The sequence below is a fragment of the Amycolatopsis sp. NPDC028719 genome, assembly GCF_055565395.1.
On record NZ_JBVHUL010000019.1, the window covers coordinates 57,672 to 114,364 of the forward strand.

The window sequence follows — 56,693 nt, forward strand, 5'->3', positions numbered from 1 at the left end:
GAACGCGACAAGTACCGCGTTCATCGAAATCTCGCCGAAGAGCTAACGAGCTCCGGTTGAGTGGTCAACTGTCGCTCTTCGCGAGCCGTCACTGCTGCGATCGATGTGGCACGCGACAACTCCACTCCGGTGGTGCCGAACGCCTCCCTCAAGGCACGGTGCATCCCGTTCCGCGCGTCGAGCCGGTCGGTGTCGGTGCGCTGGCGAGCACCGAATCCTTCGACATCCACTGCGACAATCGACCAGTGCACCGCCCCGCCGTCATGCGCCACGACACTTCACCTGGAAACTCACTCCGGACGGACAAAGACAGTCGCGCCTGGCGGCCCCGCTCGCTCGAGAAGGCTGGACGTTCACGACACTCCATGTCGCACCCGACACCAGAGCTGTTACTGCGCTTGTGATCGGGTTGCCGTGTGAATTCGGTCCGGCTAGACCAGACTGCTGGCATCTGGCCGAGGAACGGCGCTATGCTCTGTCGCATGAACACGCATCCTGTGCAGGGATTTGCAGGGATGCTGCGAACATGTGTTGGAGTCCCCCTTTGAACACGTAAACGTGAGAAATCTCCCGCGTCGCGGTTGGGCTTCTCAGTCAAGCTGCAGGTCCGTGGCAAATTTCAGGGTGGGGTTATAGATCAACTCGGTCTCGGACACAGTATTACCCCACGGATCGCGAAACGTGCGGTGTCCTCCCGCGGCGGTGTGGCCGCGAAGGGGTGTTTGCGCTGCTCGAGCTCTTCAAGCTGAGCGAGCAGGCGAGCGCGCTCGGCTTCGCTGAAGCCGGTGCCGACGTCGCCGATGTAGACCTGGTCGCCGGTGTCGGGGTCGTGGCCACCAAGCAACAGACCGCCCAGACTGCCTGAGAGCCGGTTCTGCCCCGGTCGCCACCCGCAGATGATCACCTCGGCGGTCTGGATCAGGGCGTGCTTGCACCAGTTGTCCGGGCGCTTGCCCGGCACGTACGGTGCGCTCAAGCGCTTGGCGACGAGTCCTTCGTGGCCGGTCGCGGCGACGTGATCCAGCAAGTCCTGCGGGGTGCGGCGATCGGCAGCCAGCTCGGTGAAGGTGAACTGCCGTACGACGGAGATCCGGTATGGGTCCGGCATCGCCAGCCCGGCCAGCAGGACACGGCGCTCCTTGTACGGCTGGCGCAGCAGCGACGTGCTGTCGAGCTGCAGCAGGTCAAAGGCGAGAAACCGGACTGGAACATCCTCGAAAGGCTGGTCGCGGCGCGGGGAGCTGCGGTGGGTTTGGTAGCGGCCGCGGCGCTCCTGCAGCAGCCCGAATTCGATCTGGCCGGCGTCGTTGTAGACGACGATCTCGCCGTCGAGCACCGCCGCTCGGCCGTCGAGGGCAGGGGCGAGGACGCCGGCGAGGTCGGCGAACTCGTGGGTGAAGTCGATCCCGTTGCGGCTGGTGAGCACCGTGGTGCCGTCGGGGGCGATCTGCATGCAGGCCCGGTAGCCGTCCAGCTTGTACTCATACGCCCACTCCGGGCCAGCTCGTAGCCGGCCGCCGTCGGGCTTGGCCAGCATCGGCGTGATCCAGTCGGGCACGCGAGAGGTGGCACGCGCAGTCATAGCCGGCCTACCGAGGTCGAGGGAACATCGCCTGGCTCGACGGTAACCCGGCAAGCCCAACTTTGCTGCGTTTGAACACCCTGATCGGTGACAGCGGGTACGAGTTTCAGCGCTCTACGCTGCAGCTCGCTGTATCTGGCCGACGGTCGTGCTCAACTTGCCTTCGTGCGCCGTCGGCTGAAGCTGGCGCATGAGCGGGCGCGGTCCACGCAGGCACCCAGAGGACATCGTCGTTGTCGGCGGCGCCGGGGCGTGGCGGGCCCAGCGGTCGGCCGTCGGCCAGTAGGTCGAGGCGGGTCACCTCGGCGTAGGTGTAGCGGGTGGAGGCGCGCGCGAGGTGCGGGCACACGACGTCGGCGACCGCGAGGCAACGGGGGTGCTGGCTTTGAGGTGTGCGTCCTGGTCGGTCTTGCTCGGGATGGTCGCCTTGATCCCGCGGCTGCGCAGGTGAGCCCGCTTGGCTTTCGAGGTGTAGGCCTTGTCCGCCAGCACCCGATCAGGACGCGTCCGCGGCCGGCCACCACCCGGGCGGGGCACCCGGATCCCGGCCAGGACCGGGATGAACTGCGGGCTGTCGCCACGCTGGCCGGCGGTCAGCACGATCGACAACGGCTTCTGTCCCTGCTCGCAGCCAGATGCAGCTTCGTGGTCAGCCCGCCCCGAGACCGGCCCAACGCGTGATCCTCCGGCTCGACGGTGACCCCGCCCGGCGGCTCGGCCTGCAGATCCCCCTTTTCCGCGCACCCGCGGCATGCTGATGCGCTCGCGCGATCGTGGAATCCACGCTCACGTCCACGTGATCCGCTCGGCTGCCTCAGCCGCGGACTGCAACGCGGTCAGAAACTGCTGTCAGACACCGGCACGTTGCCAGCGCCGGAAACAGCCCATAGACCGCGGCCCAGGATCCATACCCTGCGGGCATGTCCCGCCACGGCGCGCCGGTGTGCACCCGCCACCGGATCCCGTCGATCAGCTGCCGTCTGCTCCACAACGACGGCCGAGCCGGCCGCGGCGGTGCCGGCAGCAACGGCTCCAGCGCTGCCCACTGCTCGTCGGTCAGGTCAAACCGCCCCGCCACCGCTAGGGTGTCCACGAGGTCTCCGGTGTTCAGGCTCTTCTTGGTCGACGAACCACCTACCGGAGACCTCACCCATCTCGGCCACCGACACGCCCAACAGCACCAACCTCAGCTCAACTTGCCTGGAGACGACTTCGATACAGGCCCTAGCGGTGTTGAGGATGTCGACGGCGTCGTCGAGGCGGTGGGCGATCGTGTGGGCGTTGTTGGCAGCGTCGATGACGATGAACGGTGCGCCGAAGAGTGCCTGGTCAAGGTGCGATGGGATATAGGTGTTCGGCATGGGGAGTCCTTGGGGCGCTCGAGCTGCGGGCGGGCTGGTCAGCTCGGCACGTCGGTTGGTGCGCGCCAGGGCCAGCGCGGCAGCGGGGCGAGGACGCTCAGGCCCAGGGGTGCCGTGTCGATGCGGAGGAGGGCGGCGGTCCAGGTCATGCCGATGCCGATGCCGAGTAGGACGGCGTGGTCACCGAAGGTGACGGGCGGACGTGCGAGTTGCAGGCGGAACTGCTGCGCACCACGGTCTCGGCCACCTGCGCCAGGCAGGATCGGTGGAGGCGGACGAGCCGCCCGGGTTCACCAGGACCGTGGCGACCGGCCGGTGCGCTGCCGTCGTGCCTTCCCAGCGGCCGGGGAGTGAGCTACGGCCGCAGGACGAGAGGCGCCAGGCTGCGGAGGGGGCTTGACCTGGCTAGATTACGTTTGTAATGTTCCTACTGCCGGAGGAGGTGGGTCGCACGTCGAGCCGCAAGGGGCGGCGGGCCCCCGAAGAGAGGAAGCGGGCGCTGCAGCAGGCCGCTGTCGAGGTTGTCGCCCGGGAAGGAGTTCGAGGCCTGACCTACCGGGCCGTCGCCGCCGCGGCCGGGGTCACCACCGGGGCCGTTCAGCACCACTTCGCCTCGCTCGACGACTTGCTGCGGTCGTCGCTCGACTGGGTGCTCGAAGAAAGCAGCGCAAACGGTCTGCTCGGTGCGCGGACAGGTGTTTTCGCCGACGGCGCGAATGTCCGCAAACGATTCACCGAAAGCGCCGACATTCAGGTTTTCCAATATCGGCTGGTCGTGGAATCGCGGGTTCGGGAAGAGTTGCGTCCCGTTGTCCGGCGCCTCTACGACAGTTATCTTGCGGCCGTGGCCAAGGATCTGGCGCCCGCGGGGAAAGAGTTGCCCGAGGGGCTGGCGGCACTCGTCTACTACGCCCTCGACGGCATGTTCCTGCACCAGGTGGCCGATCCTGAGGCCGATCCCGGTGCCGCGCTCGACGCCTTGCGGATGCTCCTCGAGGCAGCGGACCACCCGGTCGCCCGCTGAAAAAACGGCGGTCGCCCGCTCGTCTCCGATGGGGAGACGGGTGGCGGCCGCCTTTTTATTTTCGGAACTCGGAGCTCGGTGAAGATTCCGGAATTTTCGTCGCTCAGGTGTTGACTTAGTCAACAGTGGCGGTTCAGACTTCGTGGCCGGAAACCACGGATGGGAAAGGTGTTCGGATGTCAGTCACCGCTGCCGCGACTTTGCTGGTCGACGGGAACTGGATCGCCGACGGCCCGGAGTTCGACGTCGTCGACCCCGCGAGCCTCGAGCCGATCGGGTCCGCGTCGGACGCCGGGGCCGAGCACGCTCGTGCCGCGCTCGACGCCGCGTCGGCTGCCTTCCGGGGGTGGGCCGACACGGATCCGGAGACCCGCGGCGGCCACCTCCGCGCGGCCGCCGCCGAGATCCGGGCCCGGAGCGCGGATCTGGCCCGGCTGCTCACCTGGGAGAACGGCAAGCCGCTGGCCGAAGCCAGGGGAGAGCTGCTCAACGGCGCCCGGATGCTCGAATGGGCCGCCGAAGAGGGGCGGCGGGCGAACGGCCGGGTGACGCCGTCGAGCGCGGCGGGCCCCGGGCTGGTGCTGCGGAGCCCGGTCGGGCCGGTGCTCGCGATCACGCCGTGGAACTTCCCGGCCAGCATGCTGCTGCGCAAGGTCGGGCTCGCGCTGGCGGCCGGGTGCCCGGTGATCGCCAAGCCCGCCGAGCAGACTCCGCTGATCGCCACCGCGCTGCTGAAGATCCTGCAGGAGACCGGGCTTCCCGCCGGTGTCCTGCAGTCGCTGACCACCTCGCGCCCGGCCGAGCTGGTCGACGCGCTGCTGGCCGACGGCCGCCTGCGCAAGGTGAGCTTCACCGGTTCGACCGAGGTCGGTCTCGGCCTGCTGCGGCGCACCGGTGCCGTGCTGCGCCGGACGTCGCTGGAAATGGGCGGCCACTCGCCGGCGATCGTCTTCGCGGACGCCGACCTCGAAGCCGCCGCGGCCGGTCTGGTGACGGCGAAGTTCTTCAACGCCGGGCAGAGCTGCACCGCGCTCAACCGGCTGTACGTCCACCGAAGCATCCACGACGACCTGCTCGCCCTGGTCGAAAAGAAGACGGTCGCACTGCGGGTCGGCCGTGGGGAGACCGACGGGGTCACCGTGGGCCCGCTGATCGACGCGGCCGGCCTGGCGAAGGTCGAGCGGCAGGTCGCCGACGCCGTCGAGCGCGGCGCGCGCCTCGTCGTCGGCGGAAGCCGGTGGGAACCCGACGATTCCACGCTGCGCGGGCACTTCTTCGAGCCGACGGTCCTCGCGGACGTGACGCCCGAGATGCTGATCTCCCGCGAAGAAACCTTCGGCCCGGTGCTGGCCGTCGCGGCTTTCGACCACGACGACGAAGCCGTCGATCTCGCCAACGCGACCGAATACGGCTTGGCCGCCTACGTCTTCGGCGCCGATCTGCGCCGCGTCTGGCGCGCGCTCGAGCGGCTGGACTTCGGCGTCATCGGCGTCAACGACCCCGCCCCGGTCCGCCCGGAGCTGCCGTTCGGCGGGCAGAAGAACTCCGGCCAGGAACGCGAAGGCGGCAGCGAAGGCATCGAGGCCTACACCGAGGCCAAAGCCGTCGCCCTCCGCTTCTGACCCGCTGCGAAAGGAATCCCGTGACCACCACGACCGACGCGCCCGCGTTGCCTACCGCCGAGCTCGCCGACCTCGACCGGCGCCGGCTCATCCACCCCCACACCGTCATCGGTGCCCCGGCCGAGCCGCTCGTCCTCGACCGCGGCGAAGGCGCCCTGCTCTGGGACACCGAAGGACGGCAGTACATCGACGGCACCTGCGGCCTGTGGCAGTGCCCGATCGGGCACGGCCGGGCCGAGCTGGCCGCCGTCGCCGCCGAGCAGATCGGCCGGCTGGAGTTCTACTCGTCCTTCGGCGACTACTCCAACGTCCCGTCGATCCGGCTCGCCGACCGGCTGCTGTCGCTGGCGCCCGCCGGGCTCGAGCGCGTCTTCCTCACCAACGGCGGCTCCGAGGGCAACGAGACGGCGATCAAGCTGGTGCGCCTGGCCCACCACCACGCCGGCTCGCCCGAGCGCACGGTGATCCTCGCCCGCACCGGCGGCTACCACGGCATGGGCGGCGGATCGCTGGCCGCGACCGGGATCGACGGCCTGCGCGCCGGGTACGGCCCGCTCGTCCCCGGCGTCGAGTGGCTCGGCAAGCCGCACGGCCTCGAGCACGGCCCGGACGCGACCGACCGGCTCGTCGAAGAGCTGGAACGGCGCATCGAGGAGATCGGCGCGCACCGCATCGCCGCGTTCATCGGCGAGCCGGTCCTCGGCGTCGGCGGCATGGTGCCGCCGCCCGAGGGCTACTGGCCGCGCGTCCAGGAAGTATTGCGCCGCCACAGGATCCTGCTGATCGTCGACGAGATCGTCACCGCGTTCGGGCGCACCGGGCACTGGTTCGGCAGCGAACACTTCGGCATCGAACCCGACATGGTCGTCCTCGCGAAGGGCCTCACCAGCGGGTACATCCCGATGGGGGCGGTCCTCATCGGACAGCGGGTGCTCGACCTGGCCGACGGCGCGACCTTCCTGCACGGCTTCACCTACAACGGCCACCCCGTCGGCTCGGCGGTCGCGCTGGCGAACCTCGACATCATCGAGCGGGAGAACCTCCTGGAGCGGGCCCGCGTCCTCGGCGCGCGGCTGCGGGAGCGGCTCGAACCGCTGACGCGGCTGCCGCACGTGCGCGAGGTCCGGGGTGTCGGCCTGATGCTCGGCATCGAGTTCGACGGCGCCACGCCCACCGCGCCGGTGCAGGCGGGCTGCCGCGCGGACGGCGTCGTGGTGCGCGCGTCCGGCGCCAGCATCGTGCTCTCGCCGCCGCTGGTGATCACCGAGGCGCAGATCGACACGCTCGCCGACGTCCTGTGCCGCCACGTCGCCGCGGCCGCGGGCTGAGGGGAGGGACCGTGCGGATACCGAAGATGCTGTCTGCGGCGATACTGCTCCTGGCCACCGGGTGCGCCGTGTCGGAAGGCGGCGAGAACTCCCTGGTGTTCGTCTCCTACGGCCAGGGCGCCTACCAGGCCGGTCAGCGCTCGGCGTGGCTGAACCCCTACACAGCCGCGACCGGCACGACCGTCACCATCGACGGCCCGTCCAGCACCGCCAAGCTCAAGGCGATGGTGGAGGCGGGCAAGGTCACCTGGGACGTCGTCGATACCGAAGCGTCGGTGGCGGCCCAGGCGTGCGGCACCCTCGTCGAGCCGGTCGACATGGGACCGCTGGTGGCTTCGTTCCCCGAGCGCACGCTCACCCCGTGCGGAGTGCCGGACGCGTTCTTCGGCATGACCCTGATGTACAACGCGGATGTCTACGGCGCGCACCCGCCGACGAAGCTCGCCGACTTCTTCGACCCGCAACGCTTCCCCGGCAGGCGGATCATCTACGGCGGCGACCCGAGCGTCGGGACGCTGGAGGCGGCGCTGCTCGCCGACGGCGTTCCGGCCGACCGGCTGTACCCGCTCGACGTGCCGCGTGCGCTCGCGGTGTACGACCGCGTGCGTCGGGGGCTCACCATCACCAGCACCTACGGCGACCAGCAGCAACGCATGGCCGGCGGACAGGCGGACATTGCGCTGATCGTCAGCGCCCGCGCCTACTCCCTGCTGAAAACCGGTGCCACGCAATGGAAAGTCGTTTCCGGGGTGCCGATCCCGGTGACGTGGGACGTGCTGGTCGTCCCCAAGGGATCCCGGCGCGCGGAGCGGGCGAAGGACCTCATCCGCTACGTGTCCGAACCTGCGCGGGCCGCTGCGTTCGCCGAGCAGGCGGGCGTCGGACCGGCGAACACGGCGGCGAAGCCGGACTACCCGGCGGCCGCCCGCGACCTGGACATCTGGGGGGAAGACAAGGAGGACCTGCGCGTGCTCAGCGACGTCCGATGGTGGGCGGCGAACCGGATCGAGGTCGTGAAGACCTGGTCGGACTGGATGACCGGATGACCGCCGTGCTCGCGGGGCCCGCCGCCCCGCCCCGTTCCCGCGCCGGGTGGCTGCTGCTGCCCGCCGCCGCGCTGCTGCTGGTGTTCTTCTGCTATCCGCTGGCCGTGATCCTCTGGCGCAGCTTCACCGAACCGGACTTCGGCGTCGGCAACTACCTCGCCGTGCTCGGCGACGAAGTGCAGATCCGCGTGGTGCTGAGGACCCTGCGGACCGCCGCGGTCATCACGGTCGCGACGCTCGTCGTGGCCTACCCGTACGCCTACGCCATGAGCCGGGTGGGCCGCCGCGCCCGCGGGCTCCTCACGCTGCTGGTCCTGATGCCGTTCTGGACCAGCGTGATGGCCCGCAACTTCGCCTGGTACGTCCTCGAACAACGCGGTGGCGTCATCGAAAAGGCCTTCGACGCCATCGGTGTTCCCGGCGTCACGCTGCTCGGCTCGGTCGCCGGGGTGACCGTGGCGATGGTGCAGGTGATGCTGCCGTTCATGGTGCTGCCGCTGCAGAACACCATGCTGGGCATCGACCGGAACCTGCTGCACGCCGCCCGCAGCCTCGGCGCCCGCGGGCCCGTCGCCTTCCTCCGCGTCTATCTCCCGCTGTCGCTGCCCGGCGTGCTCGCGGGCGTCTCGGTCGTGTTCATCATGTCCCTGGGCTTCTACATCACCCCGGCGCTGCTGGGCACCCCGCAGCAGGCGCTCGCCGCCCAGGTGATCGGCACGCAGGTCAACGACCTGCTCGACTTCGCCGGCGCGGGTGCGCTCGGCGCGATCCTGCTGGTGATCACCCTGGTCGTGCTCGCGGCCATCAGCCGCGTCGCGGCGCCGGTGGCCACCAGCGCGGCGGGAGGGACCGACCGTGGCTGACAACCTGGTCCGTGCCCGGCACGAGCGCACGCTCGGCTGGGGACTGCGGGTGTGGGTGGTGCTGGTGGGCTTCGTGCTCGTCGTGCCGACGCTCGTGGTCATCCCGATGAGCTTCGGCGCCGGCTCGACCTTCCAGTTCCCGCCCGACGGCTGGTCGTGGCGCTGGTACAGCGAGTTCTTCGGCAGCAAGCAGTGGCTGGCCGCGCTGGCCAACTCCGTCCAGGTGGGACTGCTTGCCGCCGCCCTCGCCACCGTGCTCGGCGTCGCCGCCGCGTTCGGGCTCGACCGCGCCCGCTTCCGCGGCCGGGGCGTCGTGCGCCAGGTGCTGATGGCCCCGATGATCCTCCCCGGGATCGTCGTCGCGGTGGCGGTTTACGGCGTCTTCCTGCGCTGGCAGCTCAACGGCACCATGCTCGGCTTCGTGCTCGCGCACGCCGTGCTCGGCCTGCCGTTCGTCGTCACGTCCGTGCAGACCAGCCTCGCCGGGTACGACCCGACGATGGAACGCGCCGCCGCGAGCCTCGGCGCGACCCGCCTGACCACCCTGCGGACGGTGGTGCTGCCGCTGATCGCGCCCGGCGTCACCTCCGGGTTCGTGTTCGCCTTCGCGACGTCGTTCGACGAGGTCGTCATCGCGCTGTTCCTGCAGACCCCCGACATCAAGACGCTGCCCGTGCAGATGTACGAGTCGATCGTGCTCGAGATCGACCCGACCATCGCCGCGGCCTCCAGCCTCATCGTCGTGTTCACCACCGTACTGCTGCTCGTGCCCCAGATCCTTCGCCGACGGAGCCACCATGACCGATGACACCCGCGGGATCACCACCGCGCACGTGACCAAGGCCTACCCCGGCGTCGACCGCCCGGCGGTCGACGACGTGTCCCTGCGCATCGCCGACGGCGAGTTCATGACCTTCCTCGGGCCGTCGGGGTCCGGGAAGACGACCATGCTGTCGATGATCGCCGGCTTCACCCCGCTGTCCGCCGGGTCGATCACCCTCGACGGACGGGAGATCTCCCGGCTCAAACCGCACCGGCGCGACCTCGGCGTGGTGTTCCAGCAGTACGCACTCTTCCCGCACATGACGGTCGCCCGCAACGTCGCGTTCGGCCTCGCGCGCCGGGGCAGGCCGAGCGCGGAGATCGATCGCCGGGTGGCCGAGGTGCTGGCGATGGTCGACCTGACGGCGGTCGCGGATCGCTTCCCCCGCCAGCTCTCCGGCGGGCAGCAGCAGCGCGTCGCGCTCGCCAGAGCCGTGATCTACGAACCGCGGGCGCTGCTGATGGACGAGCCGCTCGGCGCGCTGGACAAGAAGCTGCGCGACCAGCTGCAGCGCGAGATCGCCCGGATGCACCGCGAGCTCGGCATGACGTTCCTGTTCGTCACACACGACCAGCAGGAGGCGCTCACGCTGTCCGACCGCATCGCCGTGTTCAACCACGGCCGCGTCGAGCAGATCGGCACGCCCGAAGACCTCTACGAGCGCCCGGAGACGTTGTTCGTCGCGCAGTTCGTCGGCGAGTCGAACACGCTGCGGCTGACGCCCGGCGAGGTGACGATCGTGCGCCCGGAGCGAGTGATCCTCCACACGGGAGGCGAGACCGTCCCGAGTGGACACCAGCGCGCCGGTGCGACGGTGACCGACGTCGTGTACGTCGGCGACCACACGCGGGTCTGGTTGCGCTACGCCGACGGCTCGCGCGGTTGCGCGATCCTGCCCGCCGGCGCGGTCCACGACCACCGGCCCGGCCTCGAGGTCGCCGTGGCGTGGCACCCGGAGCACCAAGCCGTCGTGCCGGACCCGGTCGGCACGCCGGAGCTGGCCGGGAGCGCGGCCGGGTGAGCGGGGAGCTGCTGCTGCGCGGCGGAACCGTCCACGGCGGCGGGACCGCGCTCCTGGTGCGGGACGGCCTCATCGCGGCCGTCGGCGACGACGCCGTCTCGGACACGGCAAGGGTGATCGACCTGGGCGGCCGGACGGTGGTGCCGGGCATCAACGACGCGCACCTGCACCTGGTGTGGCACGCGCTCAGCGGCCCCGAGTTCTGTGTCGACCTCTCCGCCGCGGCGAATCTCGATGCGGTCGTCGAGGCGCTGGCGGCCGCCCCGGACGGCGAGTGGGTCGTCGGCCGCGGCTGGCGGGAAACGACGATCGCCGAGTTCGCGTCCGGCGCCGCCGAACCCGGCCGAGCCTGGCTCGACGGCGTGACCGGCCCTCGTCCCGCCGTGCTGCACCACGCGTCGTCGCATTCGGTGTGGGCCAACAGCGCCGTGCTGCGGCGGGCGGGGATCACCGCCGCCACCCCGGATCCGGTGGCCGGGGAGATCGTCCGCGACGCTCGCGGCGAGCCGACCGGGCTGCTGGTGGAAAGCGCGCAGGACCTCGTCGCGCGGTTGCTGCCGCGGCCGAGCCGGGCCGAGCGGCTCGACGCGATCGTGCGCGCGATGGCGCGGCTCAACGCCCTCGGCGTCACCAGCGTGACGGATCCGATCGTGACGCCGGATCTGTGGCAGGACTACCGCGACCTGCACGCCGAGGGCCGGCTGACCGTGCGCGTCAACGCGTTGCTGCACTGGGACTGGCCGTCGCCGACCAGCTCGGCCGAGGGCTTGGCGGCCCACCTGGAGAGCGTTTCCTTCGGCGGCGACGACTTCCTGCGGGCAGGAGGGGTCAAGCTGTTCGCCGACGGCGTCCCGACCCACTGCACGGCCTGGATGCACGAGCCGTACTCAGCAGGCGGGCACGGCGACCTCGTCACGCCGGGTGGCAACACCGAAGAGCGGCTCGCCGAGCTGCACCGGCTCGTCGCCGTCGCCCACCGCCACCGCGTCCAGGTGCAGGTCCACGTGACGGGGGACCGGGCGGCCGACGCCGTGGCCGACGCGATCGAAGCGGCCCAGGCCGCGGACCCGTGGCCCGGAGCGCGGCACGTGCTGATCCACGGCACGTTTCTCGCGCCACCGGTCCACGAGCGGCTCGCCCGCGCCGGAATCGGCGTGATCACCAGCTCGCTCATGCGGACGTTCAGCGGGCCGTCGATGGTGCGGACGGTCGGTGAATCCCTGTGGTCTCAAGCGTTCCGCGCCCGGGCGCTGCTCGACCACGGGGTGGCCGTGGCGGACAGCTCCGACGCCCCGGTCACGAACCCGGACTGGCGGCGGGGTGTCGCGACCTTCACCGGCGCGCCGGGCCCGAACCCCTTCGCCCGGCCGCCCGAGGGCGACCTGCTGACGCGCGAAGAAGCCTTCGGGCTGTGGACGTCCGGTCCGGCGTGGCTGGAAGGCGCCGAGCACAGCAAAGGAAGCCTCGCCGTCGGCCGGTTCGCGGACCTGGCGGTGTTCGACGCCGACCCGCTGACGGTCCCGGCGGCCGACCTGCTGGCGCTGCGGCCGGTGCTGACCCTGGTCGGCGGCCGCGTGGTCGCCGCCTGATTTTCGGTTTCCCGGCCGAGTCGCGTGCTCGGCCGAGTTCGTCCTGCGCGGAAACGCCACGGAAGGAGAGTTCCATGGAGAGTGATCTGGGCCGACGGCAAGTGTTGCGGGGAGCCGTCATGGCGGCCGCCGGAGCCGCGGTGACGGGGGCGTTCCCGGCCGGGAACGCCGAGGCGAGGAGCGGACCCGCCGACCTGGTCGTCCACAATGGCCGCGTGCTGACCCTCGATCAGCACTTCCGGAGTGCGGAGGCGATCGCGGTGCGCGGCGGGCGGGTGCTCGCGGTCGGCAGCGCGCGGGAGGTCAAGCGCCTCGCGGGTCCCCGCACCCAGCTGCTCGACGCCGCCGGCGGCACGGTGCTGCCCGGCATCAACGACTCGCACCTGCACCTGAGCGCGTTCGGGCTGAACCGGCCACCGTGGACGTACGACGTCGACAAAGTGACGATCGCCGAGGTGGTCGAGGCGGTGCGCGCGGCGGTCGCCCAGGCGCCGTCGCCCGACTCGTGGATCCGCGGCGGCGGCTGGCAGGAGCTGAAACTGCCGCGTGCGCCGCGGGCCGCCGACATCGATCCGGTGTCGGGGAATCACCCGGTGGTGCTGAAGGACTTTTCGGGGCACGCGATCTCGGTGAACTCGGCGGTGCTTCGGCTCGCGGGCATCACCCGCGAAACGGCGCCGCCGGTCGGCGGGGTGATCGACAAGGACGCCGACGGCGAGCCCACCGGCGTCCTGCGCGAAACGGCCAGGAACCTGGTGCAGTCGGTGATCCCCGCGTTCAGCCCGGCGGAGGTGTCCCAGGCGATCGACATCGGGATGGGGCTCCTGCACGCGGTGGGCATCACGAGCCTGACCGAGCCGGGCATCGGCCTGGACACGCTGGAGATCTACCGGGACAAGGCGCGGGCGCGGAAGCTGCCGATGCGGATCACGGCGTTGCTTTCGGGCGGGATGGCCCCGGCGACCGTCCGCCGCATCCTGGGTGACTACCGGCCGGCGAAGGACGTCGACCCCCGGTTCCTGCGGGTGGCCGGGATCAAGGTGTACGCCGACGGTATCCCGCGGTTCCACACGTCGTGGATGAACCAGCCGTACCTCGACGGCACCAACGGGACGATGGTCATCGACGGCGCGAACACGGCGGAGCAGATCGCGAACCTGGACGAGATGATCCGGCTCGCGACGAACGCGGGAATGCAGGTGGGCACGCACGCCACCGGCGACGCGACGACGGACGCGGTGGTCGCGGGCTACGTGAAGGCTCGCGGGCCCGGCTGGCGGGCGAAGGACCTGCGGCACTACGTGATCCACTGCAACTTCCCGTCGGCCGCGACGCTGCGGACGATGGCCCGGCACGACATCGGGGCCAACCTGAACGCGGAGATCCTGTACCTGCAGGGCCGCGTTCTGGAGTCGATCATCGGGCCGGAGCTGACGGAGTACCAGTGGCCGTACCGCAGTGCGCTGAACGCGGGGGTCCGGGTGGCATCGGGGTCGGACGCGCCGGTGGTGGCCCCGGCGTGGTTGCGCGGCGTGCTGGCGGCGACGCTGCGCGAAGGCGCGGCCGGTCAGGTGGCAGGAGAGGCGGAGCGCATCACGGTGCGCGAAGCCCTCGCGACGTACACCTCGACGTCGGCGTGGCAGGACCACGCGGAGAGCTGGAAGGGAACGCTCGAGCCGGGCAAGGTGGCGGACGTCTGCGTAGTCGGCGGCGACGTGCTCGAGGTGGACCCGCGCGACTTCGGTTCGTTGCCGATCACCGCGACGGTGGTCGACGGGCGGGTGGTCCACGAGCGGTCGAGCGGTGCACAGGGAACTCTCGCGGATGCCGCGGCGTTGACGGCGTCCGGGTGTTCCCACGACGGCCGTTGCTGCTGTGAGGTGGCGGAGGAGATCCGAGGCTGAGCCCCAGGTGAATGAGCGCATGCCTGTGGGCTTGATCCTCCAGCGGAAGATCAAGCCCACAGGCGGAGCTCTATTGCGTGTTGTTGGTCTCGTTGGGCAATTGCTCTCGCTTGCGGGTTCGATTCACCTCCTCTCGGGAGGCTGGGCGCCCACGTCGCACAAACTCACGCAGTTCGCGCAATACGGATGTGAACTCGCGCAGTGACCGCAGGTGGTTGGTCAGGCGAGACCAGGCGGTGACGCGCGAGCGGAAAAGCGGCCACCGCGAGAAGACCGGCAGGCGCGCGTTCTCCAAGAGCGAGAAGCGGCTCCGGGTGAAAGCGACGGTCATCACCAACCCGCTCAGCTAGCTGTATGAGGCCATGACATTGGTGACGCCGGTGTGGAGCCGGGTGACTGGTGGCTGGTTTCCGGCGGCGGTGTGGTCGATGATAGTTGTAGTGCACATTCCAGACGGCCAGGGCTGCGGTGCGGTGGGCTTCGCTGGTCCAGGCGTGGGCGTAGAGGAACTCTTCGGCGAGGATGCGGTTGTAGCGCTCCACTTTCCCGTTGTGGCGTGGAGTGTAGGGCGTGATCCGCTGATGCCGGGCCCCGCGTAGGACGGTGGCGAAGTCGTTCGCGCGGTAGCAGAGCCGTTGTCGGTGACCAGGCGGTGGATGTGGGTGCGCCCGGTCCTCGACATCTCACCGCGGCACTACGACGAACCTCGTACTCCGCGGCCCGTCGTCGGCGTCACTTCTGTGCGAGTTCGCGGAGGCGGGGTTCCCCGATCATCGTGAGCATGTCGGTCGTGCGGGGAGCCCACTTCAGTTCCTCGCGGGTGCGTGGTGCGCGGATGCGGCTGGAGGCGCCCATGATGAGCGCACCGAACTCACCCCACACGGTGGCGGCTTCCTCCGGGGACACGCTGCGGCTGGGCCGGTCCAAGTCGCGGCCGACGGCTTCGGCGATCCAGCGGTTGGGTGTCTCCCCGGCGACCGCGTGGTAGAGGCCGCCGCCGGTGCCCCGGGTCAGCACGAGTTCGAAGAGGCGGCTCACGTCGTCGATGTGCACGTGGCTGTAGGTGTTGAGTCCTTCTCCGACGTAGCAGGCGGTGCCGGTGCGGGCGACTGACTGGTAGATCATCGCGATGTGCCCGTGGTCGCCCGGGCCCCAGATCAGTCCGGGGCGCACGACCATGCCGCGGACCTGGCGGTGCGTCGCGGCACGCACCAGCCGTTCCACGGCGAGGCGTTCGGTCGCGAGTGGTTCCACGGTGAAGGGGTCGTTTTCGGCGAAGGTGTCGTCGCTCCAGGCGCCGGCGGTGCGCTGCATGAGGACACCGCTGCCGGAGGTGAACACGACGGTCTTTCCGCTCCCGGTGAGTGCGTCCAGCAGCGTGGAGACCACGGCGCGGACGGCGCACGCATCCGGTCGCGGTCCGTTGACGGTCCAGTGCTCGGCACGATCGGCTACGGCGCCGGATTCTGGGTGTCGTGCACGCGGCGGTCTCCGACGGGCACGCGTGGGGCTGGTTCTATCGCGGCGGCACCTATGGCTGGGTCCGCGGCGACCTGTGGGAGGTCGAGCAGCTCACCGGTCCCGGTGGAGGTGAGACACCGGCGGTGCCCCGATGCCCGTGACACTGTTGCCGTAGCAGCAGAGATCGCATGCTGGCGAGTTGCCGTGGTGCGACCCTGCTCTCGTCCCGGATATGCCGGGCGAGAGCAGGGCTCGCACGACGGTGTGCGTTCGATGATCGTCGGCGGTCCGTTTGTGCTCGTGTGAACCGATGCGATGTCCGACGCCTTGGTGTCAGCGTTGCCGCAGGTTGCCGATCACGAACTCGGCCATCTTCGCGACGCCGCCGCAGCGGTCGTTGTCCCAGTAGTTGTTGCGAAGATCTCTGCCCTCGATTTCGAAGGTCAGCATCTGCTGGTCGGTGACCTCGACCGAGACCGAGCACTCGCCGGGAGCTCTGAATTCGTGGTAGACGACGGCGGGAAGGCCGTTGATTGACGTCTCCGTCCACGGCTCCAGTTCGCCGTTTTTCTTCAACGGCGACGTCGAGAGTTCGATGAGCGTTTTCGGGCTCTGAACTGGCTTCAACGCCACCAGCAGAGCGCCAGCCGGGTTCGGCCAGGCGCAACCGAACGCGGGCAAAGTCGTCCGCCGGGACGGCTGCATCCCGTTCGGTGGGTCAGCCACGACAGCGGCGGCCTGCTCCTTGGTCAGCAGGCTGCACGGGTCGGAGTCGAACTTCGCCAAGTCGACGGGGGCGTCGACCTGGTCTAGTGGCAGGGGCGCGCCTGTCTGCGCCGGCGCCGGCGCCGCGGAGAGAAGCCGATCCGGTGTCGACGATCCGCAGGCGGCCAGCATGCTCACCCACAGCAGCGTCGTGCACGCGATCACCGATGCCCTCATGTCGGCGCCGCCGAGGGGTCGATGCGCCACTGCCGCTGGTCATCGATACCGGAGTTGCCCGGCATGGGGGGCATGTCCGGGAAGTTGGTGTTGCCTTGCACCAGAGCGACGGCCTGCTTCTGGAAACCTCCCAGAGTTTTCTGGGCCTCTGCGAACAAGTCGCTGACCGATTTGACGAGGTCGAACAACGCGTCGGCGACGGTGTCGACCACATCCTTGGAGGTGATGACGTCGATGATGGGGATCTCGGCGGTCGCGATCGCGATGATCGTCTTGTAGCCGACCTTGCCCAGTTCGACGGCGCAGTTGCCGATGAACTCGATGGCTTTGGCGTAGGTGTCGATGACGCAGCCGGCGATCTCAGAGAGGATCCCGGACATGCTCGCCACGACCTCCTGCTGCCCCTCGAGGGCCTTGCCGACGAGGTCGGCGTACCCGGCGAACTGCTCCTTGCCGCGGCCGCTCCAGGTTCCGGCCACGGCAAGGACGGCTTGGGCGATGTCGTCGCCAGCGTCACCGAGATTCTTCTTCTGCGCAAAGTCCATCGCTATCGATTGGACGTGCAGCGCGTTGCCGAGCAATCGGTTGCGGACGTCGGTCAGCAGCCGCAGGACGTTGTCCTGCCCGAAAAGCTGCGCGATCTGGCGGATTTTCGCGTCGGCGTCCTCGGGATAGGGCTGCGGCTGAGCACGAGGATCAGGCGGGGCGACCGGAGGTGTCATCATGGTCAGTTCAGCCCCTTCTCCAGATCGCGCAGCCGCTTGAAGTCCGCCTCGTCCTGGGTCTCGTAATAGTCAGCGGCCTTGTCGAGAGCTTCGGCGAGCCGTTCCAGTTGCATCGCGCCCTTGTCGGTTTTGTCCCGCATCTGCGCAACAGTCTGGTTGAAGGTGTACACGATGTTCGCCATAACACCGAGCATTCCGACGTCGTCGTCGCGCAGGACGATTTGTGACAGGTCCTGACTGCCGAACGTGACGACCTTGTCGCGGGCGGCGTAGACGTCGTCGGTGGCTTTGCGCAGGGCTTCGGGGTAGACCTCGAAGCCTGAGCCGGCTGCGGCGTTGCCGTAGGGGTTGAAGTTGCCGCTGCTCATCGGGTCTCCCGTGCTGCCTCGTCGAGCATGGTCGTGCGCCGGGTCGCGGCGGCGGATTCCGCGTTGGTGATCGCGCGCAGGACGTGTCCGGCGAGGCTGGCACCGGTCTGCGCGGCGACCGCGTCCCGCGCGAGGTCGACCGAGACGAGGCCGCCGAGGCCGTCGACGGTGACCGTGCCGAGGCCGGCTCCGATGTCGAGGACCAGCGGCAAGCTCTCGCCGGTCTTCGCGGCGTGGTCGACGGCAGCCACGCGCGCGTCGATCTCCTTGGCAAGGTGGTAGAGCCGTTCTTCGCTGTTCACCAGCGACCACCTCCGGCTTCGGGCTCGTCGTCGGTGAGGAAGTCGAGTTCCGCGAAGTTCTCGTCATCCTCCGGCGCGGCGACGCGCCGAGCTGATTCCGGTGGCGCGGCCGGCGGCGCCGCGGCCGGCTCAGGGATGGGCATCGGCGGTGGCTGTTTGCCGAACAGGGCGTTCAGGTGTGGTAGTGACGACGCGCGCGCGGCGGTGCGGGCGTTGTGGACGGCTTCGACGATGCTCGGCCCGAGCTTTTGGATGTGAGCGCCGTGCAATGCTCGGTCGTCGATGCGCAGGTCGACGAGTTTTTCCTGACCAGTCACGGTCACGGTGACCAGATGGTCGCCCGAGCGGGCTGTGTGCCGCGTGGCAGCCAGTTGCGAGTCGAGTTCGGCGGCTTGTTGCTGCATCTGCCGCAGGTCGCGGTGTGGTGCGATCATGACGGTGCCACGATGTTGACCATGATGTATCCCCTGCTCCAGGTCCTGTCAACGTGACAGAACGTGCCCGGCGTGCACCTTACTGGGACTGTGTCACAGCGCAAGCGGAAACGGTGGAGGGCGGCGTAGATCACGATCATGAACTGCAAATCGGATTCTGTGGTCATGCATCCGGCGCCGCTGCTCAATGCCGGCAGGTTGCTGCTTTCGGGTGGGCCTCGGCGTAAGGGTGTCGGCGCAGTGGGGGCGGACGGTAGACAGGGACGTTCGCCGACGCGGTTGGTCCGTACTGTGCGGCAGAACGGGCTGGCGTCGTGGCTGTTGATGATGTCGAGGGCCTGCAGGACCACAGGTTCGCTGCAGGCGGTGACACCCGGGTGCGGTCGGTGGCTGAGCTTGGGCCTCAGCGGCAGTCACGCGAGGCTGGCCGATCTGGCGCTGGAGCGGTTCGCGGGCGGGTGGCTCCTCGGCAGTTGCCGTCAATGCCGGCACACTTCACGAGCCGCGCTGTCGAGCTCCAGGAGTCGGACCACATCGCTGAGGCCGTGGATGGTTCGCGGGATCGGGCGCGCCGGTGGCGGTGATTGTCGGGCCCGGTGGGGTGGGAAAGACCGCGTTGGCGGTCACCTGGGCTGCGCGCAACGCTGACCTCTTTCCCGATGGGCAGCTCTATGTCGACATGCGGGGTTTCGGCGGATCTTGCTGCTCGCCGCCGACTGAAATCGCGAGCGCCATCGCCGCCCGCCGACGTTCCGCCCGGGGCGAACGATGTCGCCATCTCGTCTTCGGCGCTGGACCTCCGGGGTGGAGCCTGCGGAACCCGCCGAGTGGCTCTGGTGGCCGAGTGTCGGCAGGTGGGACTCGGGCGGGGGATCGTAGGCCGTGCCGTTGCCCCGGCTCGGCCACCCGGGCCTGCCAGGAGGGGCTAGCTGTTACAGATCAGCCCTCTGATGCCCCCCAGTCAGGCGACGAGACTTGGGACAGACTGCGCCACCTGCGTGTCCGCCGTGAGCAACTGATCGTCCGTCGATGCTGCGCCGTGTTCGGAGTCAGGTGGCGCCGGGGCCGAAGAGACCGTCGAATTTGGCTTTCGCCCGTCGCCGGAGCAGGAGGAGAACCGCGGTAAGCACGGAAGCCACGGCGATGCTGCCGCCCACCAGCCACCACGGCCAGGTCGGCGGGGTGTGCCCGGTGACGACGAGCGTGTGTCCGCCGGGCACCGCGGTGATGTCCGCCGGAGTCATGACCAGGTCCCCGGTGGTGAGCAGGTCGTTGTGTACGCGGAAGTCCGTCAGGTCGGTGTAGCTGTGTCCGGTCTGATCCACGGCCAGGGATTTTCCGGGGCCGCGCACCACGTAGAGGGTCAGGAGCTCGAGCGAGCCGCGTTCGCGCTTGACGAGTAATGATCGGGCGTACAAGTCACCGCCGACGACGGTACGTACCGTCTGCCGGACCTGGTCGTTCAGGTCGCACTTGTCGGAGGGCAAGGGACTCGGTGGCTTGCCGTTGCCGCACCGGAATGTCCCTAGCAACGCGCTGTACAACTGCGAGGTTGAGTAGTTGGCCAAGAGGAACTGCCGCCGCTGCGAGCTTGACCCGGTTCCGGTGAACCGGTCGTTCTTCACCGAGATCGACCGGGTGTATTCGTCGAGCAGGGTGAGTGGGGACGGTACCGGGTCCGGCGGTCCGCACGCGGAGATGGCCAGCGTCGCCGCCACGGCGAGGAGCAGGGAAAACAGGCGCACTCGGCGACCATAACGGTGTCTCGGCGGGACCTGTCCCGGATTCGGGATGACACGGGCGAGGGCAGGGCACACGGTTGCCGCGGCACATGACCCAGCGCGATGGCACAGCGCCGTGGGCAGGCCGACTGGGGTGGGCGAGTTGCTCGCCGTCGGCCGCGGCGCCGGTTTCCCCGTGAATACACGCGGGAACAGGATGCCGGCGACAACGCCTTCGGGGGCATCGAGAACTCGCCATGGTGCCTGACGCTGCGTCAGGCACCGCTCGCAGCGTGCACCGATACTTGGTCCCCGCGAGGGGTGCACTGGTTCGCAGGAAGGCCGATGACTCAGCTGCAGCCGTCCAGGTCAGCTCTTGTCGGCCTTCTTTCGTGCGGGCGCACGTTTGCTGGCTGGCTTGGCAGGCTCTTTCTCGACGGGCTCGGGTTCCGGCTCGGCAGCCAGGGCGGCGAACTTATCAGCTTCAAACGCGGTGGAGATCTCGTTGGATATCCGGCCCCGCTCTGACACCTCGTAGCCGTTCGCCTGCGCCCAAGCGCGCACTCGCTGGTTGTGCTCGCGGTCGGCCGCATGCGTCGATCCGCTGCGGCTGCTGCTCGCCGTCGACTGGCCAACGTCAACGTGGACTCGGCGACCGCCCGTGCGCTGACCTGCTTCGATGTATGGAGCGAACTTGTCACGAAGCGCCTGGGCGTTTTCGTCGGACAGGTCGATCTCGTACAATATGCCGTCGAGCGCGAACGGCACCGTCTGTGTCGCGACGCCGCCATCGAGGTCGTCGACGATTTCAACGAGAACCTTCTGGGCCATTGGAGAACCTTTCAACCGGGCAACGTGAGCGCGGGTTTCCGGCGCACCGTCGAGCATAGTTCTATTTCGCCGAAATCGCGGAATGACACACGGCGCCGCGAGCCTCGGCAGCCTGCCAATCACCTTCGTTCCAGATTGGTGGCAATGGCGTGAAGTACCTGCCGCCGGGTCGAGCCGCTGATCAGTCTCGCAGACGGTGCTGTGCCCAATGCCAATATCGGTGTTTGCGACGGCCAGCGTTCTGCGCGCCGACGCGCCGTCGTGGGCCGATCGCAGGCATTCTGACAGTAGCTTCGTCGAGGCGAGCCCGTCACGCGGGTGTTGCGGAGTTGTCCCGGGCGGGCTCGTCGACATCGGGTTCAGGTGGGCAAATGACGGGGGAGCGGGTCCAAAGCGGTGGCGGCAGCCGAGAGCGCCGCAGGCCAGCGACCTGTGATCGCGGTCCAAGCTTGACGTAGAGATACCCGGTCGGCGAGCACGAGATAGGGCGGGGCGCCCCACTGCGACGCCACGACGGTGCCCACCCGGTCCGAATCGGCCGCCTCCGGAGCGCCGCCGGGTAGAAAGTCCAGGGTGCAGTTGATGCCGCTGCCAGTGATGTCGTCGTCGATCCCGGCGCCGGCGCAGGTGAAGCTCCGCAGGAGGTTTCGGGCATCGGCCGACGACGGCATCGCTGCGTGCGGGTGCGCAGCGTTATAGCGCTCCGCCGAGTCGTAGACCGGATAACTCGGGGACTGGGGCACCGAAGTCATGTCGCTGATCGTAGATGCCGCCGGCGTCTCGGGTTACGCGTCTCACCCGGGCAGGTTCACCCACGGCCGGGACAAGCGGCTTGGCCAGTGAGCTCAGCTGGCGGCCATGGCCGCCGGGATTCCAGCTACCCGTCTTGCGCCGGTACACCAACGGGTTCGAGAAGATCGTATCCGGCTACCAGCTGCGGTAGCTACGGGCGCCGCGCACGAGACTCGTCGGCCGCGGTGGGTTACCAGATCTGCGACGCGCGACACCAGGTGGTGTCTGCCGCCACAGGCTTGTCCGGTCGGCAGTTGCGCGGACGGCTTGTGCGTCCACTCAGAGGCGGACAGGGCAGGGCTTTCCCTTCATCTGTAGGGGATATGCGTGGTACCCGCCGCAACGGGACGTCAGGTGTCCGTGGTGTTGTGCTCGGTGGAGCCTTCGGTCGCGGGTTCTGGCCTCTTCGACTCGAGCCGGGAGGTGGTCGCTTTGTCTGGGGTCGGCTTCGGAATGTCACTGCCTGGCTGCCAGGCGACACGCAGCTCGCTGAGCATCGCGTCGAAGATGGGAGTGCCCGCCGCGGTCTTGTTCGTCGTGCTCATCTGTCGGCTCTCGGGTCATCGGGCGACTGGTGTCGATGTCGCGCTCGTGCGGGTGGAGTTTCTTCGCGTCGCCGGTGGCCCTCCCACCTGTGCGGACGACCACCGGGCCAGGTCGGTATCCGGCGGGGCAGGGGCTCAGGCCGATCGCGAGATCGTCATGTCGGGGGCGCCGAGCAGGCCGAGCTGGTACCCGCGGGCGACGGCGTGTGCCCGGTCTCGTGCGGCGAGCCTGTGCATGATCTGTTTGGCGTGGGTGCGGATCGTCTCTACCGTGACACCGAGCTGGTCGGCGATCTCGGCGTTGCGGAATCCGTGTGCGATCAAGCTGAGGATCTCCGACTGGCGTTGGGTGAGCCGGGTGGTCTGCGCCGGGATGACGCCGGATCCGCCCATGGGGGTGAGCAGCCGCGCGAGGTGAGGGTCGAGGAAGACGCGCTCGCCATGTGCTGCGCGGATCGCCGCGATGATCACCGTTGGTGGGGCTGACTGTGAGACCAGCCCGTTCACCCCCGCGAGGCGGGCGACGTGCACGTAGCCGGCGGCGGTCTTGCTGTCGTCGTGCACCAGGCCGATCACCCGGACGGCGGGGTGTGCCTCACGCAGGGCGTGGATTCTGCTGGCGTTGTGGTCGAGCTTGCTGTCCACGAGTACGACGTGTGGCTGCAAGTGCCGGACCGCGGCCAATGCCTTCTCGGCGTTGGGTGCAGCGCCGCACCAGGTGAGCCCGCTGGTGCGGTCTACGAGCGCGTGCAGGCCGTACGCGGTCAGTGGCTGGGTGGCCAGGACGAGCACCCGCACCGCGGAGGGGCTGGTGGGGGTGCGGTGACCGTCGGCGGCGGGTTCGGTGATCGCGTCGATCGTTGCCATCGTGCTGCACCTCGAGGTCGGTCGGCGGGGACTATGGGGTGATGACCGGCACAAGGCTTCATGACGCGAATGGCGCCAGAGATCTCGACCCTGGGTGACGATCAGGCGACCTCGAACCGTCGCGGACGTACTCTCGGTAGATTCTTGCTTTGGTGCAGTCCGGTCGTTGGTCTGTTTCACGACCTAGGGGAGTGGCGCTGCGACGACGAGTGATACGCAGAGAGGTTGAACGCCGCTGCTACCACTTAGCGTGGTCGTGTCCCCTATAAGGGTGGTTTTGGACAGAGGCCTAGTTGGAGTTCTCCCGGCGCACGTGGTGTGAAGGGTTTGACGCGGTCTCGGTCTGCTGACCTACGCCGTCCCGAGGCGTTATCCCCGCAACCGTTAACCCTTGTCCTGCCTATGGTCCGGTCGAGTTGCGACGCGTGTCTTAGTGCGGGATTTGTGATCAAGCCAGGTAGGCCGTCGTGCTCGGTGTCGGCGGGGTTCGAATCCCGGTGCCGCTGCCGGGCATCACCGAACGCGGCAGCGCCGCGCACGGTGTCGCGACCAAACGGCACTCCCTATCCCCTACCGTTCGACACCACGACCGGCGCGACGCCCTCGGTGCTCAGTGCCTCCGACGCCCGATGCGGGTCAAACCCCGCGTCGGCTTCTCCTTCCCATACTCCCTTCGGGGACCACGCCGAAGGTCTACCGCTTCGACCCGAACATCGGCGCCCCCTTCGGCTGGTCGCCCAGGGTGCCGTCTCCATCAACAGCGCTGATACGGACTGGATGTCTGATCCGCACCGCAAGTGTGTTCGTGGCCAGCGTGGAGATCCCGACAGTCGGCCCCGCGAAGACGATGCGAAAGACGCTGTTTCGATCGGCAAGCACGGCGGCGGCCGACGGTCTGAATGCTGCGACTGTCTCGCCGTCGTCGAACGCGCTCTGAAGAACCTCGGTGACCAGGCCATCCCAACCGGTTGGGCCGTCCAGCACCACCTCCGGGGGCGACATGTCGCGCAGTGCCTCGTCGAGATCCACGCCCGCGCGAGCCCGTGCACTGCCGGGATTCCCCCTCGTTTGGCACGCCGCGATCATTGCTGGCCACGAGGGAACGGCGAGACGGCTCCTCAAGGGGTGACATCGCAATGGTTTGCGTTCGGTAGAACGTGCCTGCACCGGCCTCGGCCGATGCGGGGTGGCCGAGTTTGGGTGCGAAGTCGCCGCCGTGGCTTGCGGGCAGGTGATCTTGACCGGCAGCTTGCTGTGCTGCTGCTTCGGGCCGGCCCACGCAAGGCCCCCAAGGCTGGTGGCGGGCTTCGGGACGCTCAACATGGGGGGAACAAGGCTGCAAGGAGTTCAGGCAGCGGTGCAAGGTCATCCCCCAGGTGGGGGGTTCTAGGTGTCGGCAGACTGGCGACGTATCGCTGTGCGGAAGCGTCCAATCCAGGTCGACAGGTTGAGTACACGTTCTGGCCGGTGGTATCCCGGCAAGCGACCACGTTGACGATCGGCTAGCGTTCCCCAGCGACTGCCGCAGTCGACCCGGTGAAAGGACAAACACGTGGCTATTTCCGCCAACTTCGACAAGCAGCTGGACAAGGCCTATGAGAACCTCACTCTTGCCGAGGTCCTCGACGCTCCCGTCGCCGCACTCGCCGGCGTAAGCGACGGTGACGCCGAGAAGCTGGCAGCCGCCTTCAACATCAAGACCGTGCGCGACCTCGGAACCAACAAGTATTTCCGTTTCGCCGCGGCCCTTGTGGATGTTGCCAAGTAGCCCACCTTTTCTGCTGCCCGCTGGTCGCGGGTGAGCCCGGAACGCCACGCTTCACCGAGCTTGTTCTCGCGTGAAGCGTGGCGATCTGGTGAGAATGATCGACCCAACGGTCCCTACGTGGGTGACACCAACAGCTGCCGGTTCAGGTGACAAAGCCCCGCGCCCGTGATGTGACCGGCGGGGGCCGCTCGCCGGCGGTCATTGCCCTGCTCTGCGGCTTACGTGATGACGAAGTCCGATGTGGACGCGGATTAGGGCGAGAACTCCGTGACGGCAACGGGTTCACCCCTGGGCGTCCCTGGACTGTGCCCGCTTGTGCGCGGCCGAACACCGCGTCGGCGACCGCCGTCCGCCCTTCGCCGGTGGGACAGCTTGCCGCGTCGTCCGGGGATGCTGTGGCGCTGAGGTGGCGCGGCCGTCGCGGAGGACCGGTTCGGGTGGCGGCAGGCAAGCGCGCACCGGGCCCGCTTGCCGTGGACGTACTATTGAAGCCAAGCCCATGGGGCAGGTCGACGGTGAGTGCCATCGGGGCGCGAAGGTGGTTTCTGCTCGGCACCTCGAGCAGTGCTGTAGTTGCTGTAGTCATCTGCCGGGATGGCCTATTTCTCGTCGTCGCCGGATGCGGGTTTCTCGTCACCGGACGAACGCCGGGATGGTCACGACCTCGTGGCAATACACGTTAGGCATCCCTCGGCGGGACGCCCTCGACAGTGATCTGCGCTTGTCGTCGCGCGCCGAGGCGCGTACAACGGCGCGGTGAACGGCAATCCTGATTCTTCTCTTGTATGCCAGGTCAGCGCCGAGGTTCCCTCGGATTTGTGACACCGTCAGGAAGCTGCCTGCCTCGGCTTCAGGCGCAGCGGGCGATCCGGCCGGCTCGGGCGAGGATGGTCGGCGACGAAGCGTCGCGACCAAAGGGGTCGGCAACGCAGTCTCTTCTCACGAGGTGGTCCACTCTCGCGAACCACCTGGAACAGCCAACGCTTTGGCCAGGTCACCACCGAACAGCGCCGAGCCGCACACGGTGCTGCTCGAAATCGGCGTTGACCTGTCCCAGGTGATCGGCTGGTCACACCCATGGGCATGGTCCTCGTTGGCGACCGTCCTGCGCCGCGTCTTCGATGGCGGAGAAACCGCGGCCGCGCTCGGACGTTCGACTGCGGTCATACTCGCCGACCTCGTAAGCGCGCACGGTCGGATCAACCGGAAGAACAGCACGAGCGGACACGCGGATCAGCGATTCGTGTCGGTGGCTCGCTGGCGTTGATGCGGGAGTCCGCACCTCCGGTCGGCACGCAGCGCCGCTGTGAATGGTGGTCGGCGCAGGAGTTTGGTCACCGGAGAGTCGCGGCCTGGCAAGGGGAGGTCGGTACGTCTGGACGGGCCAGTGTCGTTGAACTCCGCCCTCCGTCGCTCGCAGACGTGATCGCGTCACAGGCCGGACGTGTCGTGTGGCTCGATCAGGCCGTGGTGGTGGGCGAAGCGCACGGCGTGCACCCGGTCTCTGAGGCCGAGTTTGGCCAGAACGCGGGAGACGTGGGTTTTGACGGTCTGTTCGCCGACGTAGAGCTGCTCGCCGATGTCGGCGTTGGAGAAACCCGCGGCCATCAGCAGGAATACCTCCCGTTCGCGTGCGGTGAGCCGATCCAGGCCGGGTGCTCGTTCCCGGTCCGGAACGGCCGGCGTCAGCGCGTCGACCAGCCGTGGAGCGAGCCGGCTGGTGATCGACGGGTCGAGGTAGGTGTCGCCCCGGGCGGCGACGCGGATCGCAGTCACGAGTTCTTCAGGGGGCAAGCTCTTCAGGACGAACCCGCTCACCCCGGAGGCCAATGCCGAGCGCAGGTAGTCGTCGGTACCGAACGTGGTGAGCAGGATGACCTTCAAGGCTTGCCGCCCCGACGACATCAACTGGCGAGCGGCCGCGAGACCATCGAGTTTCGGCATCCGCACGTCCAGGACGGCGAGGTCCGGGGCAAGGGACCGGATGGCCTCGATGGCGCTGTACCCGTCGCCGACGTCGGCGACACATTCCATGTCCGGCTGAGCGTCGAGGACCGCGCGAAAACCGGATCGGAACATCGCGTGGTCGTCGGCGATCACGATCCGCAAGGTCATGATTCACCTCCCAGAGGAATCGTCACGCTCGACTCCCAGTAGAGCCCGTCGCCGACGAGGCCGAAAGCTGCCGACCCGCCCAGCGTCTCCGCGCGCTTGCGCATCCCTTCGAGTCCGACGCCGAAGCCGACGACCGGGGAGTCTCTCCCCACCGGATCCGCGCCGGAAACGATCGGGTTGCGGGCGGTGAGGCCTACGCGGTCGCCACCGTAGTCGAGTTCCACCCGAGCAGCTTTCCCGTCACCGTGGCGCAGAGCGTTCGTCATCATCTCCTGTGCCACCCGGTACAGCGTGGTGTCGATGGCGCGGGGGAGCGGGTGCGGGGTGTTGTAGACGACGTACGTCACCTGCAAACCGGAAGACCGGATGCCGTCGAGGAGGTCCGGCAGCATCCCCAGCCCTGGCTGCTCCGGTGACTCATCGCCCTCGTGCAGCAGCGAAAGCAGCCGGCGCAGGTCGACCATCGCGGCCTGGCTGGATTCCTCGACCGCGGTGAGCGAGGTGCGCACCGCGCTGTCGTCGGTAAGCGGGCCCGCGGTGAGGTTCAGCCGGGCCGCTGTGGCGTGGACGCCGATCGCGCTGACGTGGTGGGAGATGACGTCGTGCAGCTCGACGGCGATCGTTTCGCGTTCCTCGGCCACTGCCGCGGCCACTTCGGCTTGCGCGTCCCGCAGTGCGGCTTCGCGTTGGTGACGCAGTTCGTCCACGTGCGCCTTGCGCGCGGTGGTGTACCGCCCGACCAGCCACGGCATCAGGGCGTTGGCGGCCACCAGGCTGAGCAGGGAAGCCGGTGCGTCAAGCCCGCTGATCAGCAACGAGCACAGGACGCCGCCGCACAACGCCGCCAGTGCTGCGCCGGCGGGCCATCCCCGCAACCAGGCGCCGGCCCGGTACGCGCTGACCAGCTGACCGGCGGTGCTCGCGCTGCGGCCGGGAAGCACGAGGGCAAGCGCCGGAACCAGCAGGGCGTGTCCGACCGCGACCCAACCGGAGAGCCGGGGCGACGACACGAGGGCTGCGTCCGCAATCACTATTCCGGCCAGCAGAAGGGTGTTCCACGGGCCTGGGCCGGGACCGCGCGTCAAGAAGCTCGCCGCGTCGATGACCAGGCACATGGCCCCCACGAGGGCCGACTGACGTGCGAGGGAACGCTCCGTGTCGTGCGCGCCCACGCGGCCGAGCCATCGGCGGAGCGGAGAGCGGACCACCTCGTTCGTGCTGAGCATCCGGTCATTGTGCCCGGCGCGAACCCCGCCGGAAGTCACTCCAGAGAGGGAGGGCGATCACAGCTCGGTGTGACGCCCGGGGGAGGGGCGGGGTCATAGCGTGCCGCCATGCGCTTGTCCCTCTCCCGCCGCCGAACGGTGGCTCTCGCCGGCATCGCGGCCGTATTGCTCGTGCTGGGCACCTTCGTTTTCTGGCCGGACGACACGCCGCGGGTCCCGCCCGGAGCCACGCCGGACTCGCTGACCCTCAAGCCCTGCACCTACGACACGGAAGCGGGAACGCGGCCCGCCGACTGCGGGACGCTGGTGGTCGCGGAAAACCGCGCGAATCCGGCGTCGAGCCTGATTGCCCTGCCGGTTGTCCGGGTCCGCGCCACCGCGCAGCCGGTGGGCGAACCGATCGTCCGGCTCGGCGGCGGACCGGGTCTGTCCAACATGGATTTCCCCGAGGCCGGCCGGCTCATCGAGCACCACGATGTCGTTCTCGTCGGCTACCGGGGAGTCGACGGCTCACGACGCCTTGACTGTCCCGAGGTGACTTCCGCGCTGCAGTCGTCGTCCGACGGCATGACCGGACCGGACACTCTGTCCGCGACCAGCCGGGCGTTCGGCAAGTGCGCGAACCGGCTCCAGCGCTCGGGTGTCGACCTGACCGGCTACTCGGTCGCCCAGCGCGTCGAGGACATGGAATCGGCGAGAAAAGCTCTCGGCTACCAGCGGGTCGACCTGGTCAGCTCGAGCGCGGGCACCCGGACCGCGATGGTCTACGCGTGGCGCCACCCCGAGGCGCTGCTGCGCTCGGCGATGATCTCGGTCAACCCGCCCGGCCACCTGTTCTGGAACCCGCGCGTCACGGACTCCCAGTTCGCGCAGTACGCGGAGTTGTGCCGGGCGGACGCCGCGTGCGCCGCGAAGACTCCCGATCTCGCGAAGACGATCCGAGACGCCGTCGCCACGATGCCGTCGCGGTGGGGGCCGTTGTCCATCAAGGACACCAACGTGCGGGTCTTGAGCCAGTACGCGATGCACCACAACGGGCCGGGGTCGGCACCCAACAACGCGCCCACGGCCGTCGACGCCTACCTCGACGGCGGCCCGGGCGCCAAGTGGGCGATGTCCGTGCTCGCCGAGGTCGCACTGCCGACCTCCACGGTCTGGGGCGAGTTCGCGTCGTTCGCCATGCTCGACGCCCCCGCCGCGCGGCAGTACTACGCCCAGGGCGGCGATCCCGGCTCGATCCTCGGCAACGCCTCGACCGACTTCCTCTGGGGCGGCCCAGGAGGCTTCTTCACCGCCTGGCCGGACAGTCCCGACAACGCCGGATACCGCACGGTCCAGCCCAGCGCGGTCGAGACTCTGCTCGTCGGCGGCGAACTCGACTTCTCCACGCCGCCGGTGAACGCGACGAACGAACTGCTGCCCGCGCTCTCCCGTGGGCACCAGGTGGTCCTGCCCGGCCTCGGTCACACCAACGACTTCTGGGAGCACCGGCCCGAGGCGGGCAAGCACCTGCTGACCACGTTCTTCGACACCGGTCGCGTCGACAGTTCGCAGTTCGACCGGCGTCCGGTCGGCTTCGACACTGTGCCGTTGAGCATGTCGGCGATCGCCGGTCTCCTCGTCGGCGTCACCATCGGTGGGGTGTTGATCGGCTTGCTGGTGCTCGGCCTGCTGGTCCGCAGGCGCCGGCGTCGTGGCGCGCCGAGCCGCCGGGCGAGCCGGTGGATCCGGGCGCTGACCATGGTGCCGCTCGGCCTGGCCGGTTGGTTCCTGGGGGTGTTGTTCACCTGGACGCTCGCACCTGGGTGGTTCATCGCCGCTCCGGCCGTGGTGGTGCCGGGTACGGGACTGGTGATCGGGCTCGGTGCGCACCTCGCACGGTCGACGGCGAATCCCGGATCCTGGTTCGCGGCGGTCGCGGGGGCGCTGGTGGGGGCGCTGCTGGGATCGCTGGCGGGAACGGGGTTGATGACCCCGGTCCTCGGGATCGTCGGCGCGGCGCTGGGTGCGAACTTCGTGGTGGAGTTCCGAGGCCGCCGGCAGCGTGTGGAGATCACCGAGCCGGCCGTGGTGGGGTGACTGACGGGCATGGGAATCGTCGATACGCCGAGACGATCCGGTGGGGTACCCGCCGCTTGTAGGGGTGGCCCACAGCCTTCGAGCTGATCGAGCGCCGCGCCTCACCCCCGCTGCGAGCACCGGAAGTCAAGTGCGCGTCAGTAACTATTCAAGTGTCAAACATGCACTTGTTGTTAATGACAGAGGCCTCTACGTTCGAAGTGCGGGACCGAATGAAGGACTCACAGCGGCCCCGCCTGCGAAGAAAGCCAGGGAATACGTAATGGGCACGACCATGCCTGTCGACCTCGCCTTCGCGCTCGAGGTTCTGTCCCCGCTCTGACCGGCACCCACCCAGTTCCACCGAGATCATCCACATCAAGCGCAAGGAGCATTTTCGTCATGACCAGCATTGGCATCCTGGGCGCCGGCCGCGTCGGCACCAACCTCGCCCGCGCCCTCGCCGCAGCAGGCCACCACGTCACCCTCGGCCGTCGGGAGAGCGACGCGGTGGCGAGCGCACCGCCCGCGGAGGGACCCGAGATCCGCTACGCCGATCACGCCACCACCGCCCGCACCGCCGACGTCGTGATCAACGCAACCCCCGGTGACAGCGCGCTGGAGCGGCTCACCGCCCTGCGGGCCGAGCTCGCGGACACGATCCTCATCGACGTTTCCAACGCCACCATCGACGGCCCTGACGGCCTGCCCGGTGACCTGTGCTACCCCGGCAGCAGCCTCGCCGAACAGCTGCAGGCCGCGCTGCCCGGCACCCAGGTCGTGAAGACCCTCAACACGATGTTGTTCATGGTGATGACCGCCCCCGCAGCGCTGAAGACCCCGCCGACGGCGTATCTGTCCGGCAACGACGAGCAGGCCAAGAAAACCGTCGCCGGCCTGCTGGGTGACCTGGGCTGGGAGTCCGCCTGGATCGAGGACCTCGGCGACATCACCACCGCCCGCGCCACCGAAGCGATGATCCTGCTCGTCCCGCACATCCTGCGCCGCCACGGCTTCACCCCGTTCGCCGTCTCCCTCGCCCGCTGACCTCCCTGTCAGTAGCCACCTTTCGATTGTTGATTGAGGAGAAATACATGTCTCAGGATTTGGTGCCCGCCGCCGTCGCCGCCGTCCGCCAGGCGGGCGCCCGGCTGCTGAAGCGCTACAGCAGCGCCGCCCGCCAGCCGGGACTACCCGAACTGCTCGCCGATCTGCGCGCCAACGACCTGACCGTCGTCGACGTGCTGGAACCCGCGCTGGCCGAGATCCTGCCCGAGGCACGCTGGCTCAACGACGAACACGGCTCCGGCCCGCTGCCCGAGGGCGAGTGGTGGCTGATCGACCCCGTCGGCGGCAACCTCAACGCCGTGCACGGGATGACCGACTGGAACATCGGGGTCAGCCTGGTCCGCGACGGCCGTCCGGTGCTGGCGGTGCTGTACTTCCCGCTGGCCGACGAGATGTTCACCGCCACCGAAGGCGGCGGCGCTTTCCTCAACGGAGTGCCCGTGCGAGTCTCGGACAAGCAGTCCCTCGAGGGCGCGGTGACCGGAACCGGGCAGGCGCAGCCCGGCACGACCGTGGCCCTGGCCGACCGCACGGGTGCCTCGTTCGCGGCGATGTCCAAGGCCGCGCTCTACGTCCGGATCTCGGTGCCGGTCAGCCACCAGCTCGCCCAAGTCGCGGCGGGGCGGATGGACCTGCACTGGCAGTTCGACAACGTCCGCGCCCACGCCGGCGGTGTGCTCCTCGTCCAAGAAGCCGGCGGCATCGTCACCGACCTCGACGGCAAACCCTGGACCATCACCTCCGAAAGCTACCTCGCCGCCGCCCCCGGGGTGCATGCCGCCGCGCTCGAGGTCCTCACCGCCTGACCTACCCCAACGCCATCAGGATCGCCGAGGTCGGCGCCACCGGACCAACCGGCCGCCGCCTCGGCCTATTTTCCGCCCCGCTACCGGAAGGACCGGAACCATCCATGACGACCACCATGCCGACGTACGTCACCGGAGACGGCGCATGACCGCACCAGGAACGCCGGAGCAGGACCACTTTTCTCTGGTGTACCAACTGATCATGGCCGCGTGGGGGAGCCAGGCGGTCCGGGCGATCGCCGCCCTGTCGGTGGCCGAGCACCTCGACGATGGTCCTCTTTCCGCCCAGGACATCGCCCGGCGGGAGTCGAGCGACCCGGACATGACCTACCGGCTGCTGCGGGCGGGTGCCGCGCTGGGCCTGCTCACCTACGACCCCGGTCAGGGGACCTTCTCGCCGGCCCCGATGCTCGCGGTGCTGCACGCGGATTCCCCCAGCTCTCTCAAACATTATGCGCAAGCCGCTATCGGGCCCGCGTTCTGGCTGCCCGCGGTTCTCCTGCCCGAAGCGGTCGCTGCGGGCACCCCTCAGGCAGTGCAGGCGCTCGGGTCGGACGTCTTCGGGTACTTCGGCAAGCATCCCGAAGAAGCGCGCACGTTCAGCGCCGCGATGACCGACCTGTCGGCTCCGGTGATTCGCGAGGCCGCGGCCGTCATCGACGTCGGCGCGGCGCGGACTGTCCTCGACGTCGGCGGCGCCCACGGCGCGTTCGTGTGCGAGCTGGTCCACCGCCACCCGCGGCTCACCGGCTCGGTCCTGGAGCTCGCCCACGTCGCCGCGGGCGTGGCCGGCGAAGCACGCAAACGCGGACTGGAAGACCGGATCACGGGCGTGGCCGGGGACTTCTTCGAGGCCGTGCCCGCCGCCGACATCTACCTCCTCAAGCACGTACTGCACGACTGGGACGACGCGTCGTGCCACGCGGTCCTGTCGAACATCCGTGACGCCATGCAGCCCGGAGCACGGCTCTTCATCGTCGAGATGCTGATCGGCGAGAGCGGCGCGAGTGCCGGTGCCGCGCTCATGGACATGGCGATGCTCTTCGCCACCACCGGACAGGAGCGGGAACTCGCCCAGTTCGACGCCCTGCTCACCGCCGCCGGGCTGCGCCGGACACGAGCGGTCGCCCTCCGCTCGCCCTACTACCTGATCGAGGCCGAAGCACGCTGAGCCGGGAACGGCGACCCACGTGGCACGTTCGCGGTACCCGGATGGTCTGCGCCGGGACGACGAAACTCGGTGGCGCCTGCTCTCGACCCACGCCGACGGGGTCAACGCCGCCCTGGCTCGAGCACTGACGCGCAGCGTTATCGCAGGAACAGCAGGGCGTTTAGTGCTTTCGCCTAGTTCTTGGACTCGCTGCGTCGGTGTATTCCCAGGTTGAGTGCTCACGCCGGCTTCAGGCGGAAACTTCCCGCCGGCGCCTGGGGCGGGGGTTCTCTCCAGGAGGTACCACGTTGCGAAGCGCGCTGGTCGCCGCTAGGGGCTACACTTCTGTATCTGTTACTCTGTGCACGATCGAACTACCGAGAGTGCGGGCGACGCGGATGTGCGCTTGATCGAGGTGTCGCTGCCGCGGGCTCTGGAAGCGCTGGATCGGAGTGTGCAATGGGCGAGCCCCGCAACGACAACCTTCCATCTGATCGGGAATTGGTCGCCGACTTCTGCGCCGGGAACCCCTGCGCGGGCGATTGGCTCTTCCGCCGACACTCCGGGGCATTGCGCCGGGTCGCGGCGGCATGGGGCAGACCACCAGCGGAACTGGACGACCTGGTGGCTGAAGCGTTCACGTGCGTACTGGCCGTGATCCGCGCCGGTGGCGGCCCGAAGGCGGCCTCCATTCGTACTTGGTCGCGATGATGCGGGATCTCACCACCCGCTGGCGCTGGCATCGGGAGCACACCGGGCCGCACACAGTGGTTTCGGGCACCGGGGCGGCGGAAGGAGCCGAAGAAGCGGCGCTCCGGCGCTCGAGCGATGACGTCGTCCGTTCGGCTTTTCACGCGCTGCCGGTTCGCTGGCGGACCGTGCTGCGGAGCATCGTGGCCGAAGGCCGCACCCCGGCCGCCCTGGCTCCGGTCATGGGTATCCCGCAGAACGGCGTCGCCGCGCTGGTGAGCCGTCCTCGCGCGGGTCTGCGACAGGCCTACCTCCAAGCCCAGGACCTACCGGCACCCACGACGGCAGCGTGCCAGGAAGCTCTGCGCCAGACGGAGATCCGGATTCGGGGAGAACGGCACGACGCCTGTGTCACGACAGTCGCGGCGCACGTGACAGCGTGCCCGTCGTGCCAGCGAGCCGTTCCCGGAGCCGACGGGGAACGACTGTTCGACCTTGAGGCGTACACCAGCACGTCCTCCTGCGGTCCCAAGGGCTGCGCTCCAACGGATCCCACAACGTGGCAGGAACACGAATGAGCACAGTGGAAACAGCCCACGCCGACTCGATGCGATGGCCGGCCACGCCCATCTTCGACTCACTCGTCGCCGAGGTCGGCCTGAGCTGGGTGGACTCCACGCCGACGATGGACCACGCCGAATGCCGCCCTGGCGAGGCATCTCGGGCCGGTCCGTCTGCGCCGGGGGAATCGGACATCGCCGCTGCCGAGGATGACGGCGAGCGGAACGAGGGCTCTGATTCGTCTGGTATCTCTGCCCCTGGTGAGCAGGGTGAGGACCGTCCATCGAACGGGTGGTTCGGTGGTGAGGGCTTCGCGGAGCAAGTCGAGGTTGAGTCGACATCGGCGGGACACGTCGTCACACCAGGCAACGCAGAACCTCCGGTCATTGCTCAGCTTGACTAACGCCGGCTCGCGCGCGGGAGCGCGCGGAAAACGGCACGCCGACACGAATCGGCAACCGGGCAATCAGGACGCGCGCCGTGGCGGTCCTCGACGGGGTTGGCCGCTGAATCGCGGCTCTTTTATCTCGCGGAGATCTCAGGTCCGGCCTCCCGGTTGCATGCCGGCAGCTTCGGCGCCAGGCCGACGCTCGCGGGAATGCCGTGCCCGTGAGCGTCTCTCGTCCGAGTGGGTGGACGGCGCGTGAGGGTCGGCAACGTCACTCGGTCGCGTCCATGACGCGAGCTCGAGGACTCGTCCCCGATTGGGTGGTCGGGTGGCTGATTCGGCGAGTGCTCGGCTTCCTCGTGTTGGCTGTTGGCGATAGTCCGCTTGAGCCGAGGTCAGGTTGAGTCGGATACGGGCGGTGGCAGGCGCGGCGGTGGCGATAGCGGTAGATCGGGGTCGAGACGGATGCCACCGGCGCGGAGCGTGCCGTCGAGCAGGCGCCAGATCCAGCGGGTGAGCATGGCGGCGAGTTCGGTTCTCGGGACTCCGCGCGGGTTCTCCAGCCATCGCGAGGTGGAGGCGTCGACGAAACCGACGATGCCGAAAGCGATCGTTTCGGCGATGCCCTCGTTTATGGCGAACTTCTTCAGGTAGTGCTCGAAGAGCTCGGTGACCTGGCTCGCAATTACGGTCTTGACGTCGGCGATAGCGTCGCGGCCATCGCGTCGGCCGATCTGCGAGTGCAGGGTCGCGTAGCGGTACAGGTTGCGGTTGGCAGCAAGCCAGCCGGTATGCGCATCCACAGCTGTGGTGATCATCTGCATTGGGCTGCCGTGCGGCTCCCACACCGGTCGCAAGGCCATGGTGACTAGTTCGGTGATCCGATCGGCGATGGCCCGCTGCAAATCGGCCGTGTCGTCGAAGTGCTTGTACAGCTGAGGGCGAGTGACGCCGGCGGTTTCGGCGATGCGTTCGGTCGAGACGCGGGGACCGTGCTCGGCAATCGCGCGCAGCGCTGCGTTCACGAATTCCCGGCGTCGGCGGTCGCGCTGCCCGGCCCACCGTGCCGCGCGACCGTCGCCTGGACCTGGGTGCGCTGGCTGAGCCCTCACGTTACATAGTGTAGCGCCTCGGGGCGTGTCTGTTACTTTGAGTCTCGCCCCGCGCTGGCGCCGGTTCACCCGCACTTGCGCGGGCCTTTGCCACCACGATGGCCCACCAGGCCGAACGCACGACGAATTCACCGGCCTGCACACCGAGGTCCGCGGCGCTCCGTGCACTGAGGTCGCGGCGATCAAACGCTGCAACAGCTCGGCGGCATTCCTGGCGTCCGATCGCGCGCAGCAGCTCCAGCTGTCCGGCGGCGCCGCTGCCCGGGGGCCGGGTGACGTCGTGGCGGTCCCGCGGATCGGCGAACTCGTCGTGACCTCCCTGGCTCACTACGGCACCAGCGCCCAGGTCAACGTGCGCAGAATGATGCCGGCGGGAACGCGCCGATCACGTCGTTCGGCCGCCAGCTCCGCACCTGGGACATCACGGATCTCGCACATCCCGTGGAGCTGTGGACACTGCCAGTGCCACCGAGCGACAAGGACGTCAGCTTCGCGTTCCGGCCTGACGGTGCGCTGCTCGTGCTCTACATCGGCGGGCAGCTAAGGGTGTGGTGCCTCGGCCGCGCGGCCCCGGCGGCGACGCGGTCACCGTCACCGTCGGATCCGACGAGGGCAGCCCGATGAGCTTCAGCCCCGACGGGAAGCACCTCGCGCTAACCGGTTACACCCGCCGAGGATCCGATGTTGTGAGCCGCCCCGAAATCCGGGACCTGAGCAACCCGGACACACCCGTTCTGCAGGCCGGCCTGCCGGGTTCGGATGAGCACCGTTCGCCGGACCAGATGCCGTTGGCGTTCAGCCCGGATGGCGACGTCCTGGCGGTACAGGGCGACGATGGCGTCGACCTCTGGGACACGGATCCCGGACGCGTGATTACGAGCCTCTGCCGCACGGCCGGCGATCCGATCACCGCCAAGCAGTGGGAGCGGTACTTGCCGGATCGTGCTTGCCAACCCCCGTGCCAGTAGCTGAGCCATGGTGCCGGCGGACCGTTGTGGGACTTGCATCGTCGGTCTTGACAGGTGCAACACGCCATCGGCACACACGCCGAGCCGGTGGCGACGGGTGCGAGCGCTCTGGAGCGCCCGGCCCCATGCGCGGTAAATTGGCACTCGATCATGACGGGGCGGATCCCGTCGGGTTATTGCGCCGGACCGGGGTGGCCCAGGTGGCTGGGGCAGGGCCGCCCGGGACACCCCGGCACTCCCTAAGGCGCCCGCGCGGGCGAATGATGACGCGGCAGCCCCGAAGTTGTTGCAACGCCGTGGGTCGGCCGCTGTCGTGATCACGCCTGCCGGCCTGCCCGTGGGCAAGATTGATGGCGTTCGACGTCGACCGGCGCTGGCGGTCCTGCCGCGTGCAGGCGATCCCTGGCTGGAGGTCGTCATCCTGTTGTCGGGTGGCATATATTCCGCCCCGATCAACGCGGTGAAGTCGTTGCGATCAGACGATCGCTGTGGCCTCGTATTACCGCCGTCTGTTGAAGAAATCGCACACGGCTCGCGTCTGCATGGTTGGCGTGTGACCTTCTGGTGGCTGGCGCGCTACGGCGGCGACTCGCATGGAATCATCACTGCTGGAAGCTTCTTCAGCTACGCTGCCGGCTGTGCCCGAACAGACATGGTCACCCCAACCTGGGACGCCCGTAGTCGAGTACCAGTCCGGTCGGTGGATGTTCGTCGGCGGGCTGGCCATGTGCGTCTTCTTCGGGCTAGTCGCCATATTCCCGGACGCGGGCGGCCGGTCAGCAACGCCGAGAGCAGATTTGCCTCCGACCGTCGGGTCGTTCCTCTTCGGTGCGCTCGCACTGGGCGGCCTGCTGGTCATGGTCAGCTCCGTCCCCCCGAACGCATCGCTTCGCCGTCGATGAACGGGGACTGTGGTGGCGAGTGGGGCGCAAATCCGACCTGATCGCGTGGGAGGAGTTGCGTGCCGTGCGCGGCCAGGAACCGCGCCCGCCGGTCAAGGGCGACCCGAACTCGAGGGCCGTACTGCCGGCTCTGGTGCTCACTCCGGTGAACCATCGATTCGCTGTCCACCACGCAGCACTGGTGAAAAACCCACCGACTGCCGGTGCTGAAGTCGAACTGAAACTACCGAACTCCGCCACGGTGCGGCAGCTGGCCCAGGAGATAGCCAGAGTCCGGCCGGATCTGCTCCACTAGTTGTGATGTCCGGTGAGGTTGGTCAGCCGGGCAACCGGCGGCTTGCCGCCGGTTGAGCTGTGGGATCGATGGTGATTGTAGAAGTGCAGCCACCCCGGTAGCGGCGGCCCGCCGCAGGGTTTCCGGCGGGTAGAACCGGGCGTAGGCCCAGCCCTCGGCCAGGAGCCACGAAAAAGGTAACGGGGGATTCAAGCCCGGCCGCACTGAGGCTCTCCTCCCCGTGAGGCGATACGGCTCAGCAGGTCGTGTGCCGCGGCCAGGGTTTCAGGCAAGCTGTGCAGCCGGAAGTCCAGATGGACTGCTGTGGCCAGCTGCGGGTCCATGGAGAGCCGATCGACGATCCGGCTGCGTGCATGCCGAATGCGCTGTTCCATGTTCGCGTCGCGCTCAGCGAGCACCACGGCCGCCCGCCGGCCGAGCGCTGCGGCGGTCTCGCCGCTGTCGAAAACGTCGCGCAGCGCGTCGGCGACCAGGGCCATGGCCGTCGGCTGCGACCAGCCGGCCGCGTGGGGCAGGTCGACTCCGATCGCTAGCAGCACGCGTGTCTCGGTCACGTCGCGGCCAGTCCGCGTGGCGCGCCGGTACACCTCGCTCAGCCGGATGCGCAAGTACGCTTCCGTGGTCAGGCCGGTCTCCGGCTCGGTCGCCGCGATGTCGCGGATGTCGCTCGCGACGTCGGCCCAGCCCAGCGCGGTCGCGCGAAGCATGGGCTGTGGCGTGGCGTGCGGATGGGCGGAGACCAGCCCGTCGACGTCGGAACCGTGGTCCAGGACGGCGTGCAGTGCGGCGACGTCATAGAGCGTCTCGTCCAGTCCGGCGCCCGTCCGGGCCCGGGATCCGCCGAGGTCGGTCAGCGCCGTGGTCAGGTCGCTTTCCCGCACGGCCGAGCTGCACACGGCGTCCACTTCTGGTATCGCCCAGTCGCTGGGAAATCGCCAGCCACTGGTGATGCTCGCTATCCGCCAGCGGCTGCGCAACCGGCGCGCGCGGTCGTTGCCGTCGATGTGTTCGTCCATTGGCCCCCTGCCCTCCGCTGGTGTCGGGAGTGGGAGCAGGGTCGTCGCCGACCGTGACGCAAAGAGTTGATCAAATCCGCCGGATGAGCTAACCCTGATGAGTTATCCGTCCCGCGCAGGTGATGGATATTGACGGGCTGCAGTCACGCGGGCGGCTCGGCTTCCGGGGCGGCGGTGCTTACCTGGGGATCAGGGGTGCCGGCAGGACTGCCGGCTGGTTCGCCGCTGTTCGTGGCGGCGGGGAGGCTCGGCCAGCACAGCCCGGTCTCAGCGACCAGCGTGTCGAAGATAGGGGTGGCCGAGCTCGCTCTCACCTGGTTCATCGGCGTTCCTGCCGAGCCGCCCCAGGACGCCCGACACCGGGGGCGCGCGAGGTGCCGTCTGGGTGTCCAGGCCGTCCGCGGCGCTTGACTGCGGCCACGGCTGCTTGGCAGGTCACGCAGACCGCGACGTGGTCGGCAACCAGCTCGGCGCGGCCGGGCGGGAGCTCACCGCGCAGCCACGAGCCGAGCTGATGCCACGTCTCGGAACAGGACCGTCCTCCGGTCGTGGGGAACTGCTGGGCTCGCAGATAGGCATGGCGCAGTGCTTCACGGGCGCGGGCGGCCAGCGCGGCGACGCCGTTGGGCGATACGCCCAGCACGGGTGCCAGCTCGGCCGTCGTGTGGCCTTCGGCGACGGTGCTCCACAGCACGGTCTGCCACCGGATCGGCAGCGTGCGCAGCGCCGACCGGACCAGCTCGTCAGTCGAGCGCCGCAGCGCCAGGTCGTCGGCTCCCTCGGTCTTCCCCGTGCCCGGGACCTCCGCGTGTGGCTCGACCCGAATCCGATGACGGCTCCACCGGGCGGCCAGGTTGCGCATCGTCACCACGAGGTAGGGACGGAGGTTCTCGCGCGGGCCGCCGCCGGCGCGGAGCACCGCGAGGACGCAGGTAAATGCCTCCGCCACCAGGTCATCCTGTTCGGCCGGCTGGCTCACCCAGCCGGCGGCGACCCGCCGCAAGGGTTCGGCGTGCCGCCGGAAGAGCAGATCACCCGCGCCGGTGTCCCCGCGGCGGAACTCGTCGATCAGCCAAGCGTCCGACGGGACGTCGTCCACCGAATCGCACATCGCGTTTCTCCGATTCAGAACAGTCACGGCAGCCGGCGGGGAGCCGCCATTCATCCGCGACATCGGCACGGCCGATATGAATATGGACTCAAAGTAACAGATGCAGAAGTGTATCCCCTATCTCGCTCCCGGTATGGTCGGCGTAGTGAGGTCCACGTCAACGCCCCCGGAGCCCGGTGATGGCCGAGCGGCCCGCTGGGCGGGGCAGCGCGAGCGACGGCGCCGGGAATTCGTCGACGCGGCGCTGCGGGCGATCGCCGAGCACGGACCCGATGTGTCGACCGAACGCGTCGCCGACGTCGCCGGCGTGGCTCGTCCGCAGCTGTACAAGCACTTCGACGACGCGACCGACCTGAAGCGGGCGATCGCCGACCGAGCCACCGAGCTCATCACCGCCGCACTGCTGCCGGTGTGGGAACCGCAGGGAAGCGCACTGCAGATGATCGCCGTCGCGGTCGACGCGCACACCGGCTGGCTCGCCGGAAACGGCAACCTCTACCGCTACCTGACCCGCCATTCACAGAGCGGCGAGACCACAGGCCGGGACGCCATCGCCGACGTCAAAACCGTCATCGCGCGCCAGCTGACGCACGTGTTCGAGTTCTACCTGACCGCGTTCCAGCTGGACGCGCGCATCGCCGAACTCATTTCCTTCGGAGTCGTCGGCCTGGTCGATTCCTGTGCTGCGCAATGGCTCGAGAGTCCCCGGGGCGTCACGAGGACGCAGCTCACCGATCTGCTCGCCGGCTGGATCTGGCGCATTCTCGACGACTCGCTGCGCGCCGGCGGGATCGAACTCGACCCGAACCTGCCACTGCCGCCACCGCCGCGCTTCCCCGACCCACGAGCGTGAACCACCCGCCGCATCAACCTCCGGCAGCCGACCGGCGCGAGCGCAGAGTCAGCCGGCGCGTCGTCGCCTTGATCGCCGGTTCGGCCGCGGACCCGGTGCTGTAGACCGCGTCGGCGACCGAGCGTTTCAGGTCGCGGCATCGACGCAGAACATGGGACGGGAACCCGCTGCCGTCGGGGCGCGTCGGTGATCCGATGTCGCCGGCGTCGGAGAACGTCCAGCCGGAGCCGAGGTCGATCAGGCTGCGGTGCTTGGGCGTGTAGTACTCGCTGGAGACGCTGAGGGCGAGGCCGGTGGCGCCGGCGGCCGCGGCGAGCAAGTGCATGTGGTAGCGGCTGGAAATCCAGGTCTGGCCCGGTGCAGAGGGCAGGCCGCGGCGCCACACGTCGCGGAACGGGTGGAATTCCGCACCGTCCAGTTCGGACTCGAGGAGTGCCGCGACGGTGCGATCCACCCGCGGGATGCCTTCGACGATCGCCAACTGACCAGGGGTGACACCCCATGCCCGCAGGACGTCCCGCAGCCGGGCGGCGAGGGCGTCCGGCGCGGCGCTGCCCATGTCGGACTGCAGGCACACCACGAACTCCCGGGCTTGCCTTGCGGGTGCCGGAGCAGGCAGCTCGAGAAAGACGTCGTCGCAGGTGGTCGTGCCCCGGTTCAGCAGCTCGGCCGACTGTGCGTCGCGCGTATCGACCACGTCGAAGTTCTCCGCCAGCGACCGGAGCAGATCAGTCGAGCCGGGCGGGGTCGGCACGAGGCCCTGGCCGGTCATGGCGGTGCGGGCCCCGGAGCGCCGGGCGGCCGCAGCCACACCCGCGATCAGCCCGATGTGCCGGGGCCAGAGGGCGTTCAGGTAGCCGCCGCCGATCACGTGCACCACGTCGGTCCGGCCGAGCAGCTCGATCCCGGCGTCCCACCGCGGTGCGAGCCCGGGATCGCACACGGCCGCCGCAACCCAGTCCGCCACGTCCGCCGGCTCGCCTGATGGCGCGTCACCGCACAGCCGCCACAACGTGTCCGTGCACCGCAGCCGGGGATGCAAGTCGCCGAGCAGGAGCTGCGCGGGCCCGGGGGAGTGGGTGTCGAGCCAGACGTCGGCATCGGGATCGGTGTCGGCCAGGTACCGCAGCCAGGTCGCGGCGATCAGCTCGTCACCGAAGTTGGGATAACCGCTCGGCCCCACGAGGTAGTGCACGCGGCGCGCCCCGGCGGCCGGCAGTTGGGGCGAGGGCCGGAACCAGCTGACGCCACTGCCCAGGGTCACGGCTCGACGCTGATCTGCGTGGCCAGTGCCTGGTCGCCCCGTGCCTTTTCGTTGCCGGTCGCGTCCTGGGTGACACGGTCCTTGGACACGCCGAACCCATCGAGCGCCGAGGTGATCGCCTCAGCGCGCTTCACCGACAGCGTCTTCGCCTTGTCCGCCTCGGGGTAACCCGCGTGGGTGGCAACGCTGATTTTCACCGCGTTGCCCTGCAGCGCTTTGGCGATCTCGCCGAGCGTTTGCGTTGCCTGCGCGGTCAGCCCGGCTTGTTCCGGCTCGAAAGCGATCGGCGATCGTTGCAGAGCCTGCTCGATCGAGGTGGTCGCCCGCTGGACCGCGTCTCCGGCACCTTGCCCCTGCGAACCCGGAACCCCGGCCCCTGACGACGCTGCAGCGCCACTGGATGCGCTTAGGTCCGGGCCCGAGGACGCGGTGCTGGTGGTGCCGCCTGAGCCGCACGCGGTGGCCAGGCTCGCCACGATTGCCATCCCCAACACCGTCCGGACAACTGTGCTGCGCATGAAGAGTGAACTTCCTTTGCGTTCGATTCGCGTTGACTGACGCCGGGATACGAACACGACGGGGTGGCGACGGCAACCACAAGCCGACCTCGCCACTGCGCAATCCGAGCCGCCCCCGCAGCGCGCTGGCGACGCCCCCACCAGGAAAACCTTTCGCTCACAAGACATTCCCTTCGCGCTTCATCTGAGGGAGAACGCGCGGCAGATCCACCCACATGAGGGAGCATCGTGGTACACGCACCTACCAAGCGACCGAGTGAACGATGTCCGGATTGCCCGCGGAAAGCGCGACAGCATAGCCGCGCCGGCACCGATGCCCTACGCGTCGCTGCGCTCTTCACCCAGGAGTCCCGCTTGAGTTGCAGTGCGCCGTTGGGCGACTTTGATGAACCTGTCGACCGATCCGATGAACCAGAAGGAGCACCGATGGGTATCGACTTCGAAAGTCTGAAGAGTGTCGCGAACGGCCGCAACGTCGATCAGGCGGCCGAGTTCGCGAAATCCCGCTTTGGTGAGCACGCCGACCAAATCGACACAGTCGCCGACAAGGCAAAGCGCTATCTCGACGGCGAGGCGCAGGATGAACACCGTGGTGAGGGCGACGCACCGGCCTGCGGTGAGTCCGGCCGTCAGCAGGAAGACGGCCACGGCCGCAACTTCAGCAACGAACCCGACGATCCGGCCACGGTTGCCGGCTATGGCGGCGAGGCCGCGCCTGCAGGCAGGAGCGACGACCGATTCGCCGCGGACGAGTGCGGCGAAGTCTCATACGGCAGCGGCGATCTCGAACGAGGCATTGGTGGTTGAATGCCCGCCCGTCTTCATCGCGGTTGCCCCTTTCTGCTGGGGCAGGAGTGTCCAACAAGGTATCTGAGCGGTATGAACGACACGTGCGAATGTGTCACGCCGCGGTCTGCCGGTCGGGTCGCATCGCTGCCGTAGTGCAGGTTCTGCGCTGCGAAGACCGCAACCGGATAGGGCGCACGCGGTCGCGAATACGATGCTGGGCCGATCCTGCGCTCGCGCCGACGCGATCCGGCAGTCGTCATGCCGGTGTCCGAGCGGTCGGCCTGTCCGGCTCACGTGTTCGCCGATTGAGCTGCAGGGCGATAGGTGCTGTCCCCGGGAACATGCCTCGGCGATCAGATGTGCATCACGGCCCAGAATTCGACCCAGGCGGCTGCCAGTACCGCACCGCTGATGCCTGCTCCGTACAGTGCCCATCGCGTGCGTCGACCCGCCCCGCGGGCAGGGTGTCGTTTCGCCGTAGCGTCTACCTTGTGCATGCGATCAGTCTGCGTGATCGAGCGCGGCCGGTTGTAGTCGAGAGCCCACGCGGGCGACCCCGCGTGGGGGACCCGAACGGCTGATCAGGGGAGCGGTGAGCCACTCGGCTTCAGCCGCCGGAACCCGTTGGCCTCAGGATGTGTTCCGGTCAGGTGGTGTTCATTTGCCGGTGATGCAGCGTTCATCGGCGGAAAGGGGTGAGGCTCGCCGGTTCGGGTTGGGGCGGCACTGGTTGCGGCGGTTGTGGTCGGCCGAAGCTGCGGGGTAGCCGCTTGCATGGTGACTGCTCGCTATATCGATCGCTCGACCGACTTGTGTCGGCTGGGGAGGTCGTTCGATACAGGGAAATGATCACCGGATCGCGCCGCTCCTTCGGGCTGGTACCGCCGGTGCCGAACGGGGTTCGTGTACGGAGTCGTCGGGAGGAAAACGGGTGCAGCCGACGCTTGTTGCGACTAGGTGGACACATCGGCAAGCAGGTCGGGCATTTCGACGTGACCTTGCTGTACTGGGGAGACGTGGGGGTCCTCGTCCATGGAGTAATTGTGCCCAGCTGTTGTTCAGGCCGTGGTAGCTCGGGGAAATTTCCTGCGAGTACCCCGCTAAGGGTAACTCTTTCGAGTGACGATTCTCGGCGTCACCTGCAGGACCTTGATGTCGAACCGGCTTCCCGACGTTGTCTGGACATCACCGGGATATACGGCGAGTTAAGGTTCCCTTGCGGTGAGTCCGCGAAGGCCCGGGATTGGACGAATTGATGACTTCCGACACCGCCGGTCTTGCCGGGGACCGAGACGTCCTGCGTGATCTTCTTCCCCGGGTGCGCATGCTTGGCGCGGCCGCCACCCTTGCTCCCGATCCCGCTGCGATGCGAGCGTTGATCGTCGAAATCGAGCCAATGGTCCACCTGGCCGGTCGCGTGCTGGCCGTGCGGGCACCCGAGGCACTGGTAGCGCTGTGTCGCGCTCTCGCCGCGTCTCAAGCGGGACGATCCGACGACAGTCACACTGAGCTGCTGACAGCTCACGGACACCTCGCCGTCGCACTCCGATAGCCACACAACGTACCGGTCGAAAGGTGGATGCCTTGTCGCGTCGTCGGAAGCGGCCCGGCGGCGCGACTATCGCGGCGACAGCGCTGCACGGGGCCGGGGGATTGCCGACCGTCCTACTTGGGGCAGCTTCGTGTCGAGGGCGAACCTCAGCGCGAGATCGAAAGCTTCCTCCAGTCTCGCTGCGTGCAGCCGGACCACATCGTCGTCGGCTGCTGACTTCGCGCCCGCCAGGTTGCGGCTGGCATTCGCGATCCGTCGTCGAGAGGCCGCCTCGAACGCAGCCTTTTCTTCCATTGCGCCAGTCCTTTGGTCATGATCGAAGCCCAGGTTTTGCCCCTGTCGACGGGAGCGGACCTGGCCTGCAGCTCGGCGACTGTAACACTGCTCGACGACGTGCAATGTAGGTACCTTCTGCTCCGGAAGACCCTGGCGCACAGGCTAAACGCGGCTCGGCGCCATCCCGTGTTTTCGCAGTGCTCCTGCAGCGATACCCGCCGCATCTTCGGGCGCGGCGTCACGCTTCGATGCTCGGCCGGCGGACCCGGAGTGTCAGCCGAGGCGTGAGGCCAAAGGCGGGCTGGGTGCCGTAGACCGCCTCGGCGACCGAGCTTTGAGGACGCGGAATCGACGGAGTATGTGCGAGGGGAAAGCCGCCGTCGCCGTCAGGCCGCGCCGGTGGTCCGGGGGCGTTCGCGTTTGAGAGGGTCCACCCCGGGCCGAGGTTGATGAGACTGCGGTCTTTGGGGGTGTAGTACTCGTGGGAGACGCTCATCGCCCCGCCGGTCGTGCCGGCGGCCGCGGCGAGCAGGTGCATGTGGTAGCAGCTGGAGATCCACGTCTGGCACGGCGCGACGGGTGGGCTGTTACGCCAGACGTCGCGGAACGGGTGGAACCCCGCACCGTCCAGGATGTCCAGCAGCCGGGCGGCGAGCTGGGGCGGGGCGTTGGTGCCGATGTCGGATTGCAGGCACAGCACAAACTCGCGCACTTCCCGTCCGGATTCCGGTGTGGGCGGCTCGAGAGAGATGCCGTCACAGATACTCGCGTTCCGGTTGACTAAGTGATCGGTTCAGAATGAGTCGGTGTGCCGGCTTTGCTGGGGCTGCGGGCCTTTCCAGAAGCTCGGTATGCGTGAGGAGGTTCTGACCGACCAGCTGTGGGAGCGACTGGAGCCGCTCCTTCCGGTGCGACCGCGGCGTTTCCGCTACCCGGGTCGCAAGCGTGCCGATGACCGCGCTGCGCTGGAAGGCATCTTGTATGTGATCCGTACCGGCATCGGGTGGAACCGGCTGTCCAACGCGCTGTTCGGCGCCTCCGGGGCCACCTGCTGGCGGCGGCTGGCCGAGTGGCACGAGGCTGGCGTCTGGCAGCAGCTGCACGAACGCCTGTTCGTCGAACTGCGTGTCGCTGGGCTGCTGGACCTGTCGGCCGCGCTGGTCGACTCCACGCATCTGCGTGCTCTCAAAGGGGGGGACCACGCCGGGCCCAGCCCGGTCGATCGCCGCCAACTTGGTTCGAAGCACCATTTGATCACCGACGCCCATGGCACCCCGCTCGCGGTCACGCTGACCGGCGGGCATCGCAATGAGGTCACTCGGCTGGGTCCATCGCTCGACGCCATCCCGCCCATCCGCGGCGTGGTGGGCCAGCCACGGCGCCAGCCGCGCCGGCTCTGCGCCGACCGCGGCTACGACCACGACAAGTACCGCCGCCTGCCCAAGGTCACTGGGTGACGCTGATCTGCGTGTTCAGTGCCTGATCCCCCTGCGCCTTCTCGTTTCCGGTCGCATCTTGGGCGACCCGGTCCTTCGGCACTCCCAGCCCTTCGAGGGCGGTGGTGATCGCCTCGGCGCGTTTCTCCGACAGCGTCTTGGCCTTGTCTGCTTCGGGGTAGCCCGCGTGGGTGGCGACACTGATCTTCACGGCGTTGCCCTGCAACGCCTTGGCGATTTCGCCGAGCGCTTGCGTCGCCTGCGCGGTCAATTCGGCTTGCTCCGGAGCGAAGGTGATCGGCGATCGCTGGAGCGCCTGCTCGATCGACGTGCTCACCTGCTGGGCCGCGGCCGCGGTACCTTGCCCCGGTGAGTCCGGGGCCCCGGCGCCCGACGATGCGGCGGCACCGCTGGAGGAGTTGAGGTTCGGGCCGGACGATGCGGTGCCGGCCGTGCCGTCCGAGCCGCACGCGGTGACCAGGCTCGCCACGATCGCCACACCCGCCGCAGTCCGGACAATTTTGCTGCGCATGAAGGTTGAGCTCCCTTGACTTTATCGCGTCGGCTGACGCCAGGGATACGAACACGAACCGATGCGGGCGGCAACCACAACCTGACGGCGGCCACGGCGAACCCCAGGTCGGCTCCGCGACGCCTCGACCAGCAAACCGGAGGCCCGTAGCGTGTTCCGACCCGGCCTTGTCCGGCCGATGAGACGCGGCAAGTCCACCCAGGTGAGGGATTGCCCTCACCCTCGCGTCTGTCAAACGATCGAAATGTACGAGGTTCGGCGATCGCCGAAACGCGGCAGGATAACTCCGCCGCCGTCGCACGCCGAATCGTGGTGGCGCTCTTCACCCAGGCATCCGCCTCGAGTTGCGCGCCGGTGCCGGGCGGCTTTGATGAAGCCTGTCAACCAGGCCACGCGGCTTCACCCGGCCCGGGCCGAATGAATCAGAAGGAGCTTCGATGGGCATCGACTTCGATGATCTGAAGAACGTCGCGAGCGGCGACAACGTCGGTCAGGCCGCCGAGTTCGCGAAATCCCGGTTCGGCGAGCACGCCGACAAGATCGACGCGGTCGCCGACAAGGCGAAGGATTTCCTCGGCGACGACCGGCAAGGAGAGCACCGCGACGAGAACGCGGCGTACGATGACGCGCCGGCTGGCGACTTCAGCGACCGCGCCGGCGGATCCGGCCGTGAGCAGGACGACGAATACGGTGGCCTGCAGGGCAATGGCGGATATGGCGACCAGCAGGCTGGTGGCGAATACGGCGGCCAACAAGAGGGCGAGTATGGCCGGCATTCCAACCGGGAGTACGACAACTCGGCCTCCGCGGACGAACGAGGCGGCGAGGAGGCCCCGGCCGGCAGCCGCCACGACGAGGGTTCCCGGGACGGGTACGAGGAATCTTCCTACGACAGCGGCAGTTCGGAGCGTGGCTACGGCGGCTGAGGGCCGCCCTGCTCACCGCGCGACCGTACTCACACCCTGCACAGGGGAACTCCGGTGGATCACGGTTCGTGACGGGCCGTCGAGCTGCATGATCCTGAGTGCCCTGACCCGCGTTCCCACACGGATGACCGCACCACCAAACCGTCGACGAGGCGCCCGCAACCTCGACGCACCGCGGAATTGTGTCCCCACAGTTGCCCTCGCCATCGGGCGCCACTTTGCCGGCGACGGTCGGCCGCGTGAAACCTCGTCCAAGCGACACGCGCCTGGCTCAGCGCGCCTCGGCGGGCCAGAGCCCGCCCGTCCGGGGCCCGCCGCGCGGGTCACCCACGTGATAGTTGAATCGGGACGAACAGGCTGGGTCGCCCAGACTGTTGGTATGCGCCAAACGGGGATGACGGATAAACGGGAGCACGCAGGTGCGGCTGCTCGACACACGCGACAGGTGCTGTACTGCGCGGGATTGGGAACGCTATCGGCCGCCGCGGCCTGGGTGGAGTTTTGGGCGGTGATGCACATCGGGCGCTCCGAGCCGCACAATCGGTGTCATTCGGCTCCCTGCACGGGGAGTGCACGAATTGCGGTACCCCGGCCGTTGCTCGACGATGCGGTGCATCACCCGCGCCAAGAACATCGGTGCATGACAAACGGGAAAGGCGGTCGATATGGGCGAGCAACTGAAGGGCGGGCTCGGGCAGGCGTGGACCATGGTGGCCACGTTCGTGCCGAAATTCATCGGGTTCCTGATCATCCTGCTGATCGGCTGGCTGATTGCGAAAGCCGTCTCGAAAGCGCTGGGGCTGGTCCTCACGAAAGTCGGGTTCGGCAAACTGGTCGAGAAAACCGGGCTGAGCGGAAAGATCGGCCAGCAGAAGATCGACGCGACCGGGGTCCTGGTGAAGCTGGTCTACTACTTCATCCTGCTGATCGCGCTGCAGCTGGCGTTCGGCGTGTTCGGGCCGACCAACCCGGTGAGCCAGCTGCTCAACGACATCATCGCGTTCCTGCCGCGGATCGTGGTGGCGCTGGTGCTGGTGGTGGTCGCCGCGGCGATCGCGAAGGTCGTGCGTGATGTCGTCTCGTCCGCGATGTCCGGCCGCCCGGCCGCCCGCCCGCTGGCGCTGGGCGCCTACTGGCTGATCGTGGCGTTCGGCATCATCGCGGCGCTCGGCCAGATCAACGTCGCGACGATGATCACCGGCCCGGTGCTGATCGCGGTGCTGGCGACGATCGGCGGTGTGATCGTGGTCGGCTTCGGCGGCGGCCTGATCAAGCCGGCGCAGGACCGGTGGCAGGGCTGGATCGCGAATATGCGGAGCCAGATCGGTGGTCGAGAGGGGGCGAACAGGCCCGCTGGCGTGGACAGCCCGGGCGGCGCAGACACACCGACCCCGCCGACGGGGGCCTCGTACACAGACCAATCGGCGTCGCGGCACGCCAACTGGTGACGCTTCCGTGGTCGGCCCGCCCGGCGGGCCGACTACGGGGCGTTCAACTCGATTCAGTGCAGACCGGTGGCCTGTCCGGGTGAGCTGTTTGCTGATCGCGGACGGCGAGGTCGCAGCCGAGGGTGGTGTTGCCGAGACCGAGGCGCTGACCGATCGGCTGGACAGCGCCCGGCACCGTGCGGGCGAAGACGTCGTTCGGCCTGGGAGCCCTGACCTTGGCGACGACGAACCCAGCACGGCACGTCCCCGGCATCCGGCCAGGTGCTACACCGGCCCGTCCTCGGCGGAGGTGGCGGGTGCCTCGATGTTCAACGTCGCCGGGTGCGGACTGCGGAGGGTGAGCACCGCGACGAGGCTGACGACGGAAGCAAGCGCGACATAGGCCGCGACGGCGGTGAGACCGCGGCCGACGAGCAGGGTGGCGACGAGGGGAGCGACCGCGCCGCCGAGCACGCCGCCGATGCCGTACGCGATCGACGCGCCGCTGTACCGGATCTCGGCCGGGAACGCTTCGCTGAGGTAGGCGCCGTACGGCCCCGTCGCCACCGCGATGCACAGCGCGGCGACGATCGACCCGATGAGCAGACCAATGAGGGACCCGGACTCGACCAGCGCGAAGTACGGGTAGGCCCAGACGGTGATGCCCACGGTGCCGATGACGAGGACCCGTCGGCGGCCGAGGCGGCCGGCGAGCAGGGCGCCGAGGGGGAGTGCCGCGCACCAGAAGAGGGCCGCCACGACCGTGACGGTCAGCATCGTCGACGCGGTGAACAACTTCGCCCGCGCGGCGTAGCTCAGCACGAACGCGAGCAGGAGGTTCCCCAGCGTCGAGCTGCCGATGGTGATGCCGGAGGCGGGGATCCAGATCCGCGGAGCGCGCAGCACATCGACGATCGGCGCCCGGCGGGCGGTGGGCCGGATGCGCTCGAACTCGGGGCTCTCGGCCAGCTTGAGCCTGATCACCAGTCCGAGGAGGACCAGGGCGGCGCTCGCGAGGAACGGGATGCGCCACCCCCAGCTCAGGAAGCCCTCGTCACCGGTGCCGGTCCGGACGACCAGGAACACCAGGCTGGACAACACCACGCCGAGCGGCAGTCCCACCTGCGGCAGCGAGCTGAGCAGGATGCGCTGCGCCGGGGTGCGGGCGTGTTCCAGGGCGAGCAGCGTCGCGCCGCCCCATTCGCCGCCGACGGCCAGTCCCTGGGTGACGCGGACCAGCACGAGCAGGATCGGAGCCGTGACGCCGATCGTGGCGTAGGTCGGCAGCAGGCCGATCAGCGCGGTGCCGGCGCCCATGACGAGCAGGGACACCACGAGCATGCGCTTGCGGCCGACCCGATCGCCGAAGTGGCCGATGAGCGCGCCGCCGACCGGCCGGGCGACGAAACCGATGGCGAACGTCGACAGCGCGGCGAGGTTGCTCGCCACGGCGGACGAGCTGGGGAAGAACTGCGGGCCGAAGACGAGCGTCGCGGCGAGGGCGTAGACGAAGAAGTCGTACCACTCGATGGTCGTGCCGATCAGCCCGGCGAGGGCGACCCGCCGGGGACGGGCGGACAGGCGTCTGGACATCGTTGTCCTCCGGAAGGGGTCGGTCAGAGGCCGAGGACGAGCTGGGGCGTGGAAGACCGGGAGACGCACGGCAGGATCCGGTCGCCCGCTGACCGCTCCTCCTCGGTCAGGATCGAATCCCGGTGGTCCGGACGGCCGCCGAGGACGGTCGTTTCGCAGGTGCCGCAGGTGCCTTCCTCGCACGAGGTCAGCACGTCGACACCCGCCTCGGCCAGCACGTCGACGATCGACCGGCCGGCGGGCACCATCAGCTCGGCCCCGGTCGAGGCGATGCGCACGGTGAACGGCGAGTCCGCGGGCGCGTCGATCTCCTTGGGCGAAAACCGTTCCGTGCGCAGACGCATACCGCGGCGAGCGCACTTCGTCTCGGCCGCGCGGATCAGCGGCTCGGGCCCACAGCAGTAGACGCACGCCTGCCGGCCCGCGGCGTCGAGGGCCGACTCGAGGTCGATCAGGCCGTACTCGTCGAAGGGCACCAGGTGCACCCGGTCGGTGTCGACGGCCCGGAGTTCGTCGACGTAAGCCATCGAGGCCCGGGTCCGGCCGCCGTAGTGCAGTGTCCACTCGGCACCGGACCGGGCCGCCGCGCGGATCATCGGCAGCAGCGGCGTGATCCCGATTCCGCCCGCGAGGAACACGAACCGGGACGACTGTTCGAGCGGGAAGTGGTTGCGGGGGCCGCTGACGACGATCCGGTCGCCTTCGCGGAGCCGGTCGTGCAACCAGGCCGAGCCGCCGCGGCCGTCGGCCTGCCGCAGCACGGCGATCCGGTAGCGGGTGCGGTCGCCGGGGTCACCGCACAGCGAGTACTGGCGGACGGACCCGGCTCCGGTCACCACGTCGATGTGGGCGCCGGGCCGCCATTCCGGCAGTTCGCCGCCGTCTGGAAGGCGCAGCTCGAACTCGGCCACGTCGAGCGCGACGGTCCGGCGCCGGCCGACGGCGAGCCGGACTTCCACGGAGCCGCTCATGCGGTGGTCTCCGGGGTGAAGGTGACGGGGAGCGCGAGGTGGGTCATCAGGGAGCCGCCGACCAGGCCGCTCTCGACCGGGTCCCCGTCGAGCCGGAGGTCCGGCAGCCGGTCGAGGAGGCGGCCGAGGGCGATCCGGAGCTCGGCGCGGGCGAGGTGCTGGCCCTGGCACACATGCGGCCCCGCGCCGAAACTGAGGTGCCGGTTACGGCTTCGGCTGCGGTCGAACTCCTCCGGGTCGCCGAATTCCCGCGGATCCCGGTTGGCAGCCGCGAGGTCGAGCAGCACGCGGCCACCCGCCGCGAGGTCCTGTTCGCCGATCCGGACCGGGCACCGGAGCGTGCGCGCGAACAGCTGCAGCGGGGTGGTCAGCCGCAGGCTTTCTTCGATCACCCGGGGCAGCCCGGCCCGGTCGGCGAGGAGCTCGTCCCGGAGCCCGGGCACGGTCAGCACGTGCCGGATGAGGCCGCCGAGTGCGGAGCCCGTCGAGTGGTGACCGCCGACGATGTAGGCCAGCACCAGCCCGGTGGCGCCGGCCTCGTCGAGCTCCTTGCCCGCCACGACACCGCTCGCCAGTTCGGTGAGCAGGTCGTCCCGGGGACGCTCCCGCCGGTCCGCGAGCCAGCGCCCGGTGTGGTCGGAGAACTCGGCGAACCGCGCCGGGAACTCCGCGGAGCCCAGTGCGGCGAACAACGCCGCGGCGACGGCGCGGGCCTGCACCGCTTCGGCCTGGTCCAGGCCGATCATCCGCCCGATCACGATCGCCGGCAGCGGCTCGGTGAGGTGCTCGACCAGGTCGGCCCGGCCGGCGGTCGCGAAGTCGTCGATCAGCAGGTCGACCACCTCGGTGATGACCGGCTCGAACGCGCGCACGGCCCGCGGCGTCAGCGGGCCGTCGAGGGCTTTGCGCCACTCGGAGTGTTCGGGCTCGTCGAACTCGAGCGCGGGGACCGGCGGCAGCAGGTCGTTCGAGGGGATGTGCACCCCGTCCGCCGAGGAGAACGCCCCCGGGTCGGTCAGCGCGGCGCGCACGTGCTCGTAGCGGGTCACGATGTCGAATCCGCCGTGCCGCTCGCTGTGCGCGACCGGGCAGGCCTCGCGCAGCTCCGCGTGCGCCCGGCGGATGTCCGAAGTGGATAGTGTGCCGTCGAGGTGGTCGAAGGCGGTAATTCGGTTGGTCATCACGGCTCCTTCGTCTGCGCTGACGGTGTGCACAGTCTCGCCGGGACGATTCGCGCGGGCTATCCGCTTCGCGCGGGCCTGTCCGCGGCGCGCGAAGCGTGCAGCGTGGCCGAGGGCGTGACGCCGTAACGCAGGCGGTACTCCCGGGCAAAGCGTCCGAAGTGGAGGAACCCGCACGCCGTGGCGATGTCGGAGACGGTCTCCTCGGCGGCCGACAGCATCCGGTGTGCGCGTTCCAGCCGCAGCTCGCGGTGGTACGCGGTCACCGTGGTGCCGAACCGGGACCGGAAGCCTTCCTGCAGGGTGCGCAGGCTCACGCCCGCGGCGCTGGCCAGTTCCCCGGGTGTGGCCGGCGACGCCGGATCCGCCTTGAGCGCGTCGGCGGCGAGGCCGGCGGCGCGGTACCCGCGGGCACTGCCGCCGCGGAACACCGTGTGGTCGTGGTCGTGGGGCTGGGAGAGCAGGAGCGCGGTGACGAGCGTCCGCTCCAGCTCGAGCCCGGCTGCCGGCGGCAGGATGCCCGAGTCGAAGCGGTCCACTGTGGCCACCGCGCGCCCCAGCAGCCCGGGCCAGGGCGAGCCGCCGGGCACCGCCAGCCCGAACGCCGGCCGGGCTCCCGGCTCGCCGCCGAGCCGGGAGTACCCCAGTTCGACGACTTCCCGGGGCACTTTCGCCGCGATCTGCACGGTGCCGGGCGCGAAACGCAGCCGCAGCCGTTCGCCGGGCGAGACGACGCACGCCTGTCCGGCTTCGGCCCGGTGGCGGCCGGCGTCGGTGACGACGTCCATCGCTCCACTCAGGACGAGCTGGAGCGTGTAGTACTCCATCGGCGCGAGCGCGGTCACCTCCGTGTCGCCGCGGTACACCGCGTACAGCAGCGTTGACGAGCCGATGGCCACGGTGTGCAGCCGGGCGCCGAACTCCGCGGGCCTGGCCACCCGCAGCCGGTGCGCGGACATCACTTGTCCGCACGTGGACTCGGCCTCGCCGACGTCGGTCGTCCGCAGCCGTGTGTGCCGGTGCAGGGGTACCGGGGTCGTCATCGCGGGTCCTCCGTTCGCTACCCGGGCTCGACGCCGAGCGTTTCCGCGAGCTTTCGCAGGCGACGGCGGTCGACCTTCCCGACCTCGCTCACCCGCGGCAGCTCCGGAAGCACCACCACCCGCTCCGGCCACTTGTACTTCGCGACCTCGAGACGGGCGAAGTGGACGCGGACTTCGGCGAGGCCGATCTCCCGGCCGTCGCGGGTGACGACGAAGGCACAGGCCCGTTCCCCCAGCCGCGGGTCCGGCATCGACACCAGGGCCGCCTCGGCGATCGCGTCGTGGGAGGCGAGGAGGAGCTCGACCTCCTCGGTGTTGATCTTCTCGCCGCCTCGGCTGATCATGTTCTTGATGCGGCCTTCGACGGTGTAGCACCGGACTCCGGCGATCGTCCGCTCGGCCAGGAGGTCACCGGTGCGGTAGAAGCCGTCGGCGGTGAAGGCCCGACGATTGTGCTCGGCCGCGTCGTAGTAGCCGTGCAGGGTGTACGGGCCGCGGGCACACAGCTCGCCCACCTCGCCCGGAGGCACCTCTTGCTCGGTTCCCGGTTCGTACAGCCGGATCTCGTCCGCGGGCGAGATCGGCACCCCGACACTGGCCGCCCGGGCGTCGAGCGGGAAGTCGAGCGGGGTGGTGAGGCAGAGTCCCTCGCTCATCCCGAAGATCTGCCCGCCCCAGATCCCCTGCTCGGCCAGCGCCGCCATGTGCCGGCCGGGGACCTTCTTGCCGCTGAAGAGCACCCGCCGCAACGCGGTCGCGGCGGTCAGGCCCGGGTCCAGGGCCAGGTCGAAGGCGAAGGGGCCGAGCAGGACGTCGGTGGCCCCGGTGCGGACGACGAGGTCGAGCGCGGCCGCGGCGTCGGGAACGCCGAGCACGAGGGTGGCTCCGACGCTGTGCGGGCCCTGCAGGCCGATGATGATGCCCGCGTTGTGCACGATGGGCATCAGGAACGCGACGCGGTCCCCAGACCCCCAGCCCATGGCGCGGGCGAGGCTCGCGCCGTAGTGCCAGTACGGCGCCTGCAGGCAGGGGATCACCTTGGGCACCCCGGTGGTGCCGCCGGACAGCTGGAACGCGGCGAGTGATTGCCTGCCGAGTCCCGCCTGAATGCCTTCGACGACCTTGCGGGCCTCGGCCGCGTCGACGTCGTCGCCGAGTGAGTCCAGCTCGACGGCCCGGGGGTCGTCGGCGGGGCCGTCGGAGACCAGGACCGTGCGCTCCGCGCCGGCTGCGTCGGCTTGGTCGAAAGCGAAGCCGACGAGGTCGAAGCGGGGATCGCGGGCCGCGACGACGTGCGCGACTGGGCGGGTCTGCCGCGCGATCTCGCCGATCTCGTGCCCGCGGTGCACCGGGAGCGTGCACACGGGCACCAGCCCGGCCTTGAGCAGGGCGTACCAGGCGACGACCGTGTTGGCGGTGTTGTGGACCTGCAGGAGGACGGCCCCGCCCGGCTCCAGCCCGAGCCGGTGCAGGCCCGCGGCGCGTTGATCGCTGATGCGGTCCAGCTCGGCGAAGGTCAACCGGGTGTCACCGCAGATCAAGGCCTCCCGGTCGCCGTGGTCCCGCGCGACGTCGTGCAGGTGCTCGGCGATGGTGGCCGATTCCCACAGCCCGTCGCGGACGTAGCGAGCCTCGACCTCGGCCGGGTAGCGAACGAGTTTCTCGGGAGCAAGCGTCATCGCGTGTCTCTCCTCGTGCGGCGTGGCGGTCACCGGAGGTCGCGTTCGTAGCCGAGCACGACGTCGCGGTTCTCCCGCCGGAAGTCACGGTAGGAGACGCGGCCCGTGCGCATCAGGTATTCGAGCGCGAACTTGGTGGGGTGGGTGATGGTCCGGGACGGCAGACCCTCATACCAGGCGATGCTCCGCCTCGCGGCGGCCTGGAAGGCGTCCGCGACGGGCTTGCGCACCCGCTCGAACTCCTTGAGCCCGACCTCGACGTCCCACC

Annotated in this window: 51 protein-coding genes and 3 pseudogenes (1 of these 54 only partly in view); 21 read left to right on the forward strand and 33 right to left on the reverse strand. The window is 69.0% G+C overall.

The window, feature by feature from the left end:
• Window positions 1-637: 637 nt before the first annotated feature.
• The 4 genes from ACZ4TR_RS48435 to ACZ4TR_RS48450 form a co-directional block, all read right to left on the reverse strand.
• Entirely contained in the window at window positions 638-1,558 is a 921-nt protein-coding gene (locus tag ACZ4TR_RS48435) for an ATP-dependent DNA ligase (protein WP_465295914.1), read from the reverse strand.
• Window positions 1,559-1,879: 321 nt separating this feature from the next.
• On the reverse strand, window positions 1,880-2,182 hold the full coding sequence (locus ACZ4TR_RS48440; protein ID WP_465296046.1) for a transposase: 303 nt from the start codon (window positions 2,180-2,182) through the stop codon (window positions 1,880-1,882).
• Window positions 2,183-2,396: 214 nt separating this feature from the next.
• Window positions 2,397-2,732 (reverse strand): transposase, encoded by a 336-nt coding sequence (locus tag ACZ4TR_RS48445; RefSeq protein WP_465295916.1) that lies wholly within the window; start codon window positions 2,730-2,732, stop codon window positions 2,397-2,399.
• On the reverse strand, window positions 2,644-2,943 hold the full coding sequence (locus ACZ4TR_RS48450; protein ID WP_465295918.1) for a hypothetical protein: 300 nt from the start codon (window positions 2,941-2,943) through the stop codon (window positions 2,644-2,646). Before ACZ4TR_RS48450 ends, ACZ4TR_RS48445 begins: the two co-directional genes overlap by 89 nt.
• A 421-nt stretch (window positions 2,944-3,364) precedes the next feature.
• Here ACZ4TR_RS48450 and ACZ4TR_RS48455 point away from each other — a divergent pair, with 421 nt between their 5' ends.
• From ACZ4TR_RS48455 to ACZ4TR_RS48495, 9 genes are all read left to right on the forward strand, one after another.
• A complete protein-coding gene (locus ACZ4TR_RS48455; protein ID WP_465295920.1) occupies window positions 3,365-3,967 on the forward strand; it encodes a TetR/AcrR family transcriptional regulator in 603 nt (200 codons plus the stop codon).
• Window positions 3,968-4,143: 176 nt separating this feature from the next.
• Window positions 4,144-5,589, forward strand: coding sequence for an NAD-dependent succinate-semialdehyde dehydrogenase (locus ACZ4TR_RS48460; RefSeq protein WP_465295922.1), 1,446 nt, complete (start codon window positions 4,144-4,146; stop codon window positions 5,587-5,589).
• Window positions 5,590-5,609: 20 nt separating this feature from the next.
• Window positions 5,610-6,917 (forward strand): aminotransferase family protein, encoded by a 1,308-nt coding sequence (locus tag ACZ4TR_RS48465; RefSeq protein WP_465295924.1) that lies wholly within the window; start codon window positions 5,610-5,612, stop codon window positions 6,915-6,917.
• A gap of 11 nt (window positions 6,918-6,928) precedes the next feature.
• Window positions 6,929-7,963, forward strand: coding sequence for an extracellular solute-binding protein (locus ACZ4TR_RS48470; RefSeq protein WP_465295926.1), 1,035 nt, complete (start codon window positions 6,929-6,931; stop codon window positions 7,961-7,963).
• The gene (locus ACZ4TR_RS48475; protein WP_465295928.1) at window positions 7,960-8,826 is read left to right on the forward strand and encodes an ABC transporter permease; all 867 of its coding nucleotides are present in this window, start codon (window positions 7,960-7,962) and stop codon (window positions 8,824-8,826) included. Before ACZ4TR_RS48470 ends, ACZ4TR_RS48475 begins: the two co-directional genes overlap by 4 nt.
• A complete protein-coding gene (locus ACZ4TR_RS48480) occupies window positions 8,819-9,634 on the forward strand; it encodes an ABC transporter permease (protein WP_465295930.1) in 816 nt (271 codons plus the stop codon). The genes ACZ4TR_RS48475 and ACZ4TR_RS48480 overlap by 8 nt, the downstream gene beginning before the upstream one ends.
• Window positions 9,624-10,670 (forward strand): ABC transporter ATP-binding protein, encoded by a 1,047-nt coding sequence (locus tag ACZ4TR_RS48485; RefSeq protein WP_465295932.1) that lies wholly within the window; start codon window positions 9,624-9,626, stop codon window positions 10,668-10,670. The genes ACZ4TR_RS48480 and ACZ4TR_RS48485 overlap by 11 nt, the downstream gene beginning before the upstream one ends.
• Window positions 10,667-12,259, forward strand: coding sequence for an amidohydrolase (locus ACZ4TR_RS48490; RefSeq protein WP_465295934.1), 1,593 nt, complete (start codon window positions 10,667-10,669; stop codon window positions 12,257-12,259). Before ACZ4TR_RS48485 ends, ACZ4TR_RS48490 begins: the two co-directional genes overlap by 4 nt.
• A 119-nt stretch (window positions 12,260-12,378) precedes the next feature.
• Window positions 12,379-14,163: an amidohydrolase gene (locus tag ACZ4TR_RS48495; protein WP_465295936.1), complete on the forward strand. Its 1,785-nt coding sequence runs from the start codon at window positions 12,379-12,381 to the stop codon at window positions 14,161-14,163.
• Window positions 14,164-14,509: 346 nt separating this feature from the next.
• Here ACZ4TR_RS48495 and ACZ4TR_RS48500 read toward each other — a convergent pair.
• The 13 genes and pseudogenes from ACZ4TR_RS48500 to ACZ4TR_RS48560 form a co-directional block, all read right to left on the reverse strand.
• Window positions 14,510-14,833: pseudogene (locus tag ACZ4TR_RS48500) on the reverse strand (integrase core domain-containing protein); the annotation flags it as partial.
• Between the two features lie 62 nt (window positions 14,834-14,895).
• On the reverse strand, window positions 14,896-15,552 hold the full coding sequence (locus ACZ4TR_RS48505) for an NAD-dependent epimerase/dehydratase family protein (RefSeq protein WP_465295938.1): 657 nt from the start codon (window positions 15,550-15,552) through the stop codon (window positions 14,896-14,898).
• A 405-nt stretch (window positions 15,553-15,957) separates the two neighbouring features.
• Window positions 15,958-16,521, reverse strand: a complete 564-nt coding sequence (locus tag ACZ4TR_RS48510; RefSeq protein WP_465296048.1) for a DUF3558 domain-containing protein — start codon at window positions 16,519-16,521, stop codon at window positions 15,958-15,960.
• Between the two features lie 41 nt (window positions 16,522-16,562).
• Window positions 16,563-17,288, reverse strand: coding sequence for a hypothetical protein (locus tag ACZ4TR_RS48515; protein ID WP_465295940.1), 726 nt, complete (start codon window positions 17,286-17,288; stop codon window positions 16,563-16,565).
• A gap of 5 nt (window positions 17,289-17,293) precedes the next feature.
• Window positions 17,294-17,659 (reverse strand): hypothetical protein, encoded by a 366-nt coding sequence (locus ACZ4TR_RS48520; protein ID WP_465295942.1) that lies wholly within the window; start codon window positions 17,657-17,659, stop codon window positions 17,294-17,296.
• Window positions 17,656-17,961, reverse strand: coding sequence for a hypothetical protein (locus ACZ4TR_RS48525; RefSeq protein WP_465295944.1), 306 nt, complete (start codon window positions 17,959-17,961; stop codon window positions 17,656-17,658). Before ACZ4TR_RS48525 ends, ACZ4TR_RS48520 begins: the two co-directional genes overlap by 4 nt.
• Window positions 17,958-18,395 (reverse strand): YbaB/EbfC family nucleoid-associated protein, encoded by a 438-nt coding sequence (locus ACZ4TR_RS48530; protein WP_465295946.1) that lies wholly within the window; start codon window positions 18,393-18,395, stop codon window positions 17,958-17,960. Before ACZ4TR_RS48530 ends, ACZ4TR_RS48525 begins: the two co-directional genes overlap by 4 nt.
• 1,049 nt (window positions 18,396-19,444) lie before the next feature.
• Window positions 19,445-20,140 (reverse strand): hypothetical protein, encoded by a 696-nt coding sequence (locus ACZ4TR_RS48535; protein WP_465295948.1) that lies wholly within the window; start codon window positions 20,138-20,140, stop codon window positions 19,445-19,447.
• Window positions 20,141-20,485: 345 nt separating this feature from the next.
• On the reverse strand, window positions 20,486-20,947 hold the full coding sequence (locus ACZ4TR_RS48540) for a histone-like nucleoid-structuring protein Lsr2 (protein ID WP_465295950.1): 462 nt from the start codon (window positions 20,945-20,947) through the stop codon (window positions 20,486-20,488).
• 359 nt (window positions 20,948-21,306) lie between these two features.
• Window positions 21,307-21,699 (reverse strand): hypothetical protein, encoded by a 393-nt coding sequence (locus ACZ4TR_RS48545; RefSeq protein WP_465295952.1) that lies wholly within the window; start codon window positions 21,697-21,699, stop codon window positions 21,307-21,309.
• A 390-nt stretch (window positions 21,700-22,089) separates the two neighbouring features.
• Window positions 22,090-22,284 carry a hypothetical protein gene (locus ACZ4TR_RS48550; protein ID WP_465295954.1) on the reverse strand — a complete coding sequence of 65 codons (195 nt, stop codon included), beginning with the start codon at window positions 22,282-22,284 and terminating at the stop codon, window positions 22,090-22,092.
• Window positions 22,285-22,419: 135 nt separating this feature from the next.
• Window positions 22,420-23,151, reverse strand: coding sequence for a response regulator transcription factor (locus tag ACZ4TR_RS48555; protein ID WP_465295956.1), 732 nt, complete (start codon window positions 23,149-23,151; stop codon window positions 22,420-22,422).
• 693 nt (window positions 23,152-23,844) lie between these two features.
• Entirely contained in the window at window positions 23,845-24,180 is a 336-nt protein-coding gene (locus ACZ4TR_RS48560; protein ID WP_465295958.1) for a hypothetical protein, read from the reverse strand.
• Window positions 24,181-24,703: 523 nt separating this feature from the next.
• Between ACZ4TR_RS48560 and ACZ4TR_RS48565 the strand changes: the two genes are divergently transcribed.
• Together ACZ4TR_RS48565 and ACZ4TR_RS48570 are read left to right on the forward strand one after the other, a co-directional pair.
• The gene (locus tag ACZ4TR_RS48565) at window positions 24,704-24,919 is read left to right on the forward strand and encodes a hypothetical protein (RefSeq protein ID WP_465295960.1); all 216 of its coding nucleotides are present in this window, start codon (window positions 24,704-24,706) and stop codon (window positions 24,917-24,919) included.
• 1,024 nt (window positions 24,920-25,943) lie between these two features.
• A complete protein-coding gene (locus ACZ4TR_RS48570; protein ID WP_465295962.1) occupies window positions 25,944-26,186 on the forward strand; it encodes a hypothetical protein in 243 nt (80 codons plus the stop codon).
• Between the two features lie 164 nt (window positions 26,187-26,350).
• Here the strand turns inward: ACZ4TR_RS48570 and ACZ4TR_RS48575 are convergent, their stop codons facing one another.
• Both ACZ4TR_RS48575 and ACZ4TR_RS48580 read right to left on the reverse strand, forming a co-directional pair.
• Window positions 26,351-27,019, reverse strand: coding sequence for a response regulator (locus ACZ4TR_RS48575; RefSeq protein WP_465295964.1), 669 nt, complete (start codon window positions 27,017-27,019; stop codon window positions 26,351-26,353).
• Window positions 27,020-27,030: 11 nt separating this feature from the next.
• Complete coding sequence (locus ACZ4TR_RS48580; protein ID WP_465295966.1) at window positions 27,031-28,260, reverse strand: sensor histidine kinase; 1,230 nt, start codon at window positions 28,258-28,260, stop codon at window positions 27,031-27,033.
• A 108-nt stretch (window positions 28,261-28,368) separates the two neighbouring features.
• On the opposite strand from ACZ4TR_RS48580, the gene ACZ4TR_RS48585 reads away from it, so the two are divergent.
• From ACZ4TR_RS48585 to ACZ4TR_RS48600, 4 genes are all read left to right on the forward strand, one after another.
• Window positions 28,369-30,339, forward strand: coding sequence for an alpha/beta hydrolase (locus ACZ4TR_RS48585; RefSeq protein WP_465295968.1), 1,971 nt, complete (start codon window positions 28,369-28,371; stop codon window positions 30,337-30,339).
• 381 nt (window positions 30,340-30,720) lie between these two features.
• Window positions 30,721-31,365, forward strand: coding sequence for an NADPH-dependent F420 reductase (locus ACZ4TR_RS48590; protein WP_465295970.1), 645 nt, complete (start codon window positions 30,721-30,723; stop codon window positions 31,363-31,365).
• Window positions 31,366-31,412: 47 nt separating this feature from the next.
• The gene (locus ACZ4TR_RS48595) at window positions 31,413-32,192 is read left to right on the forward strand and encodes an inositol monophosphatase family protein (protein WP_465295972.1); all 780 of its coding nucleotides are present in this window, start codon (window positions 31,413-31,415) and stop codon (window positions 32,190-32,192) included.
• 145 nt (window positions 32,193-32,337) lie between these two features.
• Window positions 32,338-33,363 (forward strand): methyltransferase, encoded by a 1,026-nt coding sequence (locus ACZ4TR_RS48600; protein ID WP_465295974.1) that lies wholly within the window; start codon window positions 32,338-32,340, stop codon window positions 33,361-33,363.
• Window positions 33,364-35,376: 2,013 nt separating this feature from the next.
• Here ACZ4TR_RS48600 and ACZ4TR_RS48605 read toward each other — a convergent pair.
• A complete protein-coding gene (locus ACZ4TR_RS48605; protein ID WP_465295976.1) occupies window positions 35,377-36,006 on the reverse strand; it encodes a TetR/AcrR family transcriptional regulator in 630 nt (209 codons plus the stop codon).
• Window positions 36,007-36,644: 638 nt separating this feature from the next.
• Here ACZ4TR_RS48605 and ACZ4TR_RS48610 point away from each other — a divergent pair.
• On the forward strand, window positions 36,645-37,061 hold the full coding sequence (locus ACZ4TR_RS48610; protein ID WP_465295978.1) for a hypothetical protein: 417 nt from the start codon (window positions 36,645-36,647) through the stop codon (window positions 37,059-37,061).
• Window positions 37,062-38,254: 1,193 nt separating this feature from the next.
• Here the strand turns inward: ACZ4TR_RS48610 and ACZ4TR_RS48615 are convergent.
• The 3 genes and pseudogenes from ACZ4TR_RS48615 to ACZ4TR_RS48625 form a co-directional block, all read right to left on the reverse strand.
• Window positions 38,255-38,359: pseudogene (locus ACZ4TR_RS48615) on the reverse strand (IS481 family transposase); the annotation flags it as partial.
• 87 nt (window positions 38,360-38,446) lie between these two features.
• On the reverse strand, window positions 38,447-39,274 hold the full coding sequence (locus ACZ4TR_RS48620; protein WP_465295980.1) for a GGDEF domain-containing protein: 828 nt from the start codon (window positions 39,272-39,274) through the stop codon (window positions 38,447-38,449).
• A 319-nt stretch (window positions 39,275-39,593) separates the two neighbouring features.
• Complete coding sequence (locus tag ACZ4TR_RS48625; protein WP_465295982.1) at window positions 39,594-40,385, reverse strand: sigma-70 family RNA polymerase sigma factor; 792 nt, start codon at window positions 40,383-40,385, stop codon at window positions 39,594-39,596.
• 145 nt (window positions 40,386-40,530) lie between these two features.
• Here ACZ4TR_RS48625 and ACZ4TR_RS48630 point away from each other — a divergent pair, with 145 nt between their 5' ends.
• Window positions 40,531-41,238 carry a TetR/AcrR family transcriptional regulator gene (locus ACZ4TR_RS48630; RefSeq protein ID WP_465295984.1) on the forward strand — a complete coding sequence of 236 codons (708 nt, stop codon included), beginning with the start codon at window positions 40,531-40,533 and terminating at the stop codon, window positions 41,236-41,238.
• Between the two features lie 13 nt (window positions 41,239-41,251).
• Here the strand turns inward: ACZ4TR_RS48630 and ACZ4TR_RS48635 are convergent, their stop codons facing one another.
• Window positions 41,252-42,502 carry a polysaccharide pyruvyl transferase family protein gene (locus ACZ4TR_RS48635; protein WP_465295986.1) on the reverse strand — a complete coding sequence of 417 codons (1,251 nt, stop codon included), beginning with the start codon at window positions 42,500-42,502 and terminating at the stop codon, window positions 41,252-41,254.
• Complete coding sequence (locus tag ACZ4TR_RS48640) at window positions 42,499-42,987, reverse strand: OmpA family protein (protein WP_465295988.1); 489 nt, start codon at window positions 42,985-42,987, stop codon at window positions 42,499-42,501. The genes ACZ4TR_RS48635 and ACZ4TR_RS48640 overlap by 4 nt, the downstream gene beginning before the upstream one ends.
• A 459-nt stretch (window positions 42,988-43,446) precedes the next feature.
• Between ACZ4TR_RS48640 and ACZ4TR_RS48645 the strand changes: the two genes are divergently transcribed.
• The gene (locus ACZ4TR_RS48645; protein ID WP_465295990.1) at window positions 43,447-43,827 is read left to right on the forward strand and encodes an antitoxin; all 381 of its coding nucleotides are present in this window, start codon (window positions 43,447-43,449) and stop codon (window positions 43,825-43,827) included.
• A gap of 2,048 nt (window positions 43,828-45,875) precedes the next feature.
• Here the strand turns inward: ACZ4TR_RS48645 and ACZ4TR_RS48650 are convergent.
• Window positions 45,876-46,349, reverse strand: coding sequence for a hypothetical protein (locus ACZ4TR_RS48650; RefSeq protein WP_465295992.1), 474 nt, complete (start codon window positions 46,347-46,349; stop codon window positions 45,876-45,878).
• Between the two features lie 139 nt (window positions 46,350-46,488).
• Here ACZ4TR_RS48650 and ACZ4TR_RS48655 point away from each other — a divergent pair.
• Window positions 46,489-47,091 (forward strand): annotated as a pseudogene (locus tag ACZ4TR_RS48655) (IS5 family transposase); the annotation flags it as partial.
• Here ACZ4TR_RS48655 and ACZ4TR_RS48660 read toward each other — a convergent pair.
• On the reverse strand, window positions 47,084-47,605 hold the full coding sequence (locus ACZ4TR_RS48660) for an OmpA family protein (RefSeq protein WP_465295994.1): 522 nt from the start codon (window positions 47,603-47,605) through the stop codon (window positions 47,084-47,086). The pseudogene ACZ4TR_RS48655 and the gene ACZ4TR_RS48660 sit on opposite strands and share 8 nt — an antisense overlap.
• 437 nt (window positions 47,606-48,042) lie before the next feature.
• Between ACZ4TR_RS48660 and ACZ4TR_RS48665 the strand changes: the two genes are divergently transcribed.
• Both ACZ4TR_RS48665 and ACZ4TR_RS48670 read left to right on the forward strand, forming a co-directional pair.
• On the forward strand, window positions 48,043-48,531 hold the full coding sequence (locus ACZ4TR_RS48665) for an Rv0909 family putative TA system antitoxin (protein WP_465295996.1): 489 nt from the start codon (window positions 48,043-48,045) through the stop codon (window positions 48,529-48,531).
• A 665-nt stretch (window positions 48,532-49,196) separates the two neighbouring features.
• The gene (locus ACZ4TR_RS48670) at window positions 49,197-49,979 is read left to right on the forward strand and encodes a mechanosensitive ion channel family protein (protein ID WP_465295998.1); all 783 of its coding nucleotides are present in this window, start codon (window positions 49,197-49,199) and stop codon (window positions 49,977-49,979) included.
• A gap of 264 nt (window positions 49,980-50,243) precedes the next feature.
• Here the strand turns inward: ACZ4TR_RS48670 and ACZ4TR_RS48675 are convergent, their stop codons facing one another.
• The 6 genes in view from ACZ4TR_RS48675 to ACZ4TR_RS48700 are tightly spaced (at most 59 nt apart) and all read right to left on the reverse strand, a layout consistent with a single transcriptional unit that may run on beyond the window.
• Window positions 50,244-51,551, reverse strand: coding sequence for an MFS transporter (locus ACZ4TR_RS48675; RefSeq protein WP_465296000.1), 1,308 nt, complete (start codon window positions 51,549-51,551; stop codon window positions 50,244-50,246).
• Between the two features lie 23 nt (window positions 51,552-51,574).
• Entirely contained in the window at window positions 51,575-52,522 is a 948-nt protein-coding gene (locus tag ACZ4TR_RS48680) for a PDR/VanB family oxidoreductase (protein WP_465296002.1), read from the reverse strand.
• Complete coding sequence (locus ACZ4TR_RS48685; protein ID WP_465296004.1) at window positions 52,519-53,703, reverse strand: cytochrome P450; 1,185 nt, start codon at window positions 53,701-53,703, stop codon at window positions 52,519-52,521. The genes ACZ4TR_RS48680 and ACZ4TR_RS48685 overlap by 4 nt, the downstream gene beginning before the upstream one ends.
• 59 nt (window positions 53,704-53,762) lie before the next feature.
• Complete coding sequence (locus ACZ4TR_RS48690; protein ID WP_465296006.1) at window positions 53,763-54,746, reverse strand: helix-turn-helix transcriptional regulator; 984 nt, start codon at window positions 54,744-54,746, stop codon at window positions 53,763-53,765.
• A 17-nt stretch (window positions 54,747-54,763) separates the two neighbouring features.
• Window positions 54,764-56,425, reverse strand: coding sequence for an AMP-binding protein (locus ACZ4TR_RS48695; protein WP_465296008.1), 1,662 nt, complete (start codon window positions 56,423-56,425; stop codon window positions 54,764-54,766).
• Between the two features lie 29 nt (window positions 56,426-56,454).
• Window positions 56,455-56,693 carry the final stretch of an FAD-dependent monooxygenase gene (locus tag ACZ4TR_RS48700; RefSeq protein WP_465296010.1) on the reverse strand. 886 nt of this gene lie beyond the right edge of the window, so only the last 239 of its 1,125 coding nucleotides appear in the window; its start codon lies beyond the right edge, outside the window — the gene reads right to left on this strand; its stop codon occupies window positions 56,455-56,457.

What these genes read in the sequence shown, in the direction of transcription:
- ACZ4TR_RS48450 (WP_465295918.1), bottom strand. Translation starts at nt 2,943, where the DNA reads ATGCCGAACACCTATATCCCATCGCACCTTGACCAGGCACTCTTCGGC.
- ACZ4TR_RS48455 (WP_465295920.1), top strand. Translation starts at nt 3,365, where the DNA reads ATGTTCCTACTGCCGGAGGAGGTGGGTCGCACGTCGAGCCGCAAGGGG.
- ACZ4TR_RS48460 (WP_465295922.1), top strand. Translation starts at nt 4,144, where the DNA reads ATGTCAGTCACCGCTGCCGCGACTTTGCTGGTCGACGGGAACTGGATC.
- ACZ4TR_RS48475 (WP_465295928.1), top strand. Translation starts at nt 7,960, where the DNA reads ATGACCGCCGTGCTCGCGGGGCCCGCCGCCCCGCCCCGTTCCCGCGCC.
- ACZ4TR_RS48485 (WP_465295932.1), top strand. Translation starts at nt 9,624, where the DNA reads ATGACCGATGACACCCGCGGGATCACCACCGCGCACGTGACCAAGGCC.
- ACZ4TR_RS48495 (WP_465295936.1), top strand. Translation starts at nt 12,379, where the DNA reads ATGGCGGCCGCCGGAGCCGCGGTGACGGGGGCGTTCCCGGCCGGGAAC.
- ACZ4TR_RS48510 (WP_465296048.1), bottom strand. Translation starts at nt 16,521, where the DNA reads ATGCTGGCCGCCTGCGGATCGTCGACACCGGATCGGCTTCTCTCCGCG.
- ACZ4TR_RS48515 (WP_465295940.1), bottom strand. Translation starts at nt 17,288, where the DNA reads ATGACACCTCCGGTCGCCCCGCCTGATCCTCGTGCTCAGCCGCAGCCC.
- ACZ4TR_RS48520 (WP_465295942.1), bottom strand. Translation starts at nt 17,659, where the DNA reads ATGAGCAGCGGCAACTTCAACCCCTACGGCAACGCCGCAGCCGGCTCA.
- ACZ4TR_RS48530 (WP_465295946.1), bottom strand. Translation starts at nt 18,395, where the DNA reads ATGATCGCACCACACCGCGACCTGCGGCAGATGCAGCAACAAGCCGCC.
- ACZ4TR_RS48540 (WP_465295950.1), bottom strand. Translation starts at nt 20,947, where the DNA reads ATGGCCCAGAAGGTTCTCGTTGAAATCGTCGACGACCTCGATGGCGGC.
- ACZ4TR_RS48545 (WP_465295952.1), bottom strand. Translation starts at nt 21,699, where the DNA reads ATGACTTCGGTGCCCCAGTCCCCGAGTTATCCGGTCTACGACTCGGCG.
- ACZ4TR_RS48550 (WP_465295954.1), bottom strand. Translation starts at nt 22,284, where the DNA reads ATGAGCACGACGAACAAGACCGCGGCGGGCACTCCCATCTTCGACGCG.
- ACZ4TR_RS48555 (WP_465295956.1), bottom strand. Translation starts at nt 23,151, where the DNA reads ATGGCAACGATCGACGCGATCACCGAACCCGCCGCCGACGGTCACCGC.
- ACZ4TR_RS48580 (WP_465295966.1), bottom strand. Translation starts at nt 28,260, where the DNA reads ATGCTCAGCACGAACGAGGTGGTCCGCTCTCCGCTCCGCCGATGGCTC.
- ACZ4TR_RS48585 (WP_465295968.1), top strand. Translation starts at nt 28,369, where the DNA reads ATGCGCTTGTCCCTCTCCCGCCGCCGAACGGTGGCTCTCGCCGGCATC.
- ACZ4TR_RS48590 (WP_465295970.1), top strand. Translation starts at nt 30,721, where the DNA reads ATGACCAGCATTGGCATCCTGGGCGCCGGCCGCGTCGGCACCAACCTC.
- ACZ4TR_RS48595 (WP_465295972.1), top strand. Translation starts at nt 31,413, where the DNA reads ATGTCTCAGGATTTGGTGCCCGCCGCCGTCGCCGCCGTCCGCCAGGCG.
- ACZ4TR_RS48600 (WP_465295974.1), top strand. Translation starts at nt 32,338, where the DNA reads ATGACCGCACCAGGAACGCCGGAGCAGGACCACTTTTCTCTGGTGTAC.
- ACZ4TR_RS48620 (WP_465295980.1), bottom strand. Translation starts at nt 39,274, where the DNA reads ATGGACGAACACATCGACGGCAACGACCGCGCGCGCCGGTTGCGCAGC.
- ACZ4TR_RS48625 (WP_465295982.1), bottom strand. Translation starts at nt 40,385, where the DNA reads ATGTGCGATTCGGTGGACGACGTCCCGTCGGACGCTTGGCTGATCGAC.
- ACZ4TR_RS48640 (WP_465295988.1), bottom strand. Translation starts at nt 42,987, where the DNA reads ATGGCAATCGTGGCGAGCCTGGCCACCGCGTGCGGCTCAGGCGGCACC.
- ACZ4TR_RS48645 (WP_465295990.1), top strand. Translation starts at nt 43,447, where the DNA reads ATGGGTATCGACTTCGAAAGTCTGAAGAGTGTCGCGAACGGCCGCAAC.
- ACZ4TR_RS48660 (WP_465295994.1), bottom strand. Translation starts at nt 47,605, where the DNA reads ATGCGCAGCAAAATTGTCCGGACTGCGGCGGGTGTGGCGATCGTGGCG.
- ACZ4TR_RS48665 (WP_465295996.1), top strand. Translation starts at nt 48,043, where the DNA reads ATGGGCATCGACTTCGATGATCTGAAGAACGTCGCGAGCGGCGACAAC.
- ACZ4TR_RS48670 (WP_465295998.1), top strand. Translation starts at nt 49,197, where the DNA reads ATGGGCGAGCAACTGAAGGGCGGGCTCGGGCAGGCGTGGACCATGGTG.
- ACZ4TR_RS48675 (WP_465296000.1), bottom strand. Translation starts at nt 51,551, where the DNA reads ATGTCCAGACGCCTGTCCGCCCGTCCCCGGCGGGTCGCCCTCGCCGGG.
- ACZ4TR_RS48680 (WP_465296002.1), bottom strand. Translation starts at nt 52,522, where the DNA reads ATGAGCGGCTCCGTGGAAGTCCGGCTCGCCGTCGGCCGGCGCCGGACC.
- ACZ4TR_RS48685 (WP_465296004.1), bottom strand. Translation starts at nt 53,703, where the DNA reads ATGACCAACCGAATTACCGCCTTCGACCACCTCGACGGCACACTATCC.
- ACZ4TR_RS48690 (WP_465296006.1), bottom strand. Translation starts at nt 54,746, where the DNA reads ATGACGACCCCGGTACCCCTGCACCGGCACACACGGCTGCGGACGACC.
- ACZ4TR_RS48695 (WP_465296008.1), bottom strand. Translation starts at nt 56,425, where the DNA reads ATGACGCTTGCTCCCGAGAAACTCGTTCGCTACCCGGCCGAGGTCGAG.